At 43.9% G+C, this 57,671-nt stretch carries 58 protein-coding genes (2 of these 58 running past the window's edge); 21 read left to right on the top strand and 37 right to left on the bottom strand.

Annotated elements, in window-relative coordinates; genetic code table 11:
- Positions 1-146: the final stretch of an asparaginase gene (gene ansA, locus E0Z06_RS07895; RefSeq protein ID WP_132583496.1), read on the top strand. Its footprint begins 871 nt before the window's first position; the window shows 146 of its 1,017 coding nt (coding positions 872-1,017); the start codon falls outside the window, past its left edge; the stop codon is at positions 144-146.
- Between the two features lie 32 nt (positions 147-178).
- On the opposite strand, the gene E0Z06_RS07900 is transcribed toward ansA, so the two are convergent.
- The 12 genes from E0Z06_RS07900 to E0Z06_RS07955 all read right to left on the bottom strand — a co-directional run bounded on the left by E0Z06_RS07900 (position 179) and on the right by E0Z06_RS07955 (position 14,625).
- Positions 179-2,890 carry a DUF349 domain-containing protein gene (locus tag E0Z06_RS07900; RefSeq protein ID WP_132583498.1) on the bottom strand — a complete coding sequence of 904 codons (2,712 nt, stop codon included), beginning with the start codon at positions 2,888-2,890 and terminating at the stop codon, positions 179-181.
- Positions 2,880-3,161 carry a DUF1315 family protein gene (locus E0Z06_RS07905; protein ID WP_132583500.1) on the bottom strand — a complete coding sequence of 94 codons (282 nt, stop codon included), beginning with the start codon at positions 3,159-3,161 and terminating at the stop codon, positions 2,880-2,882. Before E0Z06_RS07905 ends, E0Z06_RS07900 begins: the two co-directional genes overlap by 11 nt.
- 2 nt (positions 3,162-3,163) lie before the next feature.
- Positions 3,164-3,490 carry a zinc ribbon domain-containing protein gene (locus E0Z06_RS07910; RefSeq protein WP_132583502.1) on the bottom strand — a complete coding sequence of 109 codons (327 nt, stop codon included), beginning with the start codon at positions 3,488-3,490 and terminating at the stop codon, positions 3,164-3,166.
- Positions 3,491-3,518: 28 nt separating this feature from the next.
- Complete coding sequence (gene pbp4b / locus E0Z06_RS07915; RefSeq protein ID WP_243695473.1) at positions 3,519-5,132, bottom strand: penicillin binding protein PBP4B; 1,614 nt, start codon at positions 5,130-5,132, stop codon at positions 3,519-3,521.
- A gap of 67 nt (positions 5,133-5,199) precedes the next feature.
- Entirely contained in the window at positions 5,200-6,327 is a 1,128-nt protein-coding gene (locus E0Z06_RS07920; RefSeq protein WP_132583504.1) for a M14-type cytosolic carboxypeptidase, read from the bottom strand.
- Between the two features lie 153 nt (positions 6,328-6,480).
- Entirely contained in the window at positions 6,481-7,932 is a 1,452-nt protein-coding gene (locus E0Z06_RS07925; protein WP_132586747.1) for a glyceraldehyde-3-phosphate dehydrogenase, read from the bottom strand.
- Between the two features lie 125 nt (positions 7,933-8,057).
- A complete protein-coding gene (gene msrB, locus E0Z06_RS07930) occupies positions 8,058-8,444 on the bottom strand; it encodes a peptide-methionine (R)-S-oxide reductase MsrB (RefSeq protein WP_132583506.1) in 387 nt (128 codons plus the stop codon).
- Positions 8,445-8,458: 14 nt separating this feature from the next.
- On the bottom strand, positions 8,459-8,974 hold the full coding sequence (locus tag E0Z06_RS07935; protein ID WP_132583508.1) for a hypothetical protein: 516 nt from the start codon (positions 8,972-8,974) through the stop codon (positions 8,459-8,461).
- Between the two features lie 134 nt (positions 8,975-9,108).
- Positions 9,109-10,572 (bottom strand): catalase, encoded by a 1,464-nt coding sequence (locus E0Z06_RS07940; RefSeq protein ID WP_132583510.1) that lies wholly within the window; start codon positions 10,570-10,572, stop codon positions 9,109-9,111.
- 226 nt (positions 10,573-10,798) lie between these two features.
- Positions 10,799-11,989: a formate-dependent phosphoribosylglycinamide formyltransferase gene (gene purT / locus E0Z06_RS07945; protein WP_207903045.1), complete on the bottom strand. Its 1,191-nt coding sequence runs from the start codon at positions 11,987-11,989 to the stop codon at positions 10,799-10,801.
- Positions 11,986-13,515, bottom strand: a complete 1,530-nt coding sequence (gene gndA / locus E0Z06_RS07950; protein ID WP_132583511.1) for an NADP-dependent phosphogluconate dehydrogenase — start codon at positions 13,513-13,515, stop codon at positions 11,986-11,988. The genes purT and gndA overlap by 4 nt, the downstream gene beginning before the upstream one ends.
- A 111-nt stretch (positions 13,516-13,626) precedes the next feature.
- Positions 13,627-14,625 (bottom strand): 4-alpha-glucanotransferase, encoded by a 999-nt coding sequence (locus tag E0Z06_RS07955; protein ID WP_132583513.1) that lies wholly within the window; start codon positions 14,623-14,625, stop codon positions 13,627-13,629.
- Positions 14,626-14,821: 196 nt separating this feature from the next.
- Between E0Z06_RS07955 and gap the strand changes: the two genes are divergently transcribed.
- Complete coding sequence (gene gap, locus E0Z06_RS07960; RefSeq protein ID WP_132583515.1) at positions 14,822-15,832, top strand: type I glyceraldehyde-3-phosphate dehydrogenase; 1,011 nt, start codon at positions 14,822-14,824, stop codon at positions 15,830-15,832.
- A 19-nt stretch (positions 15,833-15,851) separates the two neighbouring features.
- Complete coding sequence (locus tag E0Z06_RS07965) at positions 15,852-16,736, top strand: D-hexose-6-phosphate mutarotase (RefSeq protein ID WP_132583517.1); 885 nt, start codon at positions 15,852-15,854, stop codon at positions 16,734-16,736.
- 3 nt (positions 16,737-16,739) lie between these two features.
- On the opposite strand, the gene E0Z06_RS07970 is transcribed toward E0Z06_RS07965, so the two are convergent.
- Entirely contained in the window at positions 16,740-17,126 is a 387-nt protein-coding gene (locus tag E0Z06_RS07970) for a hypothetical protein (RefSeq protein WP_132583519.1), read from the bottom strand.
- Positions 17,127-17,404: 278 nt separating this feature from the next.
- Here E0Z06_RS07970 and ccoN point away from each other — a divergent pair, with 278 nt between their 5' ends.
- The 11 genes from ccoN (at position 17,405) to ttcA (ending at position 27,199) form a co-directional block, all read left to right on the top strand.
- Positions 17,405-18,832, top strand: coding sequence for a cytochrome-c oxidase, cbb3-type subunit I (gene ccoN, locus E0Z06_RS07975; protein ID WP_132583521.1), 1,428 nt, complete (start codon positions 17,405-17,407; stop codon positions 18,830-18,832).
- 10 nt (positions 18,833-18,842) lie between these two features.
- Complete coding sequence (gene ccoO, locus E0Z06_RS07980) at positions 18,843-19,454, top strand: cytochrome-c oxidase, cbb3-type subunit II (RefSeq protein WP_132583523.1); 612 nt, start codon at positions 18,843-18,845, stop codon at positions 19,452-19,454.
- A gap of 5 nt (positions 19,455-19,459) precedes the next feature.
- Positions 19,460-19,639, top strand: coding sequence for a cbb3-type cytochrome c oxidase subunit 3 (locus E0Z06_RS07985; RefSeq protein WP_132583525.1), 180 nt, complete (start codon positions 19,460-19,462; stop codon positions 19,637-19,639).
- Positions 19,632-20,612 (top strand): cytochrome-c oxidase, cbb3-type subunit III, encoded by a 981-nt coding sequence (gene ccoP, locus E0Z06_RS07990; RefSeq protein WP_132583527.1) that lies wholly within the window; start codon positions 19,632-19,634, stop codon positions 20,610-20,612. Before E0Z06_RS07985 ends, ccoP begins: the two co-directional genes overlap by 8 nt.
- A 68-nt stretch (positions 20,613-20,680) precedes the next feature.
- Positions 20,681-21,166 (top strand): FixH family protein, encoded by a 486-nt coding sequence (locus E0Z06_RS07995; protein ID WP_132583529.1) that lies wholly within the window; start codon positions 20,681-20,683, stop codon positions 21,164-21,166.
- Between the two features lie 13 nt (positions 21,167-21,179).
- Entirely contained in the window at positions 21,180-23,561 is a 2,382-nt protein-coding gene (locus E0Z06_RS08000) for a heavy metal translocating P-type ATPase (RefSeq protein WP_132583531.1), read from the top strand.
- On the top strand, positions 23,558-23,737 hold the full coding sequence (gene ccoS, locus E0Z06_RS08005) for a cbb3-type cytochrome oxidase assembly protein CcoS (RefSeq protein WP_132583533.1): 180 nt from the start codon (positions 23,558-23,560) through the stop codon (positions 23,735-23,737). The genes E0Z06_RS08000 and ccoS overlap by 4 nt, the downstream gene beginning before the upstream one ends.
- On the top strand, positions 23,734-24,408 hold the full coding sequence (locus E0Z06_RS08010; protein ID WP_132583535.1) for a sulfite exporter TauE/SafE family protein: 675 nt from the start codon (positions 23,734-23,736) through the stop codon (positions 24,406-24,408). The genes ccoS and E0Z06_RS08010 overlap by 4 nt, the downstream gene beginning before the upstream one ends.
- Positions 24,409-24,435: 27 nt before the next feature.
- The gene (fnr, locus tag E0Z06_RS08015) at positions 24,436-25,164 is read left to right on the top strand and encodes a fumarate/nitrate reduction transcriptional regulator Fnr (protein WP_279432800.1); all 729 of its coding nucleotides are present in this window, start codon (positions 24,436-24,438) and stop codon (positions 25,162-25,164) included.
- A gap of 98 nt (positions 25,165-25,262) precedes the next feature.
- Positions 25,263-26,195, top strand: coding sequence for a universal stress protein UspE (uspE, locus tag E0Z06_RS08020; protein WP_132583539.1), 933 nt, complete (start codon positions 25,263-25,265; stop codon positions 26,193-26,195).
- An 80-nt stretch (positions 26,196-26,275) separates the two neighbouring features.
- Positions 26,276-27,199 carry a tRNA 2-thiocytidine(32) synthetase TtcA gene (gene ttcA, locus E0Z06_RS08025; RefSeq protein ID WP_132583541.1) on the top strand — a complete coding sequence of 308 codons (924 nt, stop codon included), beginning with the start codon at positions 26,276-26,278 and terminating at the stop codon, positions 27,197-27,199.
- Between the two features lie 24 nt (positions 27,200-27,223).
- On the opposite strand, the gene E0Z06_RS08030 is transcribed toward ttcA, so the two are convergent.
- Both E0Z06_RS08030 and E0Z06_RS08035 read right to left on the bottom strand, forming a co-directional pair.
- Positions 27,224-27,874, bottom strand: a complete 651-nt coding sequence (locus tag E0Z06_RS08030; protein ID WP_132583543.1) for a DUF2987 domain-containing protein — start codon at positions 27,872-27,874, stop codon at positions 27,224-27,226.
- Between the two features lies 1 nt (position 27,875).
- On the bottom strand, positions 27,876-28,739 hold the full coding sequence (locus E0Z06_RS08035) for a glucosaminidase domain-containing protein (RefSeq protein ID WP_132583545.1): 864 nt from the start codon (positions 28,737-28,739) through the stop codon (positions 27,876-27,878).
- 243 nt (positions 28,740-28,982) lie between these two features.
- On the opposite strand from E0Z06_RS08035, the gene E0Z06_RS08040 reads away from it, so the two are divergent.
- Positions 28,983-30,380, top strand: a complete 1,398-nt coding sequence (locus tag E0Z06_RS08040) for an alanine/glycine:cation symporter family protein (RefSeq protein WP_132583547.1) — start codon at positions 28,983-28,985, stop codon at positions 30,378-30,380.
- Here the strand turns inward: E0Z06_RS08040 and E0Z06_RS08045 are convergent.
- On the bottom strand, positions 30,377-30,694 hold the full coding sequence (locus E0Z06_RS08045; protein ID WP_132583549.1) for a YebG family protein: 318 nt from the start codon (positions 30,692-30,694) through the stop codon (positions 30,377-30,379). The two genes, E0Z06_RS08040 and E0Z06_RS08045, sit on opposite strands and share 4 nt — an antisense overlap.
- 201 nt (positions 30,695-30,895) lie before the next feature.
- Here E0Z06_RS08045 and E0Z06_RS08050 point away from each other — a divergent pair, with 201 nt between their 5' ends.
- The 4 genes from E0Z06_RS08050 (at position 30,896) to E0Z06_RS08065 (ending at position 35,252) form a co-directional block, all read left to right on the top strand.
- Entirely contained in the window at positions 30,896-32,182 is a 1,287-nt protein-coding gene (locus tag E0Z06_RS08050) for an anti-phage deoxyguanosine triphosphatase (protein ID WP_132583551.1), read from the top strand.
- Between the two features lie 36 nt (positions 32,183-32,218).
- Positions 32,219-32,611: an MAPEG family protein gene (locus E0Z06_RS08055; RefSeq protein WP_132583553.1), complete on the top strand. Its 393-nt coding sequence runs from the start codon at positions 32,219-32,221 to the stop codon at positions 32,609-32,611.
- Positions 32,612-32,712: 101 nt separating this feature from the next.
- Positions 32,713-34,383: a gamma-glutamyltransferase gene (ggt, locus tag E0Z06_RS08060; protein WP_132583555.1), complete on the top strand. Its 1,671-nt coding sequence runs from the start codon at positions 32,713-32,715 to the stop codon at positions 34,381-34,383.
- Between the two features lie 74 nt (positions 34,384-34,457).
- Positions 34,458-35,252: an amino acid ABC transporter gene (locus E0Z06_RS08065; RefSeq protein ID WP_132583557.1), complete on the top strand. Its 795-nt coding sequence runs from the start codon at positions 34,458-34,460 to the stop codon at positions 35,250-35,252.
- A gap of 61 nt (positions 35,253-35,313) precedes the next feature.
- Here E0Z06_RS08065 and prpF read toward each other — a convergent pair whose 3' ends face one another.
- The 19 genes from prpF to yceD all read right to left on the bottom strand — a co-directional run bounded on the left by prpF (position 35,314) and on the right by yceD (position 53,736).
- On the bottom strand, positions 35,314-36,501 hold the full coding sequence (gene prpF / locus E0Z06_RS08070) for a 2-methylaconitate cis-trans isomerase PrpF (protein WP_132583559.1): 1,188 nt from the start codon (positions 36,499-36,501) through the stop codon (positions 35,314-35,316).
- A gap of 387 nt (positions 36,502-36,888) precedes the next feature.
- Positions 36,889-39,477: a Fe/S-dependent 2-methylisocitrate dehydratase AcnD gene (gene acnD / locus E0Z06_RS08075; protein WP_132583561.1), complete on the bottom strand. Its 2,589-nt coding sequence runs from the start codon at positions 39,475-39,477 to the stop codon at positions 36,889-36,891.
- Between the two features lie 296 nt (positions 39,478-39,773).
- Positions 39,774-40,901 carry a 2-methylcitrate synthase gene (prpC, locus tag E0Z06_RS08080; protein ID WP_132583563.1) on the bottom strand — a complete coding sequence of 376 codons (1,128 nt, stop codon included), beginning with the start codon at positions 40,899-40,901 and terminating at the stop codon, positions 39,774-39,776.
- 28 nt (positions 40,902-40,929) lie between these two features.
- Complete coding sequence (gene prpB, locus E0Z06_RS08085; protein ID WP_132583565.1) at positions 40,930-41,814, bottom strand: methylisocitrate lyase; 885 nt, start codon at positions 41,812-41,814, stop codon at positions 40,930-40,932.
- A 1-nt stretch (position 41,815) separates the two neighbouring features.
- Positions 41,816-42,499, bottom strand: coding sequence for a GntR family transcriptional regulator (locus tag E0Z06_RS08090; protein ID WP_132583567.1), 684 nt, complete (start codon positions 42,497-42,499; stop codon positions 41,816-41,818).
- Positions 42,500-43,024: 525 nt separating this feature from the next.
- Positions 43,025-43,807 (bottom strand): TatD family hydrolase, encoded by a 783-nt coding sequence (locus E0Z06_RS08095; protein ID WP_132583569.1) that lies wholly within the window; start codon positions 43,805-43,807, stop codon positions 43,025-43,027.
- 15 nt (positions 43,808-43,822) lie between these two features.
- Positions 43,823-44,149 (bottom strand): PilZ domain-containing protein, encoded by a 327-nt coding sequence (locus tag E0Z06_RS08100; protein ID WP_132583571.1) that lies wholly within the window; start codon positions 44,147-44,149, stop codon positions 43,823-43,825.
- A gap of 11 nt (positions 44,150-44,160) precedes the next feature.
- Positions 44,161-45,054: a DNA polymerase III subunit delta' gene (gene holB, locus E0Z06_RS08105; protein ID WP_132583573.1), complete on the bottom strand. Its 894-nt coding sequence runs from the start codon at positions 45,052-45,054 to the stop codon at positions 44,161-44,163.
- 3 nt (positions 45,055-45,057) lie between these two features.
- Positions 45,058-45,684, bottom strand: a complete 627-nt coding sequence (gene tmk, locus E0Z06_RS08110; RefSeq protein WP_132583575.1) for a dTMP kinase — start codon at positions 45,682-45,684, stop codon at positions 45,058-45,060.
- The gene (gene mltG / locus E0Z06_RS08115; RefSeq protein ID WP_132583577.1) at positions 45,681-46,691 is read right to left on the bottom strand and encodes an endolytic transglycosylase MltG; all 1,011 of its coding nucleotides are present in this window, start codon (positions 46,689-46,691) and stop codon (positions 45,681-45,683) included. Before mltG ends, tmk begins: the two co-directional genes overlap by 4 nt.
- 35 nt (positions 46,692-46,726) lie before the next feature.
- Positions 46,727-47,500, bottom strand: a complete 774-nt coding sequence (pabC, locus tag E0Z06_RS08120) for an aminodeoxychorismate lyase (RefSeq protein WP_132583579.1) — start codon at positions 47,498-47,500, stop codon at positions 46,727-46,729.
- Positions 47,501-47,597: 97 nt separating this feature from the next.
- Positions 47,598-48,836 (bottom strand): beta-ketoacyl-ACP synthase II, encoded by a 1,239-nt coding sequence (fabF, locus tag E0Z06_RS08125; protein WP_132583581.1) that lies wholly within the window; start codon positions 48,834-48,836, stop codon positions 47,598-47,600.
- Between the two features lie 76 nt (positions 48,837-48,912).
- Positions 48,913-49,149, bottom strand: coding sequence for an acyl carrier protein (gene acpP, locus E0Z06_RS08130; protein ID WP_132583583.1), 237 nt, complete (start codon positions 49,147-49,149; stop codon positions 48,913-48,915).
- A gap of 137 nt (positions 49,150-49,286) precedes the next feature.
- Positions 49,287-50,033, bottom strand: a complete 747-nt coding sequence (gene fabG / locus E0Z06_RS08135) for a 3-oxoacyl-ACP reductase FabG (RefSeq protein ID WP_132583585.1) — start codon at positions 50,031-50,033, stop codon at positions 49,287-49,289.
- Positions 50,034-50,042: 9 nt separating this feature from the next.
- Positions 50,043-50,978, bottom strand: coding sequence for an ACP S-malonyltransferase (fabD, locus tag E0Z06_RS08140; RefSeq protein WP_132583587.1), 936 nt, complete (start codon positions 50,976-50,978; stop codon positions 50,043-50,045).
- Positions 50,979-51,014: 36 nt separating this feature from the next.
- A complete protein-coding gene (locus E0Z06_RS08145) occupies positions 51,015-51,974 on the bottom strand; it encodes a beta-ketoacyl-ACP synthase III (RefSeq protein ID WP_132583589.1) in 960 nt (319 codons plus the stop codon).
- A gap of 6 nt (positions 51,975-51,980) precedes the next feature.
- Positions 51,981-53,021 (bottom strand): phosphate acyltransferase PlsX, encoded by a 1,041-nt coding sequence (gene plsX, locus E0Z06_RS08150; protein ID WP_207903047.1) that lies wholly within the window; start codon positions 53,019-53,021, stop codon positions 51,981-51,983.
- A gap of 6 nt (positions 53,022-53,027) precedes the next feature.
- The gene (gene rpmF / locus E0Z06_RS08155; protein ID WP_008223049.1) at positions 53,028-53,192 is read right to left on the bottom strand and encodes a 50S ribosomal protein L32; all 165 of its coding nucleotides are present in this window, start codon (positions 53,190-53,192) and stop codon (positions 53,028-53,030) included.
- A 16-nt stretch (positions 53,193-53,208) separates the two neighbouring features.
- Positions 53,209-53,736, bottom strand: a complete 528-nt coding sequence (gene yceD, locus E0Z06_RS08160; protein ID WP_132583591.1) for a 23S rRNA accumulation protein YceD — start codon at positions 53,734-53,736, stop codon at positions 53,209-53,211.
- 130 nt (positions 53,737-53,866) lie between these two features.
- On the opposite strand from yceD, the gene E0Z06_RS08165 reads away from it, so the two are divergent.
- Positions 53,867-54,466, top strand: coding sequence for a Maf family protein (locus E0Z06_RS08165; protein ID WP_132583593.1), 600 nt, complete (start codon positions 53,867-53,869; stop codon positions 54,464-54,466).
- Here E0Z06_RS08165 and E0Z06_RS08170 read toward each other — a convergent pair.
- Together E0Z06_RS08170 and rluC are read right to left on the bottom strand one after the other, a co-directional pair.
- Positions 54,463-55,119: an HAD-IA family hydrolase gene (locus E0Z06_RS08170; protein WP_132583595.1), complete on the bottom strand. Its 657-nt coding sequence runs from the start codon at positions 55,117-55,119 to the stop codon at positions 54,463-54,465. The two genes, E0Z06_RS08165 and E0Z06_RS08170, sit on opposite strands and share 4 nt — an antisense overlap.
- A gap of 15 nt (positions 55,120-55,134) precedes the next feature.
- Complete coding sequence (gene rluC, locus E0Z06_RS08175; RefSeq protein ID WP_132583597.1) at positions 55,135-56,088, bottom strand: 23S rRNA pseudouridine(955/2504/2580) synthase RluC; 954 nt, start codon at positions 56,086-56,088, stop codon at positions 55,135-55,137.
- 502 nt (positions 56,089-56,590) lie between these two features.
- On the opposite strand from rluC, the gene rne reads away from it, so the two are divergent.
- Positions 56,591-57,671, top strand: the 5' end (the start) of a protein-coding gene (rne, locus tag E0Z06_RS08180; RefSeq protein ID WP_243695475.1) for a ribonuclease E. Its footprint extends 1,952 nt past the window's final position; the window shows 1,081 of its 3,033 coding nt (coding positions 1-1,081); it begins with the start codon at positions 56,591-56,593; the stop codon falls past the right edge of the window.

The raw sequence follows: 57,671 nt of genomic DNA on the forward strand, positions 1-57,671 counted from the left end.
AACAGTGTGGCGTAATTAGCGGATATGACATGACCTTAGAAGCCACGTTAACTAAGCTGCATTACTTACTGAGTAAACCTTTATCAGCTCACGAAATTCGTGAGCAAATGCAACAAGATTTACGTGGTGAGCTAACAGCAGGTTAAGTTGCTTAGGCTTAACCTGCTAAAAGCGTTATTTAAATAAATAACGCTTTTACTCTCGCTAACAGTGGTAACTCATGTTCTGCAACTGCACCAAACTGTAGCCAACGTTTTAACAGGCTATCTTTGTCTAATACGTTTCCCTGATTGTGCTTATCAGATAATAACAACAACTGTACCTGCTGCCGAGCGCCCTGCTCGTGCACTGGCGATGGTACATTGGCAATGATCTCTAACGCCAAGGTTAGCTGTTCGCGACTAAACTGTCGCTCTTGCTGCGTAGCAAAAACATCCCGGTACATAGCTGGTAATTGTTCACTGCTAACAGCCGGGTTAGTGAGCAATTCGAACATTTGGCTAAATTCACGTTGTCCTTGTTGCTGTTGCCATTGACGCTGCCGTTGTTTTAATATCTCTTGTAGCTGTTTTACTGCTTGCTGTGTCGCCGCTGATTGAGGTTGTAAAGCATCTAACTGCTGTTGCACAGCAGTAAAAGCTGAGGGCTCTTCAGCTTGCTCTAACATTGCTGTCAGCTGATTTAAACTCGCGGAAAACTGCTGCAACTCTGCCTGTTCGGCTACTTTTTTCAGCTCAACCTGCTCTGCTCTGGCGTTAAAGAAACCATCACATACCGCACGAAACTCAGTCCATAAGGCTTGATCTTGTTTGCGTGCAGCCTGGCCCAGTGTTTTCCACTGTTGTTGGCATTCCTTTAGTATTTTAGCGGTTAAATTTGCTTCTTCTAACGCTAATGCAGCACGCGCTTGGTCAATTAGCTGTTGTTTTGCTATTGCTACCTGCTGCTGTGTTGCATTTAGTTGCTCCCTTAGCGGGGTTAACGCAGCATTAAACGCGTCATTTAAACCAGAAAACTGCTGTTTGTCTACTGAGCCAGCTTGCTGCCAAGCCTGCTTCAACTGTTGTAGATGCCTATCTAGCGTTTTCGTATCATGTTGTTGTGTTTGTAAAGCAATGGCTTGCTGAATTAGCTGTTCCCGTTGTTTTACGTGCTCGGCACGCTGTGCATCTTGTGCAGCAAAATACACTCTACATGGCGAAAATGCGCGCTCGCACGCTTGATCAAATGCCGTATTTAACTGCTCTTCTTGCACTGGATCAGCTTTACCTAAACTGATCCACTGAGCGCGGGCAAGTTTTACCTCATCGGCGCGCTTACGAACGGCGCTATCGGCTATATCGATATCTAGCTGCTGTATTTGTTCCAGTAATTGCTGCTTACGCGGTGTAGCGATATATTCTTGCCAATCGGCAAGCTCGGCCATTTTATCGCGAGCAAACTCATAGTCTTTACTTAACTGCGCTTGCAATGCTGGTGTAAGTTGCTGGTAGTCTTCTTCAATACCTTTAAATAAGCCAAACAGTACTTTGTATTTGCCCGCATTATACAAGCGGCGATACTGTGCAAGCTTGCTACGACATTGCCGTTGGGTTTTGTCGCCTTCTGCATTAAATGCTTTGGCGGCAGTTTTCCATTGCTCAGTTAACTCTGTTTTGGCTTGCTGTAAACTCAGCGGCACAGCAATAATCATGGCTTTACTTAGCTGACGCCAATCATTTTTAAACTGTGCTACTTGTTCGGCACTTTGTTGAAACAGTGCTATATCATCAGGTACAGCAATTGCTGCCCAGTCAGCGACAATGCGCGTTAACTGAGCCAATTGCTCTGCCAGTAATGGCAGTTGTGCTAGTTGTTGTTGTAACTGGGCAGCACGTTTACCAAGGCTTAGTTTATCTGTAATGTCTGCGTTGGCCAGCTCGGTAGTAAACGCATGTAATTGTTGCTCTAATTGCTGCGCCGCGTTGATGTCGGTATTAAGTAAAGTTTGTTGCAGACGGTATTCTAGCGCCGATAATTGTTGTTGCATTGTTTGCTGAGCAACCAATTTCGCTTGAGTTTTTGCTTGTTCAACCTGAATTTGCTCCAATTCAGCTAATCGCGGCGTTAGCCATTGCTGAATTTGACCAACAATTTTGTCATACTTTTGCTGATATTCTGTTGCTTCATCGGCTAAACAGTCAAGCTCTGGGCTTAATTGCTGCCATTGTACGTCATAGTCGGCTAAATGTGCCGGAATATCAGCTAAACTAACGCGCTCTCGAGTAGCATTAAGTTTAGCTAAAAGTAAGGTTAATTGCTTGCGTAGCTGAATTGGCTTTTGTTTTTGCTCGCTAAGCATATGTAACTTTTGTTTTATATCGTGTTGTAATTCACCATCTAGCTGTTTTACTAGCTTTTCTAATAGTTTTTCATCGTTAATATTAGCTAATAATTCACGTTTTTGTGACAGCTGCAACACAGGATCTAGCAACGCTTTATGATTTAATTCGGTTTTATTTAAGCGTAATAGTAAATTAAACTTAATCTCGGCGTCAGTTTCCGTTTGGGCTAACTGTTCCAAAATACTGCCACGATTGCACTGAGCAATAAATTTCTGTTTTAGTTTAGCTTCTACTTTGTTTTGTAATAATTGTTCAATTAACGTCTGCTCTGCTAGCTGCTGCAAACGTTCAGAACTATCGTGTTTACTACTTTGCCACCATAACGAAAAATCGTTTAATTTAAGTAGCGCGGCTTTACGCACTGCTTCTGAACCATCATTAAAAGCCAATTCGTGCAAAATGCTTTTATGCTCTTGACTAATTGGGTTAAGCGTTTGAATTGCTTGTTGACGCACTAACGCATCAGCATGTTGCCACTTCGGCTTAAAAAAGCGTTTAAAGATCATCGTGCGAGAACCTTGCTATAGACTGCGGAGTATCGAATTGTTTTTTTAGTTCGGCCTTAGTTTTTTGTATCATTTGGCCATCAGCACCTATGGTAAATATTTCTTCCGATTTAAGCACATGAGCCTGATACGCCATCACTAATTGAAAGCTATGGTCGCGCTGATCTTCAGTTAGTGGGTTACCATCGGCCCAACGCCCTGTTGCAACCGCATCGGCTAACTTTTCATAGACCTCAGGCGTCATGGCCTGAACAAGAGCATTAAAATTCATAGTTACTTACGCTTTTTAATAAAAAATATACGGGCACGGCTAATCATATACCAACAAAAGCCAAGCCCAATTGCAGCACCAGCAATATATTGCTGCACACTACCCGCTTCAGGATCCCACCAGTACATTAAGCCAAAACCGGCTAAAAATAATAACAATGCAAGCATCGAGTGGTTGACTAAACTTTGAGCTTGATCAATCGCTTTGTCACGCGATAACGCAGCGCGCTTTTCTGGCGTTAAACTGGCTAGATCGCCATTACACTTAACACAGTTAGCACCTTTATCCGACGTTTTATGTCCACAATACGGGCAAGAGATAATAGCCATGGAACTCCAATTTTAATCAAATTATTGTTTAGTGCATCGCTTGGTATATTTTACTCATGATGCTGCCATACATACCAGTTTCAAACCTATCACCAGCAAAATAATAGCTGTTTTCACCCTCAGCTATTACAGCACTGTGTTTTTTGTTGGTTAATAACACCACAACCAGACCGTAATAGGGATCAATTAAAGTGGCAGTACCAGTCCAGCCAGTATGGCCAAATGCATATGCACTGGCGTAAGGGCCAAAATGCCAGTTTAAATCACCACCTACCGCAGTGCGCCAGCCCAAACCCATAGTATGATCAGACACTGACGGTCGCACAAATTGCTGCAGTATTGCTTGAGAAAATACCGGCGTTAAATTGTAACCACCATGCAGTGCTAACATTGCCAAACTCGCGGTTTCACGAGCAGTAGAAAACAAACCGGCATGCCCCGCTACGCCATCAAAAGCATAACGTGCTTTTTCATCGTGTACATTGCCGCGCACGATACCGCCTTTATCTGCAGGAAAACTAACTCTACCGCCGCGACTATTGCCATCAAGCTCGGTAGCAGCGATTTGCGTTATTGGCACACCTTTACGTAAAGGGTTGAACAGGGTGTTATTGAGGCCCATTGGTTGATACAAGCTGTGTTCTAGATAATCATCTTGCTGTTTGCCTGTTATGCGCTCAATAACTAAGCCAAGCAACATATAATCAATATCGCTATATATCGACTTAGTACCACGCTCTCGTTCAAACGGAACCTTACTGGCAATAAGCTGCATACTGCGTTCACGGTTTAAGGAATAAAACATTGCACCATGACGATTGTCAGGGCGATGAAAATGCACTTCAGGCGGATAACCGGCATTATGATAGAGTAAATCGCGAACCAAACGCTGCTCTCGGCCATCACCTTGGTATTCATTAATATAATGCTGGATTGGTAAATTAACATCCAACAAGCCCAATTGTACTAAATGCATAATGGCATAGTTGGTAGCGTACATTTTGGTATTAGAGGCTAAATCAAATAAGGTGTTGCTGTGCATAGGCTCAGGGTTAGCCAGTGGCGAGCCATCGCTATTATATCGATTAGCATAGCCATAAGCGGTCTCTTTTATTACCTTGCCATCTTTAACAATTAGCAGCACAGCCCCGGGGAAGCCTTGCGCGACTTCGCGATTAATTAGCGAATCTAGCTGGGCAAGCTCAGTTAATGAAAAACCGGCCTGCTCGGCTGAACCATCTTGTAACATGGGATAAGGTAAAACCACACGCACCGAAGCGCCAAGTGGTTGAATATCAACGAGTGCTAACTGATTCAGCCCGTTACGCGTTACACTACCAATGTCAAAAGCAAGCTGTTTACCCAAGCTAGCTGAAGGGGAAAGTGATAATACATGGCCATTAATATTCAAGCTAACACTCTGTGCCGTGCCTAAATCTAACAATAATTGGCCCTGACCTTTATAAGCCCAAAAGCTAGCGTGGTTATTTACTAACGCACGTTTACTGCTAGTTTCTGGCCAATTTACATCTAGCTGCCCCACCTTGCTCACCATACTAAGCGCCGCTTGTTGCTGCTCAGTTTGTTGACTAACAGGTAATGGCGATACGGCTAACCAGTGTTGTAATGAAACACAACCCACTAAAAGCTGCAGCGCTATTAATAGGACTGTAGCTTTTAGGCTGGTGCATAATGACACGGTATAAAACTTAACGTAGCTGATCGACTACGGCCAAGGTGGCAGTAAGTATGTCTTGCCCAAGTTTCATTGAGCGAATATCTGACCAGCCATAGGCGTCGTCAGGTAAGTTAGCATTGTCTTTAAACGGCATTTCAACAGTATAAGCTAAGCATTTAAACTGCTCGCCTACCCACGTTGTCGCCAAGGTCATATTAGCTTTACCTGGTTCATCTAACTCATAACCAAACTCTGTTTGAAACTCTGGTGTCACAGCCAATAATGCTTGCTTAAACTGGGTTTCTAACGCTTTAATCCGGTCATTGTATGATGGTACGCCTTCAGTGCCAGCTACAAAATTGTACGGCAGGTTTTCATCGCCGTGCATATCTAGAAACATATCAACGCCGATTTCGAGCATTTTTTGCCGTACTAGATAAACCTCAGGGCTTTTCTCCATGCTTGGTGTTAACCATTCACGGTTTAAATTCATCCCTGCGGCGTTGGTACGTAAATGTCCACGTACGGAACCATCTGGATTCATATTTGGCACAATGTAAAACACCGCTTTGTTTAATAAAGCCCTAGCTACGCCATCGTCTTCATCCAGCAGGCGCTCTAACAAGCCTTCAACTAGCCACTCGGCCATACTTTCGCCAGGGTGTTGACGCGCCGTGATCCAAATTTTCTTTTTGCCTTCTTCTGGCTCACCCACTACCAGCATGCTCATGTCACGACCATCTAGGGTTTCACCTAGTTCCACCAACTGACAGTTGTAATCTAACTGTGTTTGGTGCAGTAAATCCATGTGTCGCTCGTAGCTGTATGGCGCAAAATAAGCAAAATAAACCGATTCAGCTTCAGGAAAATGTTTAATCGTTAGCGTTGTACCATCGTACTCGGTTTCCACGCGAAACCAGCTTTGCCGATCATAAGACGCCACAGCTTGATAGTCTTTCCAGCCGTCAGGGTATGCTGAAGTACCAGCATTAGTAATTTTTAAGGTATGTAGTTCTGCGTGCTCAGTGCTTAAACGAAAATGAAACCACTGATAAAAGTCTGATTCGTTATCTTTACGGATAGCCAGCTGAATATTATCTGGAGAGTCAGCTTGTATTACTTCGATGTTGCCACTGTCAAAATTACTGGTGATTTTCATAATGTAAATCCAATGCCCTTAAAGGTAAAAAACACTAATACAGACCAATGTAACAACCTGCAACAAAGAAACTGTATTACGATGTATGAGATTCTAACAGGTTAAGACAAAAGAAAAAGCCGCATTAAAGCGGCTTTACAACAAAGTAGCGAATTAACGTGCTACTGGCAGGGTTGGATACTTAATACCCGCCATATCATTCATTACACGAATAACCTGAGTGCTATAACCAAACTCGTTGTCGTACCATACATAAAGTACGCAGCGATCGCCATCAACAATAGTTGCTTGCGAATCGACGACACCAGCATAGCGTGAACCGACCAAATCAGAGGATACGATTTCTGTTGAAGCGGTAAAATCGATTTGATCCTGTAATTCAGAAAACAGTGACGTACGCTGCAGAAAATCATTCATTTCATCGCGGTTGGTTTCACGGTTTAGGTTCAGTGACAAAATAGCCATAGATACATTCGGTGTAGGTACACGTATCGCGTTACCAGTTAATTTGCCTTTTAACTGCGGTAATGCTTTCGATACTGCGCTGGCAGCACCGGTTGAAGTAAGTACCATATTCAGTGGTGCAGCACGACCACGACGCTCCGCGCTGTGGAAGTTATCAATCAGGTTTTGATCGTTCGTATACGAGTGCACGGTTTCGACGTGACCATTACGAATACCGTATTCATCTTCCAACGCTTTTAATACTGGAGTAATCGCATTGGTTGTGCAGCTAGCGGCAGAAACAATTTTGTGCTCAGGTAAAATCATGTGTTGGTTTACGCCATACACGATATTTGGCACGTCACCTTTAGCGGGTGCGGTAAGCAATACTTTGGCTGCACCTTTGCTTTTAAAATGAATACTCAGTTCTTGATCGTCTTTCCAGATACCGGTGTTATCAACAATCAGCGCGTTGTTAATGCCGTACTGGGTATAATCTACTAATTCTGGTGAATTAGCATAGATAACTTTAATGAAAGTGCCGTTAGCTTTTATGCCTTGGTTTTCTTCATCAACGGTAATACTGCCGTTAAATGGGCCGTGAATTGAATCGCGGCGTAGCAAGCTAGCACGTTTTTCTAAATCACCTTTTTTACCGCCACGCACCACAATGGCACGTAACCGTAACTTTGTGCTTGGGCCGTTACGTTCTAACATTAAGCGCGCTAATAAACGGCCGATACGACCAAAACCGTACAACACAACGTCTACTGGTTTTACTTGATCTTCATGATCCAGAATGTCAGCCAGCTCATGCGCTAAGTAGCTGTCTAAGCTAACACCATTAGCGGCATTTTTATAAATATAAGCATAAGCAAGTTTGCCAATATCAACACGACCCGGCGCAAGCTTCATTTGACTGATGGCTTCTAATAGCGGGAAACTTTCGCGTAAGCGTAGTTTTTGCCCTTCAAAACGCTCAACACTTTTGTGCGCTTTAATAATATCTATGGTAGTGGCATTAACTAATGGGCGGCCATAAACCACCACTTCAATACCTTTATTACGATACAACCGTCCAATGATTGGTTGCATATTCTCGGCATATTCTTGGCGTTCCTGCCAGCTCTTCTGGTACTGTTCTTCGTGCGATAGGGTCATGTGTAGGCCTTTTACTTCAATAATATGAATTAATCGGTTTTGCCAAAGCACGGCTACGCCGCATAACGCTTTGCCGGCGCGTATTGTAATAGAAGTTGAAAGGTAACAACAACAGTTACAGCTTTTTATTTGTCTTTAGCGTTAAAACTAAGTGATACCGAGTTAACGCAATAGCGATCACCGGTTGGTGCAGGACCATCATTAAATACGTGACCAAGATGGGCGTCACAGTTCGCGCAGAGTATTTCGGTGCGGTTCATACCATGAGTGTTGTCTGGCTGATATTTTACCTTGTTAGCTATAGCTTGATAAAAGCTCGGCCAACCGCAGCCAGCATCAAATTTAGTACTCGAGTTAAATAATTCGTTGCCACAGCAAACACAGTGATAACTGCCTCGTTGTTCATTGTGCAACAAGCTGCCGCTAAATGGATGTTCAGTACCTTTTAATCGAGTTACGCGGTACTGCTCGTCCGTTAATCGGTTACGCCATTCATCTTCTGTAAGGTGCATATTAATGGTCTCGCTTATTCGGCAAATAATTTCGCTATTGTACGGTGATAATGCGTTGCTGGTTTAGCTTTGGGATGCTGCAAGGCATCAACTACTTGACGAAAGTGCGCATCAGTGTCGGCTAAAATAAAGCTATAACCGCCATTAGCACTAACAAAAATAGTCATACTTAACTGGGCTGCACCATTGTTGCTACGAATAAAGTTAAGGCTGTCGCGAACCGGATATTTATCAATGCTGTAATTAAAAAATTGTAGCGCAAATTCTATTTGCTGAAATGATGTTGGAAAGTCGGCTCTTGTCGCATAATAGCGACTAAACGCGCGCGAAATTTCTTCTTTGGGTGCAAAAGCAATAGCACTTGGTGTTGCTCGAGTAAATTGCAATTTGCAATGTCCTGGGGCTTTTTGCTCAATAATTTTCCAGCAAGGTTTATTTTGTTCGATAGAAAAATCGACGGCTGATTTAGCACTTAACGCACAGCTAAAAAAAATAGCGCCGATCAGGCATACTTGCCGCAGTACTGACATCACTCCTCCGTGACAACTTTATACAACATTTACAGCGTAAACACGCAGTCAGTATTTCTTTATAATATTAAATTGTGACAAATTCAATGTATTGTTTTTGCCCTTGACCAGAATACTGACCAAGGGCAAATGTATTATTTCTCTACATCGTTTAAGCTAATTCCCATCGCTTTTGCAATGCCGGCACCATATGCAGGATCAGCTTTTAAGCAATGGCGTATATGTCGATTTCTAACCATCTCATCAACATTAGTCAGCTCTGCTGCGGTATTATTAAACAGTATTTGTTGCTTCTCGGCAGACATAAGTCGAAATAAATTACCCGGCTGGGTAAAGTAATCTTCATCGTCATCGCGGTAGTTCCAGTTATAAGCGGCTCCTGATAACTCTAACGGCGGTTCTTTCGCTGCTGGGCACTCTTGCCACAAGCCTAAACTATTAGGTTCATAGGCCTTAGCGCTACCATAGTTACCATCAACCCGCATCGCACCATCACGATGAAAGCTAGACACTGGGCAACGTGGTTGATTCACCGGAATATGGCTATGGTTAACCCCTAACCGATAGCGCTGTGTATCACCATAAGAAAATAAACGCCCTTGCAGCATTTTATCTGGCGAGAAGCCGATGCCAGGTACAATACTCGCAGGATTAAATGCCGCTTGCTCGACTTCAGCAAAATAGTTTTCTGGATTTCTATTTAATTCAAAGGTACCAACATCAATTAATGGATAATCAGCGTGTGGCCATACCTTAGATAAATCAAACGGATGGAAACGATACGTCGCGGCATCTTTCTCCGGCATAATTTGTACTTTAAAGTCCCAACGAGGGAAATCACCGCGTTCAATCGCCTCGTATAAATCACGTTGGTGGCTTTCACGGTCTTTACCGATAATTGCCTCTGCTTCGGCGTTACTTAAGTTTTCAATGCCTTGCTGGCATTTAAAGTGAAATTTAACCCAAAATCGTTCGTTAGCCGCATTAATAAAGCTGAAAGTATGGCTGCCAAAACCATGCATATGGCGGTAGCTACGCGGAATGCCTCGGTCACTCATTACTACGGTAATTTGGTGTAGAGCTTCGGGTAACAGGGTCCAAAAATCCCAGTTACTTTGTGCGCTACGCAAGTTAGTGCGCGGATCGCGCTTTACCGCGTGATTAAGATCCGGGAATTTTAGTGGATCACGCATAAAGAAAACTGGCGTGTTATTACCCACCATGTCCCAGTTGCCCTCTTCAGTATAAAACTTAAGAGCAAAACCGCGAATGTCGCGCTCAGCATCAGCCGCACCGCGTTCACCGGCTACGGTAGAGAAACGTGCAAACATTTCCGTTTTTTTACCAATTTCAGCAAACAACTTAGCTTTAGTATACTTGGTAATGTCGTGGGTAACGGTAAAAGTACCATAAGCTCCAGAGCCTTTAGCGTGCATACGACGCTCTGGAATAACTTCACGGTCAAAGTGGGCGAGTTTTTCTAAAAACCAAAAATCTTGCATTAATAAAGGCCCACGTGGCCCTGCCGTCATCGAGTTTTGGTTATCAGCCACAGGACAGCCATTGGTCGTGGTTAATTTTTTTGTTTTATCACTCATATTATTGTCCCTGTTAAATAGTATCTGCTCATTTAAATATCTGCATGTGAATAATTATAGTAGTTAAGATAAAGCTAAAGTGTGTTTAGCCCAAACTAGCAGTTTAATCATAACTTAGCAAAGTACATTTTCACGCCAGACTGGTTTATAAAAGACAAAAGAGTACAACAGCCGTTGCAGTGATTAACAGCTGTGGTACTAACGATGCGTATAAAGGTTAGATGAACTAGTTGAGTGTTACGCTTAACTTGCTTATTACCTGTAGCGCTTTAGCCGTGGCGGCTTCAGTGCTGTCGCTTAGCGCTAGTGCAACGCCCATTCGGCGTTCACCCTGCACTTCTGGTTTAGCAAAAATACGCAGTTCAGTATCGGGTTCAGCTAAGGCAGCTGCTAAACCATAGTATTGAATATTTTCACTATGGCCAGGTACCAGTAACACAGCCGATGCGGCTGGGCCAAAATGTTTTATTTGCGGAATAGGCAAACCTAAAATTGCCCGAGCATGCAGCGCAAATTCGCTAAGCTGCTGTGATATTAAGGTAACCATGCCAGTATCATGTGGCCGTGGTGATACCTCAGAAAAATACACCTGGTCGCCTTTAATAAATAGCTCTACGCCAAATACGCCATACCCTCCTAATGCCTCAACTACGGCTTTAGCGCAGGCTTTGGCGGCATCTAACGCTGCGATACTCATCGCTTGCGGCTGCCAGCTTTCACGATAATCACCGTGTTCTTGGCGATGACCAATCGGCTGACAATATTGAATCCCGGACACCGAATTTACCGTTAACAAGGTAATTTCGTAATCAAAGTCGATAAAACCTTCAACAATGACTCGACCTTTACCAGCGCGACCACCGTCTTGTGCATATAGCCAAGCGGCATCTATGTCGGCGTCAGTGCGCAGTAAACTTTGACCTTTGCCACTTGATGACATAATAGGTTTAACTAAACAGGGGTAACCTATTGCCTGTATTGCCGCAACAAAACTGTTTTTATCATTAGCAAATTGGTACGGAGACGTAGCCAAACCTAACTCTTGTGCAGCTAAGTGGCGAATACCCTCTCGATTCATGGTTAAATTTACCGCTTTAGCACTGGGCACCACATTAAAACCGCAATCTTCAAGCTCAATCAGTACCGAGGTCGCTATAGCTTCCAGCTCCGGTACGATTAACGCTGGCTTTTCCGTAATTACCAACTGGCGTAGCGCGGCATTATCTAGCATCGACATAACCACCGCTTTATCGGCTACTTGCATAGCCGGCGCATTGGGATAACGGTCTACCGCGACAACTTCGCAGCCATAACGTTTTAATTCAATACAGAGCTCTTTGCCTAGCTCGCCAGCACCAAGTAATAATACTTTGGTGCTGCTAGCCGTACCGGGTGTACCTATATACTTAAACATCATTTTATTTTCACCATTGGTCGCTGTGGGTGGCTCCACTCAACGTGGTACATCTTACCTTTGCTTTTATCCGTACGTTCAAAAGTGTGGGCACCAAAGTAATCGCGCTGCCCTTGCAATAAATTAGCGGGTAGCACAGCTGTGCGGTAAGAATCGTAATAACTTAGCGCTGAACTCAGCGCCGCTACCGGGATACCAGCTAAGGTGGCATTAGCCACGGCTTTACGCCAATTTTGCTGATAAATAGAAATTTGTTTGGCAAAAAATGGATCAAGCAATAGGTTTTCTAGCTCATCATTGCGCTCATAGGCTTGGGCTATTGATTGCAAAAACACCGCACGAATAATACAACCCGCCCGCCATATTTTAGCAATTTCAGCAAAGTTAAGCTGCCAGCCATGTTCATCGGCAGCCGTTTTCATCAAGTGAAAACCTTGCGCATAAACACAAATTTTGGCGCAATATAACGCATCATGTAACGCATCAATAATATCTTGTTTTTGCTCGGCGCATATCGGGTTTTGTGCTGGGCCTGCTAACACCGTAGCGGCTTTTATGCGCTCATGTTTAAGCGCAGACAACGAACGCGCATACACGGCTTCGGCAATAGTTGGCGATGGGCTACCAAGCTGTAAACTGCTCACCGCGGTCCATAAACCTGTGCCTTTTTGCCCGGCCTTATCCATTATTACATCAACCAGCGGCAGGCCGGTTTCAGAATCTTTAGTGGCTAGCACATCGGCACTAATGCCAATTAAATAACTGTGCAGCTTGCCTTCGTTCCACTGTTTAAATACCTCAGCAATATCTGCAGCTGGCATAGCTAACACATCACGCATGATCTGGTACGCTTCACAAATAAGCTGCATGTCAGCGTATTCAATGCCGTTATGTACCATTTTCACATAATGACCAGAGCCGCTTGGGCCAATATAGGTAGCGCAAGGTTCGCCTTCAGTTACCGGGTTGCCTGGCTCAAAGCGCTCAAGCGGTTTACCACTAACCGGGTCTACTTTAGCAGCAATGGCTTGCCATAGCGGTTTAATCCGGGTCCAAGCATAAGGGTCGCCACTTGGCATTAACGATGGGCCAAACCGCGCGCCAACCTCACCGCCAGAAACAGCAGTAGAAAAGAAAATAAATTTACCTTCATAGTTCTTCTCGCGAGCGACAGTGTCGGTCCATAAGCTGTTGCCCGTATCAACAATAATGTCATCAGCATGAATGCCAGCATCAATAAGCTTTAAACAAACATCGTCTACGGCTTTGCCTGCAGGTACCGATAACACGATAAGATGAGGTGCAGACAACCGTGACAGTAATTCAGTGTAGGAACGACAGGCAACAACGCGTGCGGCTTTATCGCCTCGCTCTACTTTATCTTGCGCCAATACCGCATCCAGCTTCTGATGGTCTAAATCAAATGCGGCCACGCGATAACCATTATCAGCCAAATTTAGAATAAGGTTTTTACCCATTACCCCGGCGCCAACAAAACCGATGTCACAAAGTGCGGTGGTGTCTGTCATCTGACATTCCTATATTATTTTTCATTTTGCCAGTTAAAGCCCAGACTAACATATGGCATATAAACGGTGCGCATTATACTGAAAAGATGGAAGCAAGCCTACAGCTGCTTTTTATACCACTGCAACGCCGTATGCCTGCAATATGTCTAGCATCCCCTCTGGTGCGTCATCGGGTTTATTACAGGTTATGAGCACTTTATTACGCTGACTTTCTAACGCTAAGACACCAAGTAAATCCATAAACGGATAATAGACGTACGCTCCAGCACCAACGGTTTGTTCTGTTTTCGGCAACCACCAGAGCCTTAGTAGTGCCATAATATTTTCGATATGTAGCACATTAGTACCGTGCATATTGGTTCGCAGTAAATCGATAAATGGCTGATAAGCTTGCCGATACAGCTGATATGGATAGATTGGCGCTATATTCAGGTTTATACCGTTAGGCTCTGTTAGGCTAGGCGGGCTACCAACACTAGCCTCTGCGCAATATAATTCGGTGCTAGCTGATATTTCGTTTAATGCGACATCCATACCTAATGCAGAACCCGCAGGCAAGCCATATAGCTGCAAAACAGTGCGTTCGGGGCGCTGCGCTTTAATAGCATCGGGTTGATAGCAAACTCCAGAGCTAATAATTAAACTTTGTATTGCGACACCATCTACGACTTGTAATTGATGATAGCCAACCGGCAGTTGCAATGGCAGTGCATGCTGGTACTGGTGATACTCGTCTTCATCTAATACCACCATTTGAGTTAGCTCTCCATCAACGGGGGTTAGGCTAAACGAATGTGTTTGGCCATCTTCACGGGTTAACAATAAGGCTAACGGCTCATTTGCCTGCGCTAACGCAACCTTGATTAATAGCTGATGCGGTTCGTCACTTTGCTGTACTGATACCGCTTGCAATGGCCGCAACCAAAAATCAAGCTGGCGCATTAATAATTGCAGCTGGGCGCTTTCTTCGTCTTCGGTATCAAAACCATGGGCTTTAAGCAGTGCTAATTGCTGTATATCGCTAATCGCAGTGTGCTTACCCCTAGCGTCAGTATATTCTGTTTCAATACTGCAAAATGCAGTTAACTCAGCTATTAAGCTGGCATCCATGGTAAATCCTTACTTGCATCAATTAGTTTGTGCACATTTTAGGTGTCAAAACGGTCAATGTCATTGCTCATTTTCGTTATTAAGTTACATTAATCGCAGTTTATTACGTTTTTAGCTTGAAAAAACCAGCATTAGGTGTAGTTTAATTACACAAAGCAATTTAAAGGTTTTTAATTTTTATTTATTGGGGGGTAACATGACTATTCGTGTGGCAATTAATGGTTTTGGCCGTGTTGGCCGTAACGTACTACGCGCATTGTACGAAAGTAATAAACATTACGACATTAAGATCGTGGCTATTAACGATTTGGGTGATGCCGCCATCAACGCGCATTTATTAAAATATGACACCACCCACGGAATTTTTACTGCGAATGTTGAGCACAGCGAGACGGCTATTTATGTTAACCAAGACGAGATTATTACGCTTAGTGAGCGCAGCCCAGAAAAGCTACCATGGAAACAACTAAATATTGATGTTGTACTTGAGTGTACCGGCCTATTTACACACCGCAAAACGGCAAGTGCACATATAGACGCAGGAGCAAAAAAGGTAATTATTTCCGCGCCGGGTAAAGAAGTTGATGCCACAATTGTTTATGGCGTGAATCACCATATTTTAACCCCGAATATGAATATTATTTCAAATGCCTCTTGCACTACCAACTGTTTAGCTCCTATTGCAAAATCGCTTAACGATGCTTTAGGTATTGAGTCGGGCTTAATGACCACTATCCATGCCTACACCAATGATCAACGTTTAACCGATGTTTACCATACTGATGTTCGCCGTGCTCGCGCTGCTGCGATGTCGATGATCCCAACAAAAACCGGTGCGGCAGCAGCAGTAGGTTTAGTGGTGCCAGAATTGGCGGGTAAATTTGATGGCTTAGCCGTACGCGTACCAACACTAAACGTCTCATTGGTCGATTTAACCTTTATTGCTAAGCGTGATACGACGGTTACAGAAGTAAACGATATCATTCGTAAAGCCTGTGCTTCTGGACCCATGTCGGAAGTATTGGCGGTAAATGATTTACCGTTGGTTTCGATAGATTTTAACCATAACCCTAAGTCTTCAATTTTTGATGCCAGCGAAACGCGGGTAAATGGGCGTTTGATTAAAGTTATGAGCTGGTACGATAACGAATGGGGCTTTAGTAACCGTATGTTAGACAATACGGTAGAGTTAATGAAACACGTATAATAGGCTTCGTAGCTAAATAATGATAAATCATGACAATATTGACCTAACTGCAGCAGTAACAGAGCAAACCGGCTTCGCGCATCTTGACGATTTACCTTGTGTTAAGTTGCAGTTTGGTCAAGCAACGGCAGTTATTGCTTTATACGGTGCACAAGTATTGTCGTATCAACCGCGCAACAACCAGGAAATACTCTGGTTGTCGCCGCTGGCAACCTGGCATAACCAAACGCCAATCCGCGGCGGCGTACCAATCTGCTGGCCTTGGTTTGGCGCTATAGCACCGCAGTTAAATCCTGAGCAGTTGGCATTACCTAATCATGGCTTGGTTAGAACGCAGTTATGGCAGCTCAAAAGTAAACACTGCAGTGCTGAGGGCGTAAGCGTAACCTTAGAAACCACTATTGCCTATCAACCTTGGTTTAGTAAAACGCCCAATACTGCGACAAAAATAACGCTGCAACTGCAGCTAACCTTAGCGCAACAGCTACAAATAAACCTGCGCTGTAATGACGCAATTGTGCAGCAAGCCGCTTTACATAGTTACTTTAAAGTAGACGATATAAGCCAAACACAGGTACAACCATTACCGTTAACTTATATTGACACTACTTGTGCACAAGTGGTGACAAGTAAAGCGAATACCGCGACGTTCTGCACTGAAGTTGATCGAATATATCAACACAGCGAGCCTATGTTAAAAATACAAAACAGTAACCTTAGCGTTGGTATTGAACAAATTGGACATGACGCTACCGTAATATGGAACCCTTGGCGCGAAAGAAGCGCTAAAATGACCGATCTAACCGAGCAAAGCTATAAAGAGTTTATTTGTGTAGAAACGGCGAAATTGGCGTTAGATACTGCTGCGCCGCTAAACTTGACGCAACACATAACCTTATTATAGCCCTTACCAACTAGATGTAAGCTGTTGTTTTATTTTGAGTTTTTCACCACCCTCAAACAGCACGTCTAACTCTAATTGCCATAACATGTTTGGATCGCTACAAGCACCTAACAAAAATTCGCTCTGCCAAACCTCTTGTTGTTGGCTAAATTTAAGCGGAATTTTACCCATATACATTGAGATACCAGTGATCTCGCCACTGACACTCACCACATTTTTAGCATTAAGGTGCAACTGTAATGGCGTTTCTACTGGTGCATTGCCCGGTGTTAACTGTAGAGCTAATTCAGGATCAGAATAAAGCAAATACGAAGAATCATCGGTAATATCAACAGGCTGGCAACTAACAATTGCGAATAACCATAAAAAGAAAATAAAACGTTGCAGCATAAACCACCACTAAGCCTGAGTGTAATGCCGTATTGTACGCGGTTTTACGAAAAAGCTTCAAACATCGACTACACTTGTTCACTTATTAACCAGCAACTTTATCCTAAATCATAAAACACGCTGTTTCACCTATCTTTTTAGGGGCAAAACCCTTAGTATAAAGGGCCACTTTGGCGAGTAACACACGGCAAGTACTGCGTATGTTATTTGTCTAGAACAAGAATGGCTGCACCAGCAGCCGATATCAGTAACCAGCACAAACTGCAGCGGAACTCAACATGAGCCATACCACATCATTAAATGTTGACTACAACTATAGCATTGTCCGCCTATTTACCTTAACTACCGTATTTTGGGGAATAATAGGTATGACGGTGGGCGTGTTAATTGCGGCACAGTTATATTGGCCAGCATTAAACTTCGACACTCCTTGGTTAACCTATAGTCGTTTACGTCCTTTACATACCAGCGCGGTTATTTTCGCCTTTGGTACAAGCGCCCTCTTTGCTACTAGCTACTACGTAGTACAACGTACCAGCCAGGTTCGTCTATTTGCAGAAAAGCTAGCGCTCTTTACTTTTTGGGGCTGGCAAGCGGTAATTGTTTCGGCAGTTATTACCTTACCTATGGGGTTAACCAGCACCAAAGAATACGCCGAATTAGAATGGCCGATTGATATTTTAATCCTTCTGGTTTGGGTATCTTATGCCATTGTATTCTTTGGTACTTTAGCTAAACGTAAAGTGAGCCACATTTATGTCGCCAACTGGTTCTTCGGCGGGTTTATTTTAACTGTTGCGGCATTACACGTTGTTAACAGTATGGCAATTCCGATCAGTGCATTTAAATCCTATTCTATCTACGCTGGCGCGGTTGATGCCATGATCCAGTGGTGGTACGGCCATAATGCGGTAGGTTTCCTGTTAACTGCAGGTTTCTTGGGTATGATGTACTATTTCGTTCCTAAACAGGCAGGTCGTCCGGTTTACTCTTACCGCTTATCGATTGTGCACTTTTGGGCATTAATCGCGTTATATATTTGGGCTGGCCCGCACCATTTACACTACACTGCCCTACCTGACTGGACTCAGTCATTAGGTATGGTGATGTCGGTTGTACTCTTTGTACCAAGCTGGGGCGGTATGATTAACGGTATTATGACCTTGTCTGGTGCTTGGCATAAGCTGAAAACTGACCCTATTTTACGCTTCTTAATTGTGTCGTTGTCTTTCTACGGTATGTCTACCTTTGAAGGCCCTATGATGGCAATTAAATCAGTAAACGCATTATCTCACTATACAGACTGGACTGTTGGCCACGTACACTCGGGGGCCTTAGGTTGGGTTGCAATGATCTCTATCGGTGCAATTTATCACCTTATTCCTGTGCTATATAAACAAGGTCGCATGTACAGTATTTCACTGATTAACACTCACTTCTGGTTACACACTATTGGTGTGGTGCTGTATATAGTAGCAATGTGGATTTCAGGTATTACTCAAGGCATGATGTGGCGCGCAGTTAACACTGACGGTACGTTAACGTACAGCTTTGTACAGAGCTTAGAAGCATCTAAACCATTCTATCTGATGCGTTTTATTGGTGGCGTCTTTGTTGTAGTAGGTATGTTATTAATGGCATACAACGTATATAAAACCGTACGTGCTAAAGATGAATCGTTACAACCTGTACCTGTAGCAGCGTAAGAGGAAAATCATGTCGAACAAGAATCATCATGAAAAAATTGAACGAAGTGTTGGCCTGTTAGCTATTTTAACTGTCGTTGCCATTAGCTTCGGTACACTTGTATTGATTACGCCGCTATTCTTTATGGATGAAATGACCCAACCTGTTGATGGTATGACACCTTATACCGCATTAGAGTTGGAAGGTCGTGATATCTACATTCGTGAAGGTTGCGTTGGTTGTCACACTCAAATGATACGTCCATTTCGCGCAGAAGTTGAACGTTATGGCCATTATTCTGTTGCGGGCGAAAGCGTTTGGGATCACCCTCACCTGTGGGGCTCTAAACGCACAGGCCCCGACTTAGCGCGCGTTGGCGCACGCTACAGTGACGATTGGCACCATGCTCATTTAATGGATCCACGTTCAGTTGTACCGCAATCGAATATGCCAGCATTTCCGTGGTTGGAAGAGAATCGTTTAGACGGCAAACTGACTGCACGGAAAATGGAAGTAATGCGGATGTTTGATATTCCCTACACTGATGAAGATATAGCTACAGCGTCTGAGTCGGTTAAGGGTAAAACAGAAATGCAGGCCCTGATTGCGTATTTGCAGTCGCTTGGCACACACTTGAAGTAATACTCATGGAATACACAACGTTACACAGTATTTTTACCGTGATTTTGTTTGTCGGCTTTATCGCCTTTGTTATTTGGGCATACAGCAAAAAACGTAAAACTGATTTTGATCAGGCGGCAAACCTAGTGTTTGAAGACGAACAAAAAGCACAACAAAAAACCAAACAGGAGTCAGATCATGAGTAACTTTTGGAGTGCTTGGATCATTGTGTTTACCCTTCCGGTGCTAATCGGTTGCGCGTTATTATTGAAATGGAACCTTAGCAACCACATTGGTGTAGCTGAAGATGAAACTACCGGACATGAAGCTGACGGTATTTCAGAGATCAACAACCCGCTGCCACGTTGGTGGACTTATATGTTCATTTTAACCTTGGTCTGGTCAGTGTTTTATTTAGCTGCATACCCAGGGTTAGGCCAATGGAAAGGTTTGTTTGGCTGGACTAGTTCTAACCAAGGCATTAAATCGTTAGAAGAGTCTCGTTTAGCTGTAGAGCAAAACCGTGCCGCAGGCAAGATGGTTGAACTTGACCGCGAAATGGCTCACGCCGATGAAGTATACGGCCCCGTTTTTCAGCAATTTGCTAAACGTGACGTATTAGATTTAGCCTATGACGATGAAGCAATTAAAATTGGTCAGCGTTTATTTTTGCAAAACTGCGCACTGTGCCATGGTTCAGACGCTCGTGGTCAGCAAGGTTTTCCTAACCTAACTGATAACGATTGGTTATATGGCGGCACTGCAGACAAAATTAAAGAAACGCTACTATATGGTCGTAAAGCAGCGATGCCAGCGTGGATTGATGCACTTGGCGAGCAAGGCGTTAAAGAAATGACGGCTTATGTACTTAGCTTATCAGGTCGTGTGGTAAATGATCGCGAAGCCGACGCAGGTAAAGCCAAGTTTGCAATGTGTGCGGCTTGTCATGGTGCTGATGGTAAAGGCAGTTTAGCGCATAATTTACCCTTTGGTGCGCCTAACCTGACTGATAACATTTGGTTATATGGTGGCTCAGCTAAAGCTGTTGAAGAAATCTTAACCAAAGGCCGTAACGGTGAGATGCCTGCGTTCCAAAAAACGTTAGGTGAAGACAAGGTTCACATTTTAACTGCCTACGTCTACCGCTTAGCGCATCCAGATAAAGCGACTAGTCAATAGTCTGCAATTGCTTTGTATAATAATAGGCCCCATTTTGGGGCTTATTTCTATGTACTTTTGAGGTTACCATGCAGCAAGATACTAAACCCTGGTATAAACAATTATGGCCGTGGTTACTCATTGCCATACCGGTTATTACTGCAATAAAAGCCGTACATACTGTTATAATTATGCAAAGGAGTTCGCCTGATCTTGTTGTTGACGATTACTACAAACAAGGTAAAGCCATTAATATGCAACTGGCTAAATATCGTGAAGCAGAATTGCGTAATTTACAGGCATCAATATTAATTGCTGGTAATAAAGCCATTATCCACTTTGCCAAAAACAGTGTGTTAGAAGGTGAAGTACATCTTGATTTTTACCACCCTACTATTGCCGCTTCAGACTTTGCATTAAACGCCCAGCGCAGTGGTGAACAGCTTTATATTGCCGAGCTTCCTCTAACGCCTGAGGGCAAGTGGCAGCTGGTGGTGTCGGATGCATCTAATGAATGGAAATTACGTGCGGTACTAGCACTACCGGCGACAACTGAAACTAAACTTGGTTATTGAGCAGGATTGCTAAGTGAGTACAAAGCGCTGTTTTCACTGTAATGAACCCGTACCCGCTGGTTTTAATTTCGGTTGCCAGTTTGATGGCGAAGCACGCTCTTTTTGCTGTGCCGGCTGTCTTGCCGTTGCTGATACCATCATAAAAAGCGATTTAGCCGATTATTATCGTTTTAGAACAGAACCTGCCAGCAAAGCCAACGCAGTACCAACTGAGCTAGCTGCAGCCTTAACCGAATTTGATACGCCAGATATACTCGCTGATATTAGTATCCAGCAAGGCGAATTAACCGAAATTGAGCTATCGATCAGCGGTATTAGTTGTGCGGCTTGTGCTTGGTTAATTGAAAAACAACTACGCCAACTGCCTGCAGTACACCAAGTTAATGTAAATTCGGCTACCCAACGCTGTCATCTTATTTGGCATGCAACACAAGCTCCCCTTAGTCAGGTGCTTAATACCTTAGCTAAAATTGGTTATCAGGCTAGCCCGTTTATTGCCGACCATGAAGAACAAATATTTAAATCTGAGCTACACCAGTTTTTAAAGCGCTTAGCGGTGTCTGGCATTATGACCATGCAAGTAATGATGCTGGCGGTTGCCCTGTACTTTGGTGACTATACCGGCATTGAAATATCACACCAAGGTTACCTGCGTTGGATCAGTTTAGTACTAACATTACCGGTCGTGTTATATGCTGCAATACCCTTTGTAAAAAGCGCTTGGCGTGGCATTAAAGCAAAACAACTGAATATGGATGTGCCAGTAAGCTTAGCTATTTACTATACGTTTTTTGCCTCGGCTTATGCCACTGCATTTAGTACCGGCGAAGTGTATTTTGAGTCGGTGTGTATGTTTACGTTTTTGCTGCAGCTAGGCAAGTTTTTTGAATACCGGGCCCGTGCTCGCGCGCGCGACGCCACCAGTAACCTATTAAAAATCATGCCGGTTGCGGCTACGCTACTGCATAATGAGCAGCAGCAAACTGTATCTGCCAAACGGTTAACTATTGGCGATATAATATTAATTAAACCAGGCGAAACCATCGCTGCTGATGGCGATATTATTATTGGTAGCAGTTCAGCTGACGAGTCGATGTTAACCGGTGAATATGCCGCCATCGCTAAAAATGTTGGCGATAAAGTTCTAGCTGGAAGTACCAATCATGATGGGTTATTACAGGTGAAAGTAACTCAGCCATTGTTATCGTCGCATTTAGGTCAAATTATCGCGTTACAGCAACGCACCTTAAGCCAAAAGCCCGCCATACTACAAAAAACTGATCGTTTGGCGCGGTATTTTGTTGAGCGTTTATTACTTATTGCTGTAGCAACATTTTTATTGTGGTATTTCTGGTTAGATGCTGACCGCGCCTTTTGGATCACCTTATCGGTATTAGTCGCTACCTGCCCTTGCGCACTTAGTTTGGCTGCGCCAACAGCTGTGACTTGCGCACTGGCTAGCTTAAACCGACGCGGTGTATTAATTAAAAACTCCATGGTATTAGATGTCTTACCCGAGCTAACTCATATTGTGTTTGATAAAACCGGTACCCTAACCGAAGGCCGTTTTTCTATCGCCAAAGTAACCATACTCGATGAGCGTTTTACTGTTAGTGGCGCGCTTAATTTAATTGCTAACCTAGAATGCTATTCAGAGCACCCTATTGCGCGAGCTTTTACCTCACACTTAACGCAGCAGCTAACGTTGCAGCAGGTAGATATTCAAGTGGGTGGTGGTATTTCAGCGCATTATCAAGATAAAGTGCTCAAAGTTGGCAGTGCCGTTTTTTGCAAGGTAAATAGCCCAGAACCGGCCATGGTGTACGTTAGCTACGACAATACCTGTATTGCCGCAATTAATTTACACGATGCCCTTCGCCCAGAAGTACCACAGCTAATAAGCATGCTACGCCAACAAGGCTATCAACTGGTTATGCTTACCGGTGATAGCTCAATGCAAGCCGAAGCGCTACAGCAACAATTGCAGTTCGATCTAATGAAAAAAGGCTGTACGCCAGCACAAAAGGTCGCAGAAATTGAGCGGTTAGTACAAGCTGGTCATAAAGTATTAATGCTAGGCGATGGTATTAACGATAACCCTGCATTTCATGCTGCACACGTGTCCGTTACGCTAGAGACCGGCAGCGATTTATCAAAAAACCAAGCCGATGTGGTATTGTTACAACCTAGCATTGGCTTGCTAAACGATTTAATGCAAGCTAGCACCCAAGCACAGCGGGTTATAAAACAAAATTTATATTGGGCCGCCGGTTATAATCTACTAATTATTCCACTAGCGGTGGCGGGTTATGTTTCACCTTATATTGCGGTGTTGGGTATGTCTTTTAGCTCGTTATTAGTGGTATCAAATTCATTAAGGCTGCTGAAAAAATGAGTGTTATATACGTTTTAATTCCGATTGCTATCTTGTTTGTCATTATTGGCCTAATTGTATTTTTCTGGGCAGTGCGCAGCCGACAGTTTGAAGACCTTGATAAAGAAGGCTTTAGTATCTTGTTTGATGACAACAAGCCGAAAAGTGCTGATAAACCAACAAAACCTGAACAATGATCCCCGATCTATTAGCCGCATTACTTATTGGTTTAATTGGCAGTAGCCATTGTTTGGTTATGTGTGGTGGCATTGCCGCCGCATTACAGTTGTCTATGCCCAAACAACGTAATGGCTACAATTGGCAACTACCTCTGTTACTTAGCCTAGGTCGCCTAACTACTTATAGCCTATTTGGCGCCGCTGTCGGTTACTTTGGCGCTAGCGCCATGCAATTAGCAGGCACGTCGTTATTATGGCTGCGTTTGCTGGCGGGTATTTTATTGTTAATGATGGCGTTATACATTAGCCGTCTATGGTTTGGTCTTATTCACTTAGAAAAACTAGGCCAAAAACTATGGCGACATGTGCAGCCGATAGCAAAAAAACTACTACCTCTTAATTCACGCCGTAAGGCCTATGCTTATGGTTTATGTTGGGGGGCATTACCTTGCGGTTTGGTATATAGCACCTTAGGCTGGAGCTTAGCCAGTGGTAGTTTATTGCAAGGTGCCGCAATTATGTTTAGCTTTGGTGTAGGTACGTTGCCTGCAATTTTACTTACGGGTAGTGCCGCAGGGTTACTTATCAAACTTAAAAATACCCTAATGCTACGCTATATTACCGCGGCAATGTTAGCTATTTACGCTAGTTATACAATTTGGCTTGCTATCCGGCGTTTGGTTTTTTAACCTAGCCAATGTATTGATTATAGAAAAGTGAAGGACGCCGTTATGCAACGCTCAGCAATAAACTGTCAGGACTGTGGTTTCAGTCAGCTCTGTTTACCGTTCTCACTAAATAATACAGAATTAAACCAATTGGACGATATTATTCAACGTAAAAAGCCGTTTCACAAAGCAGATATGCTATTTGAAGCTGGCCAAAATCAACGCTGTTTATATGCTATTCGTACCGGTTCGTTTAAAACCTTTACCCTAACCGAGCAAGGCGAGCAGCAAATTACCGGTTTTCACTTGCCTGGTGATATCGTTGGTTTTGATGGCTTAAGCAAACAGCATCACCCTAGCTATGCCGAAGCGCTTGAAACGGCGATGGTATGTGAAATACCGCTGCCGAATTTAGAAACCTTACTGGATCAATTACCCCGTTTGCGTCAACAAATGATGCGTTTGATGAGCGAAGATATTCAAGCTGATCAACAAATGATGCTGTTGCTAAACCGTAAAACTGCCGAACAAAAATTAGCTACATTTTTATCTCAACTGGCACAGCGCTTCGCTAGTCGGGGCTTTTCTGGTAGTGAATTTCGTTTAACTATGACCCGCAGCGACATTGGTAACTACTTAGGTTTAACCGTAGAAACCATTAGCCGTTTACTCAGCAAGCTAGATAAAGAGCAATTAATACTCGTTAATGGCAAACTCATTACCATCCTAGATCAGCCACGTTTATCTAAACTAGGTGCGCTTACAGCTCAGTGCTAGATTTTATGCGTAATTATTTGCGCCAACGCAACTAAGTTTTCCTCCAGCCAGGTTATTTTAGCTACACTTAATACAAGCTAAGCTAAGTGGAGCACGTCATGTCAATCTACAATAATATATTAGTTGTATTAGACCCTAGCGTTGAAACGCAAAAGGCCCTTAACCGTGCCATTGAACTCGTTAGATTACAAGGTGGTAAGCTAACCGCATTTTTAGCGGTTTACGACTTTTCGTATGAAATGACCACCATGCTATCCGGCGATGAACGCGAGACAATGCGCCAAGCGGTAATTAAGGACCGAGAACTATGGGCGGGTAAATATATGATCGCGCCGCATAATATCGGTATCGATATTGAGATTAAAGTGGTGTGGCATAACCGGCCCTTTGAAGCAATAGTACTTGCGGTACTCGAAGATAACTACGATTTGGTGATTAAAGGTACTCATGATCATGATGTACTAAAATCAATGATTTTCACCCCTACTGATTGGCATATTTTACGTAAATGCCCTTGCCCAGTTTTAATGGTAAAAGACAATGAATGGCGACAAGGTGGAAATATTATTGCTGCAGTAAATGCGGGCAGTGAAAAAGAGCACCATTTATCACTTAACCAACGCGTTATAAGCAGAGCTTTGCAAATGGCCACACTGCTTCAGGCAGAAACTCATTTAGTTAATGCTTACCCTGGCACACCAATAAATATCGCAATTGAAATACCTGAATTTAATATTCAAGAATATAACAGCACCATGAAGCACCATCATTTAGACGCTGTTGCCGCTTTAGCAAAGCAGTTCGATATCGACGCTAAGCACTGGCATGTAAGCGAAGGTATTCCAGAAGATGTGTTACCAAAACTGGCGAAAAAGCTCAATGCGACGATGATGATCATCGGCACTATTGGCCGTACCGGATTGTCGGCTGCTATCATAGGTAACACTGCTGAGCATGTTATTGACCGCCTAGACTGCGACGTACTAGCAGTAAAACCCGCTAATTTTGTCTGCCCATTGCACAAAGACTAACATTTAACACGACACAGCTTTGGTATTGGCGCACGCTTCGTTATAATGTGCGCCATTTTCATTAGTGGTAATTTTGTTTTATGACTCACGCAGCGCAAGCCAAAGCACAATATAATTTAAATAAACTCCATAAACGCCTGCGCCGTGGCGTCGGACAAGCTATAGCCGACTTTAATATGATTGAAGAAGGCGACAAAATTATGGTGTGCTTATCTGGCGGCAAAGACTCTTATACCCTATTGGACATTTTGCTGAATTTACAACAATCTGCGCCTATTAACTTTAAAATTATTGCGGTAAATTTAGATCAGAAACAACCCGGCTTTCCAGCCGAAGTACTGCCAAACTATCTAACCGGCATTGGTGTCGATTTTCAGATAGTCAATGAAGACACCTACTCTATTGTTAAAGATAAAATTCCTGAAGGCAAAACCACTTGCTCACTTTGCTCTAGGCTGCGTCGTGGTATTTTATATCGTACGGCTAAAGAACTGGGCGCGACTAAAATTGCATTAGGTCATCATCGTGATGACATGTTAGAAACGCTGTTTTTAAATATGTTTTATGGTGGGAAATTAAAATCTATGCCGCCAAAGCTAGTTAGCGATAACGGTGAGCATATTGTGATCAGGCCTTTAGCTTACTGTCGCGAAAAAGATATCGAAAAGTACTCACAAGCCCGCAGCTTTCCAATTATTCCGTGTAATCTATGTGGTTCACAAGATGGATTACAGCGTCAAGTGGTAAAGGAAATGCTGCAAGATTGGGATCGTCGTTTTCCTGGTCGTATTGAAACCATGTTTCAGGCCATGCAAAATATCGTGCCATCCCACATGATTGACAAAAACTTGTTTAACTTCGCCGCGCTAAGTAAAGACACCGAACTAAATGAGCGAGATACCGCCTTTGATAGAGAGGGTATCCCTGCTATACCTGTGGGCTTAATCGTAGATGACGAGCAAGCTGAATCCAATCATAATGTGCAAATTATTGCTTTAAACTAAGTAACATCGCAGTGTTAGTAAAACTTATTTAACACTGCTGCCAATTAACGGTAATATATATTGTGGCCGCTGATTAAACTGCCAGTTGGTTGCTGCCGGTAACAATGGCGTTGTTAAACGAATATAGCAACGTCTTGCATCGCAGCGAGTAACATCAGCTGCCGTTATAGGCATCTGCGGCGTAGTGGTATCCTCAGCGAACTCAACAATCACACCTTCAACAGCAGGCAACCAACGTTTACTGAACCCGGCCATATCATCAAGTAGCAGTGTAAATTGGCGTTGATAATGCTGCACAGTAGCAAGCTCTAAACTGGTATTTAAACGCATCCGCGAACGCAACTTAAATTGTATCTGACACGGCTCGGCGTTATCGGCCTGTAATACCGTAAGTATCGCGTTACTATCTTTTAAGGCTTCATCATAAGGTAGGCTAATTTCACCATTACCTGCAATATCTAGCGCAATATCGTGTCTGTCACTGACTAATTTTAAACTATAAAACCGACAAGGTTGCCCGCTACGTTCACCAATTAGGGCAAAGGCTAAAGTAATATCGCTGTATTCAGGTTGTTGTAGCTTTTTCATCCGTGCGTAAAAGCCGTTATAGTTCATCATTAAATCGGCAGAAACCGGTGTGGCTAAAAGTAGTAACAAAGACAGTAGAAAACGCATTTTATTCTTCCAATAATTTACGGTTAACGCGGATCATGCCACTAATTTCAGCTATATATTCCTCGCCACGTTCAGAGTACGAACCTAAACCTGCGGCCAAGGTTTCACCGCGCACGGGCTTATTTTCTGCTCTTAAACTTGCTCTAATGCTACGTAAGTGTTCGTAGGTATGGAATGTATTTAAATTATAGAAATACCCCTTAATGCTCGCAGCAGGACTATTAAAACTTGCTACCTCATGATATTGGCCTTCTACTCGTTCTTGCGGTACTAATCCACACCCTATACGAAAACACCACTGACCAAAAAAGTTATATCCTTCAAGCGCAAACCGACTTGTCCCCCACGCCGATTCATTAGCAGCTTGCATTAATACTAGTGAATCAGGAATAACATCAACCCGCAACAATAGCTCGGTTAATGTTGTCTCATCAATTTCATCGACGTCTAAACGAAACTCATCACACAAACTGTATAGAAATGCATACTCCTCCAGCGTAACACGTAACCGTTTTTGTCGCTTTTGCTGAATTTCTAACAATTGTCGACGTAGCTCGCGTAGACGAGCATTTTCGCGCTTAACGTAAGGTCGCAAATAATTAAAAAAGTTACGTTTTTTTTCTGTTACATTTTTAATTTGATTAAAATCTGGCAAGCTAACAAATGTAGGTAGCGGCTGAGTATAAGCTAAACGTTGCAGCACCTTTTTCTGATCTGCTTGGTTTAGTGCCGTTATGCGGCTAGGCTTTTGCCACTCTTCTAGTGAGTCGAGCTGCCTTATCGGTTCTAACTCAGCAAAGGGACTTAATACAGCAACAATGACAGCCAGCCAAAATATAACAGCACTGATTTTTCCTAATACCATTGTTCACCTGTTGTTTGTGTATCATTACTAAACAATGCTTATAACCAGTTTATAGCAATAAAAAACAGTCATTTTACCTGTATCAGCGTCGTTATACGACCAATAAATACGATACCTTGCTCTACTCCCACTCGTTAGCTATAGACAAGTAATAGTTAAGTAACAGATAAGGCCTTGTTTCTACGTGAATAACACAGTAGTCTTGCCTATCGCATTAGCCATCCATACTTCTTAATAACATTTATGAATAACGACTTTTCGTTCCAGCATGCATTTGAAACCCTAACATCGCATCTTTCTGCTGTAGTGTTTTATGCCTTTAACATTAATGATGTCAGTATTCCTTTAGTGCTAATTTGGTTAATTAGTGGAGCGTTAATTTTCACACTTTATCTGGGCTTTATTAACGTGCGTGGTTTTGGCCATGCTATTAGTTTGCTAAAAAACAATAAAAGTACTGGTGTTAAGGGTGAGATCACACCATTTCAAGCATTAAGTACGGCGCTATCTGGAACTGTTGGTACAGGAAATATTGCCGGTGTTGCCATAGCAATAGGCTTAGGCGGGCCAGGTGCAACATTTTGGATGATTGTGGCTGGCGTGCTGGGTATGTCTACTAAGTTTGTTGAATGCACACTTGCAGTAAAATATCGACAAATTAACCCAGATGGCAGTGTTTCTGGCGGCCCAATGTACTATATAAAAGCCGCTCTAGATAAATTTAACTTACCGCTATTGGGTAGCATTTTAGCAGTAGCATTCTCGGTATTTGTTATCTTTGGCTCTGCAGGTTTCGTTCACGTTAACCAAGGCTTTGTACAAGTAAAAACCGTAACTGGTTTTGATAATGCCTGGTTGTTTGGTGTTATCTACGCCCTATTAGTAGCCGCAGTTATTATTGGTGGTTTAAAAAGCATTGCCAAGGTTACCAGTAAGCTAGTGCCGTTAATGTGCGCAATCTACTTGCTCTCATCACTTATTGTGATATTTACTCATGCCAGCGCTATTCCGTCAGCTTTTGAGTTAATAATAAAAAGTGCTTTTACGCCTGAAGCCGGTTACGGCGGATTTATTGGTGTATTAATACAAGGTTTTCGCCGCGCCGCGTATTCTAACGAAGCCGGCATTGGCTCATCGCCCATCGCCCATGCTGCTGCGCAAGTAAAAGAACCCGTTAGCCAAGGCTTTATTGGTTTGTTAGAACCCTTTATTGATACTGTTGTTATTTGCACCATCACTGCTCTGGTGATTATTCTAACTGGCGCTTATCAAACACCTGGTCTTGACGGTGTGCAAATGACGTCAGGAGCTTTCGCTTCTGTATTTAGCTGGTTTCCATGGGTGTTAATGATTGCATTGCTACTATTTGGTTTTTCAACCGTTATTAGCTGGTCATATTATGGTCTAACTGGTTGGCGCTACCTAGTTGGCCACAACGAGCGCCTTACGCAGCTATATAAAGTGTTTTTTTGTATTATTGTCTCTATGGGTGCAGTGCCAAATGTTATGGCCGTGTTCGACTTTATTGATTCAATGATTTTCTTAATGGCTATGCCAAATATTCTGGCACTCTATTTATTACTGCCAGAAGTTAAAACCGATTTAAACGCTTACTGGAAAAATAAACAACAGGCCCGTTAAGCGGCCTGCTCTACTGACGATACTTTAGCCTTAGCCGGCTGTTCATCTGGCTTTGCGGGCGGCGTTTTTTCAGCTTTAACCGGCGGCTTTTTTGCCCCTAACGCAACTAATAGCTCGTCTTTTTGCTGTGCCATATACAGTGCCAACGCTTCTACAACTTGCTCATCCGTAATTAATGCGCTGCCGGTTAAAAACTGGCTAAGCTCATCTGCAGTATCGAGCATTTTGTCATAGGCATCTGCTTCTGCTTTGGATGTGAAAGTCATCTTTTCCGCTCCATTACGTTCGACTACATACTTAATAATTACAGCCATAATATTCCCCTTAATTAATGCACTGTTATTTTATACAGTATATTTTGCAGGTTGTCGATAGCGCTTAAATTAAAAACAACAAATAGTGCAGCCGTACCGCTACTCGTAGTTTAAACTCAATTAACGTAGTATAAGTAAGTGAAAAACATTTAATTCGCATAAGAGTAAATGTATTTATCAGCCTGAATTATAAGGAACACTATGTCATTTTCACAATGGTCAGAGCGCCGCTCAGGTATCAGTAATTCCAGGCCTGGTGATCAACGCTCACCATGGCAACGTGATCGCGCTCGTATTTTACATTCAGCCGCTTTTCGACGCTTACAAGCAAAAACCCAAATTCTTGGTATTGGCCAAAACGACTTTTATCGCACCCGCCTAACCCATTCATTAGAAGCAGCACAAATAGGTACCGCTTTAGTAAGCCAGTTACAAACTAAAGTAAGCATTGCCGAGCAATACTTTTTGCCTGATGCCAGCCTTATGGAAGCCTTATGTTTAGCGCACGATATTGGCCACCCACCTTTTGGTCATGGTGGTGAAACGGCGCTTAATTATAAGATGCTGCACGCCGGCGGGTTTGAAGGTAACGGCCAAACGTTGCGTATTGTTGCCAAGTTAGAGCCCTACACCGAACATCATGGAATGGACTTAACCCGTCGTACTTTATTGGGCTTGTTGAAATACCCTGTATTACAACCTAAGTTAAGCCATGACCTGATAGCGCCGATAAACCCTCTTAATTTAACACCTTGGAAACCGGCTAAAGCCATTTTTGCTGCAGATAGCGACATTTTAGACTGGGTTTTAGCGCCATTGAGTAAATCAGATCGTGCGCTATTTCAAAGCTGTGAAAGTTTAACGCAATCGCCTTACATTAAATCTTGCTATAAATCGCTTGATGCCTCAATTATGGAATTAGCCGACGATATTGCTTATGGTGTGCACGACTTAGAAGATGCGATTGTCTTGGGCAATATTAGCCAAAGCCAATGGCAGCAACACACCGAGTCAGAATGGGCGGCACTGCCGGCTAATTTACAACAATTAATGCAAAGCATTAGTGCCAACTTGTTTAGTGACCAACATCATTTACGTAAAGATGCAATCGGCTCGCTAGTAAACCTACTTATTAGCTCCGTAGCACTTACTGAAGCTTTACCCCAAGCCGAACAAGTACTGATCCGGTATAACGCTAGCTTAGACGTCGCTCCGCAGGCCATTTTGCAATGTTTAAAACGGGTGGTTTATCGTTGCGTAATATCAAAGCCGGAGATCCAACAATCACGTTTTCGCAGCCAAAATATGTTGATGGCATTATTTGATGCCTTTGTTTCAGATCCATCCCGGTTGCTACCAGCAAACACACAACAGCGATGGCTGCAGGCTGATGAGCAATTAAAAACCCGCGTGATCTGTGACTATATTTCTGGCATGACTGACGGTTACGCCGAACATATGTATCACCAGCTTTATGCTAGTGTTTAACGAACCTAATTTTAGCTTAGCAGCAACGGAGCAACGATGATTACAACCTTATTATTAACCCTATTTATTGCCATGTTACTGCCCTATCTGGCAAAGGCTCCCTTAGCGGCAGCGATGAAAAAATCTGGTGGGTATGATAACCATAACCCGCGTGCACAGCAGGCGGCATTGCAGGGCTTTGGCCAGCGCGCAAATGCCGCGCACTACAATAGTTTTGAAGCCTTGCTAATTTATGCATGTGCTGTATTTACCGCTGTCGGTTTAAATGCCGTAGATAGCATCACCGTGATATTAGCCTGGTTATTTATAGCTAGCCGCATCGCTTATTTATTGTGTTACTGGTTAGATCTAGCCACGATACGCTCACTCGTTTGGGCTATTGGCATGCTGGCAACACTGAGTATCGCCGGCCGAGCATTGCTGGGCTAGGTGTAAGATCGTTATGAAACCACTATGTAGCATTTCAGTTTTTTCTTGCTATTAAAGCCGGCCATTTTTACAGTAACCCTCGCAATGCACAGGAGCACGCAATGATCTGCCGCACACTAATAATTTTATGCCTGATATTTAGCAGTTTTTATAGCCTTGCTGAGCCGAATAAAACTCAGCTCGCTGGTGCGGTAGCGTCGCCGGATCAATACGGCGCTATCGTTGCAGAAAATATCCTGCGTAGCGGTGGTAATGCTATTGATGCGGCCGTAGCCACCGCCTTTACCTTAGCCGTTACCTACCCTGAGGCGGGCAACATTGGTGGCGGTGGCTTTATGACCATTTGGTTTGAAGGCAAACCTTATTACCTAGATTATCGTGAAACTGCGCCTGCCGCGGCGCATCGCGATATGTACTTAGATAAAGATAAACAAGTGATTGATGATTTAAGTTTAATCGGAGCTAAAGCTAGCGGCGTACCCGGCACTGTTATGGGGTTGTGGCAAGCACACCAGCGCTTTGGCTGCCTACCTTGGGCCGAGGTAGTAAAACCGGCAATTCAGTATGCACAAGCTGGTTTTACCGTTGCAGAAAATCAATATCAATACCGCGCTGATGTATTAGAGCAATTTGCCGGTAAAACCAACTTTGCCGACTATTTTAGCAAAATGCGCGCTAATGAAAACTTTGTGCAAACCGAGTTAGCTGCCACGCTAAGCCGAATTGCCAAACATGGGCCCAGCGATTTTTATCAAGGCGAAACTGCAAAGCTATTGGTCGCACAAGTTCAGCGTAATAATGGCCTAATTACTATGCAAGACCTAGCGGCATATAAAGCAGTGTGGCGTGAACCAGTAGTAACTGCTTGGCACGATTTTCAGTTGGTTACACCAGCTCCGCCAAGCTCTGGTGGCATTGCACTTAGCCAGTTACTTGGCTTAAAGCAGCGTCGCGATGCTGATTTTAAAGACGTGCCGCTTAATAGCACCCAGTATGTACATTTAATTGCTGAAATTGAAAAACGCGTGTTTGCTGACCGTGCCGATTACTTAGGCGACCCTGACTTTACCACCGTGCCACAAAACCAATTACTTGATGCGGCATACTTAGACAAACGCGCCAGCGAAATTAATAGTAAAGCGATATCAGTAACTGCTGATGTAAAGCCCGGGCTTGAAGGCTACCATACCACGCATTTTTCGATCTTAGATAAACACGGTAACGCGGTATCTAACACTTATACTCTTAACCTTGATTTTGGTAGTGGCGTAGTAGTCACCGGTGCCGGCTTTTTACTGAATAATGAAATGGACGATTTCTCAGCTAAAGCCGGTGTGCCAAATGCCTTTGGTGTGGTGGGCAGCAGCGCTAATGCTATAGAGCCAGGTAAACGCATGTTGTCGTCAATGGCACCGAGCTTATTAGTTAAAGATAATAAAGTGGAATTGGTAATAGGCACCCCGGGCGGCTCTACTATTTTCACTTCTATTTTTCAGGTTATAAATAACGTGTATGATTATAAAATGTCATTAACCGATGCCGTTGCCGCACCGCGGTTTCATCACCAGTTATTGCCTAAAGATCAAATAACCATGGAGCCTTACGCGCAGTTAACAACTGAAGTGCAACAAGCACTAACAGCAAAAGGCTATAACATTAAAACCCAAAGCTGGAACCTTGGCGATATTCAGGCAATAAAAATAACTGAGGGTAAAGTTGAAGCTGCCGCAGATCCACGCTCGCGTGGCGTAGCAAAAGTGTTTAGCTATTAATTAGTATAATAATGCGTTACCGGAGTAGTACATTAGTTATGCCCGACGTTCACAACACATATATAGGCCGTTACTTGCCAATACTATTAACTGTATTGGCAGTATTAACTCCGGCTGCCTACGCTAAAACACCAAAGCCAGTAGCTGCCATCTCTAGCAGTGATGCGACACTAACCTTTTGCTATGAAGACAAACAACTATTGCCTTATTACGCAGGCAATAGTAGCAATGTCCCTGAATTGCCGGGCGCATCTATAGAGCATCTGCGCGCGGCTGCAACGGCTACAGGCGTTAATTTGCAATTAGTCCGTTTACCCTGGTTACGCTGTTTGCAAGGGTTAGAAGATAACAGCATAGATGCGTTAATTGCGTCTGTTGAAACAGAGCGCCTGCATTATACGGTGTACCCTAAACTAGCTAACGGTGAACCGGATACCAATAAAGCATTTAACCAGTTGGGTTTGTGTTTAGCGCATCGCTTTGACAACCCAATAGAAAACAAGATAAACAATGAAACCGAGCACATTACTGTTGCCAGAGCATTAGGCTATCGAGCTATTAGCATGCCTAACAACGCCTCATTAATTGGCGTGCATTCTGTACAAAAGGCGTTAGATTTAGTGGTGTCTGGGCGAGTGGATGCAACAACGGTGTTGTGCCAACTTAATGGTATAAATGCCAAAGAGCGCTACCTTAATTTATTACCTGTGCAGCTAATGTATCCGCCGATACACCAAAGTTTTGGCTATTTAATGTTGAGTAACAGTTTTTATCAACGTTATCCGCAGCTATCAGAACAGCTGTGGAATGCCCTTCCTAAAACTTTAGATAAAGCACGCTATTTAGAATACTTAAACGTTACAGAGTAATATTACCGAAGCTGATAATAAATAAAGGTGCAATAGCACCTTTGTTATTCAGGGAATTAGATCAAAAACAATCGCCTGGCACGCGTACCCAACCTTCCATTAATACTCTGGCGCTGCGGCTCATAATAGCTTTAGTAACCGCCCAGTTACCATCAATCAACTTAGCTTCTGCACCAACCCGTAAGGTGCCCGATGGGTGGCCAAACCGCACCGCTTGGCGTTCAATGCCGCCAGCCGCCAAATTAACTAAAGTACCCGGAATAGCCGCTGCAGTACCTATAGCAACTGCAGCCGTGCCCATCATGGCATGATGCAGTTTGCCCATAGATAAGGCGCGCACTAGTAAGTCGATGTCGGCTATGTCTACTGTTTTACCACTAGACGATACATAGTCTTTTGCTGGTGCAACAAAGGCCACTTTAGGCGTATGCTGGCGAGCTGCTGCTTCAGAAATATCACTAATTAAGCCCATTTTTACTGCGCCGTAAGCACGAATAGTTTCAAACATAGCTAAGGCTTTAGCATCGCCGTTAATGGCATCTTGTAATTCTGTGCCGGTATAACCAATAGCGTCGGCATTAATAAAAATAGTCGGAATACCGGCATTGATTAACGTCGCTTTAAAGGTGCCTATACCTGGTACCTCTAAATCATCAACTAGGTTACCGGTAGGAAACATGGCACCACCGCCCTCACCTTCATCGGCTGCAGGATCGAGAAACTCAATTTGTACTTCAGCTGCAGCAAAAGTAACGCCGTCTAACTCAAAGTCACCCGTTTCTTGTACTTCACCATTAGTAATAGGCACATGGGCAATAATGGTTTTTTTTATGTTGGCCTGCCAAATACGCACGGTACATAAGCCATTGTTTGGAATGCGTTCAGCCGCAACTAAGCCGTTACTTATCGCGAAAGAGCCAACCGCAGCGGTTAAATTACCGCAGTTACCGCTCCAATCAATAAAGGCTTTATCAATTGCTACTTGGCCAAACAGATAATCTACATCGTGTTCAGCTTGGCTGCTTTTACTTAAAATAACGGTTTTACTGGTACTAGATGTAGCGCCACCCATGCCGTCTGTGTGCTTACCGTATGGGTCTGGGCTGCCAATAACGCGCAGTAATAAATTATCTCGTGCTGCACCAGCGTGTTGCGCTGTGGCCGGTAAGTCATCTAATTTAAAAAATACACCTTTACTGGTGCCGCCGCGCATATAGGTGGCAGGAATTTTAATTTGCGGAACACTCATAACTATTAGTCTCGGTTATCGTTTATATTTTATTTATCTTTACAGGTGGTTTGAGGCAGAGGTTCGAGCCGATGTCCTATTTAGCTCGTCGCAGCAACTCGCTCACGCTAGCGCGTTCACTCAAACACTCTGCGCCGACAAAACAGGACATCGGCTCTACTTTGCACATCGCTGATGCATATAGCTTTGGTTGGAACCTCTGAAATGTTGTCACAGAGTGTCTGAGTCCTGCCGTAGGCATGGACGAGTTGCTGTGACAAGCAGTTCAGAGCGTTGCAACCAAAGCCTAAATCTAAGCCTTAAGCCTTAAGCCAAAACCTAAATGTAAGCCTTAAACCAAAGCCAAAACTTAAACTTAAGCCTGAATCAACAATAAAACCGACTCACTTAAACCGCACCCTGTAAAAAGTCCTGCGCAAAACGCTGTAACACACCACCAGCTTCGTAAATTGACACCTCTTCTGCGGTGTCTAAACGGCAGGTTACTGGCACCTTTAGTGTTTCGCCATTAGTACGATGAATAACCAAGGTAACCGTTGAACGTGGTGTGCAATCGCCTATTACGTCATAGGTTTCAGTACCGTCTAACTGCAGCGTAGTGCGTGTGGTACCTGGTGCAAACTCTAACGGCAACACTCCCATACCAATTAAGTTAGTACGATGAATACGCTCAAAACCTTCTGCCGCAATAGCTTCTACACCGGCTAAACGTACGCCTTTAGCAGCCCAGTCACGCGATGAACCTTGGCCATAATCGGCACCTGCAACAATGATTAACGGCTGTTTGCGCTGCATATAGGTTTCAATGGCTTCCCACATGCGGGTAACCTTACCCTCGGGTTCAATACGCGCTAATGAACCTTGCTTAACTTTGCCATCTACTACGGCCATTTCGTTAATTAGTTTAGGGTTGGCAAAGGTAGCGCGCTGTGCGGTTAGGTGATCACCGCGGTGCGTGGCATAAGAGTTAAAATCTTCTTCTGGCAGCCCCATTTTATGCAAGTATTCACCCGCCGCACTGTCTAGCATTATCGCGTTTGATGGCGACAAGTGGTCGGTGGTAATGTTGTCACCCAATACAGCAAGCGGACGCATACCTGTTAACGTGCGCTCACCTGCTAACGCGCCTTCCCAATAAGGTGGGCGACGAATATAAGTGCTTTGTGGCCGCCAGTCATACAGTGGGCTAATTTGCTCACCGTAATCTACCGCTAAGTCAAACATTGGCTCGTACACTTTACGGAACTGCTCGGGTTTAACACTGGCTTTTACTACCGCATCAATTTCAGCATCGGTTGGCCAAATATCTTTTAAGGTAATAGCGCTACCATCTGGGTTAAAGCCTAAGGCATCTTTTTCAATATCAAAGCGAATAGTACCGGCAATAGCATACGCCACTACCAGTGCTGGTGAGGCTAAAAACGCTTGCTTAGCATACGGGTGAATACGACCATCGAAGTTGCGGTTACCCGACAATACGGCAGTTGCATACAAGTCACGTTCAACCACTTCTTGTTGAATAATAGGGTCTAACGCACCGCTCATACCGTTACAAGTGGTACAAGCAAAACCAACAATACCAAAGCCTAACTGTTCTAGCTCAGTTAATAACTTAGCGTCGTTTAAATACAGCTCTACGGTTTTAGAGCCCGGCGCTAACGAGCTTTTCACCCAACTTTTACGGGTTAAACCTTTCGCATTGGCGTTACGCGCTAACAAGCCGGCAGCAATAACGTTACGCGGGTTACTGGTATTAGTGCAGCTAGTAATAGCGGCAATAATAACGGCACCATCGGGCATTTTGCCGTCTTCAATTATATACTTACCGGCAATACCTTTAGCGGTTAAATCGCTAGTTGCTAAACGCGCATGCGGGTTAGACGGGCCTGCCATAGTGCGGCCAACGCTTGATAAATCAAACTTAAGTACTCGCTCGTACTCTGCTGTTTTTAGGCTTTCTGCCCACAGGCCTGCCACTTTAGCGTAGGTTTCTACTAGCTTAACTTGCTCAGCGTCGCGGCCAGTTAAGGTTAAATAATCCAGCGTTTGCTGGTCAATGGCAAACATAGCTGCAGTTGCACCATATTCTGGTGTCATATTGGAGATAGTTGCTCTGTCACCTAAACTTAGGCTATCTGCGCCTGCACCATAAAACTCTAAGTAACTTGATACCACTTTTTGCTGGCGTAAGAATTCAGTTAGCGCAAGCACTATGTCGGTGGCCATAATGCCTTCTTGTGCTTTACCGGTAAGCTCAACACCAATAATATCGGGCAGGCGCATCCAGCTGGCGCGGCCTAGCATAACGCTTTCTGCTTCTAGGCCACCCACACCAATGGCAATAACACCTAACGCATCAACATGCGGCGTATGGCTGTCGGTACCTACTAAAGTATCTGGAAACGCCACGCCGTTAAGCGAATGAATTACCGGTGACATACGCTCTAAGTTAATTTGATGCATAATGCCGTTACCTGGCGGGATAACTTCAACGTTTTTAAAGGCTTTTTTAGTCCAGTTAATAAAGTGGAAACGGTCGTCGTTACGGCGGTCTTCTATCGCACGATTTTTCTCAAACGCGTCGGCTTCAAAGCCGGCATGCTCTACTGCTAACGAGTGGTCAACAATTAGCTGCGTTGGTACTACTGGGTTTACTTTTGACGGATCACCGCCCTTTTCAGCAATGGCATCGCGCAGGCCTGCTAAGTCAACTAATGCGGTTTGGCCTAAAATATCATGACACACTACACGGGCTGGAAACCAAGGAAAATCGAGATCGCGCTTGCGGTAAATTAACTGTTTTAGTGCATCAGTTAACATAGCAGGATCACAGCGGCGCACTAAGTTTTCGGCATGCACACGTGAGGTATAAGGTAATTTGGCGTAGGCGCCCGGTTCAATGGCGTCAACCGCGGCTTGGGTATCAAAATAATCTAATTTAGTGCCCGGTAAGGGTTTACGGTACTGGCTGTTCATAATGGTTACCTGTGTATGAGTAATTCTCACGTTAAGCGTTACGCTCAAATCGGTTTGACCACACCAACACGCCGTAAACCCATCCCTGGGGGCTCCTTTTCGCCCGTCCAGGGCTACAAGGGTTGGCTTAGTTCAAACCGATTTGGCTTTATCTCGTTAAGCTATTCGTTTAACAGTGAAGTTGCCCCCGTTTAGCACAGCCACAGAGTGTCTGAGTCCTGCCGAAGGCATAAGGACGAGTTGCTGTGGCGAGCATAAATGGGTGCAACTAAATACCACGCTAAATAAGGCACAACTTAACGCTGGGCAATCGGCTTAACACTACGTGGTTCAACACCAACATAGTCAGCACTTGGCCGTATAATACGGTTGTCAGCGCGTTGCTCCATTACGTGTGCTGCCCAACCCGTTAAACGACTACAAACAAAAATTGGTGTAAACAACTTAGTAGGAATACCCATGTAGTTATAAGCCGATGCGTGGAAGAAGTCGGCATTACAGAACAGTTTTTTCTCACGCCACATTACCGCTTCACAGCGCACTGATACGTCATATAACAGTGTATCGCCATTGGCTTGGGCCAGCTTTTCTGACCACTGCTTAATTACCGCGTTACGTGGGTCTGACTCTGAATACACCGCATGGCCAAAGCCCATGATTTTTTCTTTACGCTCAAGCATACCTAACAGCTTTTGCTCGGCATCATCAGCGCTGGTCATTTTCTCAATCAGTTCCATCGCCGCTTCGTTAGCGCCACCATGTAATGGGCCACGTAGCGAACCAATAGCACCGGTAATGCACGAGTGCATATCACTTAGAGTTGAAGCACAAACGCGCGCGGTAAAGGTTGAGGCATTAAACTCATGCTCAGCATATAAAATAAGTGAGGCTTGCATGACTTCGGTGTGCAGCGCCTGTGGCTTTTCACCATGTAATGTCCATAAAAACTGTTCTGCAATAGACTCTGCCGCCGTTTCAACGTCAATACGTTTGCCGTGGTGGCTAAAGTTATACCAGTAGTTTACTAAACCTGGAAAAATAGCTAATAAGCGATCACTAGCATCTTGCTGCTGCGCAAAACTCTGTTCAGTTTCTAAATTACCTAACATAGAACAACCGGTGCGCATAACGTCCATTGGGTGCGCTGAAGCCGGAATACGCTCTAATACGTCTTTTAAAGCTTGAGGTAAGCTACGCAAACTTTTTAACTTGGCTTTATAGGCCGCTAATTCTGCGATGTTTGGCAGCTCGCCTTTTAACACTAAGTGCGCAACTTCTTCAAACTCACAGTGCGCCGCTAAATCTTTAACATCATAACCACGATAGGTTAAACCTGAACCGGTTTTACCAACAGTTGAAAGTGCTGTTTTACCTGCAACCTGACCACGCAAACCTGCGCCGGTTAACTGTTTTGCATTTGCCATTATCTTGTCCTTATTATCTTTAGAATGCTTATTTAGTTTTGCTGCTAAACAGCTGATCCAGCTTTTCTTCAAAACTGTGATAATTTAAAAAGTCATACAGTTCAGTCCGTGTTTGCATATTGTCAATCACGGCTTTTTGATCGCCATTGGCTAAAATAGATTGATACACATTAAGCGCCGCTTTATTCATTGCTCTAAACGCACTTAATGGGTACAACACCATCGCCACACCCACGCTACCTAATTCGGCCTTATTAAACAGTGGTGTTTGGCCAAACTCAGTAATGTTTGCCAATACCGGCACCTTTAATGCTTTGGTAAAGGCTTGATATTGCTCTAGCGTATGCACAGCTTCAGCAAATATTGCATCAGCACCGGCAGCTTCACAGGCTAAAGCGCGCTCTATTGCTGCATCAACGCCTTGTTGTGCTAACGCATCGGTACGCGCCATAATAAAAAAGCTTTCGTCGGTACGCGCATCAACACTGGCTTTTACCCGATCAACCATCTCGTCTAACGACACAATTTCTTTATTTGGCCGGTGACCACAGCGCTTTTGCGCTACCTGATCTTCAATATGAAATCCTGCCGCTCCGGCACGTGTCATTTCTTTTACCGTACGAGCAATATTAAATGCTCCACCCCAACCAGTATCAGCATCTACCAATAACGGCACGCTAGTGGCGGCGGTAATACGACGAATATCTTCACAAACATCATTTAACGATGTCATACCTAAATCAGGCAAACCAAAAGAGGCATTCGCCACACCAGCACCCGACAGATAAAGTGCCTGATGGCCAGTACGCTCGGCCATCATAGCGGTGTACGCGTTAATTGTGCCAACAATTTGCAGCGGTGTATTCGCCTTAATAGCCGCGCGAAATTTTTGGCCGGCAGTAAGTGTGCTCATGTTAAGTCCTCATTTGTTCTAGTTGTTTTTCAATATTTAACCGCGACGCTGCTATATGGCGGCGCATTAATAATTCGGCAAGTTCACCATCACGGTTAGCAATGGCATTAAGAATAGCTTTATGTTCATCAAAAGCCCGTGATACCCGAGGCCCATTCATACCTAGCTGCACGCGATACATACGCACTAAATAATACAGCTCATCACACAGGATATTAATAAGGTAGTCATTTTTGCTGCCCAAGATAATGCGGTAATGAAAATCCAGATCGCCCGCTTCTTGATAATAGCTTTCGCCTTCGCGCACACGCTGCGTACTTAAGTGCTGATCGAGTAATTGGCGCAATTCGGCTATTTCGCTATCAGCCATGTGCTCTGCGGCCAAACGGCACGCCATACCCTCAAGGGTTTCGCGTAACTGATATAATGATAGCAAACCTTTTGTCGACAATTTGACTACGCGAGCGCCGGCATTAGGAATACGCTCAATAAGATGGCAGCGCTCTAAGCGCGCTAAAGCCTCACGCAGTGGCGCACGGCTAAGATCAAAACGTTTTGCCAGCTCCGGCTCACTAATTTTGCTACCCGCAGCGATTTCACCTTCAACAATTGCGCGCTGCACTTCTAGCAACACGCGATCAGCGGCAGTAATAGGAGAACGTAATGAAGGATGCGGTACCGTCATAAATTGTCGACACAAAATAAAGATGCGATAGTTTTAAAGGCTTTTAACTGCTTAGTCAAGTAAACCAAGGTATATATTGTCGACAATCAACGGAAAAATGTGAATCCAGCTTTACAAAAAATATGAGCTGGTATTGGCTGTCTTTACAATTGAATTTATAAAACCAGATTTAATTTAGAATAAATAAGCATTAAAAATAGTGAAGCAATACATTTAACGAATAAAAGACGCAACAAATGTTAGCGCACTAAAGTCGGGACAACTCAATAATACAGCAGGTTTCACGTAACAAGCTGGGGATAAGTTGAGGATAAGCTGGGTGCAAATTTAAAAAAACGTATCAGTTCAATGGTATCTAAGTATCACCGTTAGTAAGCAATTTTTTTTTGCTTTACTAGACTGGATCTTACCTTGAAAACATTTGTAGTAGTAACGATAGCGCACGGCTCATTCCCTATGAGCCATTCCCCTAGGCCCGGAACAATGCAAATTAGTTCCGGGCTACTTTTATCTAGGCCTATAACGTTAGGCTACTCGTTTTACTAAGTTAAATAACGTATAAAAATTATCCGTCGTGGCTTTTGCTAGGCTGTCTAGACTTACGCCTTTAACCTCAGCAACAGCCTTTGCTACTGCGCTAACATAAGCCGGTTGGTTAGTTTTACCACGAAACGGCACTGGCGTTAGATAAGGTGCATCTGTTTCTATTAGCAGACGATCAAGCGGTAAACGTTTAACTACATCGCGCAGCTCGGTGGCATTACGAAACGTCATAATGCCTGAAATTGAAATATAAAAACCCAGATCAAGTGCAGCTTTAGCCATATCCCAGTTTTCAGTAAAACAGTGTAAAACACCACTGGCTTTATCCGCATTATGGCTACGCATTAATGCCAAGGTATCGGCTCTAGCATCGCGGGTATGAATAATTAACGGCTTAGCGAGCTGATTAGCTACGTCAATATGGCTAACGAAAGCAGCCTGTTGGCTAAGTTTAGACTCTGGTGAGTAAAAATAATCTAGCCCTGTTTCACCCACAGCAACCACAGTATCTCGCTGACACTGCTGTAACAACTGTTCTGGGTCTACCTTGTCATGCTGGTGCAACGGGTGCTCGCCACAAGATATAGACACATTAGTAAATGGAGCAACGCTTTGGGCCATTTGCTCAAATTCGGATAAGCTTACGCACACACATAACATGTGCTGAATTTGTTCAGCCTTTGCATTATCGACAACTTGCTCAAGGGTTAACCCTAGTTTATCAAGCTCTAGCCGATCAAGATGGCAATGTGAATCTACAAACAAAATAATACTCTCAGCTTAAATAGTGTGGGTCGGATCAGCCGAATTTAGCATTCCGCCAAGTAGCTTCTCTATCTGCGCACCTAATTGCGACTTATCATCAATAAAGCTAACGCCGATACCTGCAGGGTTAGAGCTTTGCGAACCATGTGGCGTGATCCAAGCTACTTTACCCGATACGGCAATCGGCTCTAATGAATCAGGTAAGGTAACGCTCAACGCCAGCGACTGGCCCATTTTATATTGTCTTGGCGTACGAACAAACAAACCGCCTGTTTTTAAAAATGGCATATAGCTGCGGTATAAATCTTTTAAATCATTGAAGCCTATTGTTAGCTCTTCCATAAATACTCCACTTAACCTTGCAGTCGTTTTAACTCAATTAAAAACGCACTTAAAGCAAGCTGCTTATTCTGCCCTAAAATTTGTATTTCGTCACGACACCAGCGGCTATACAACTGATGTATTGCTAGAACACGTTGCGGATTATGGCCAATTAAACTAGGCAATAATTGTTGGCGAAGTAGCCAACCGATAATCTGGCTTAATCCGCTAATTGCCTCTAGCTGTTTTACGCAATCGGCTAATACTATTTGCTGGCTAAAAAACTTCGTCAAACTATTAATAGTCACGTGTAACTGATCCGCTTCACCAGACTCTAATAAACTTAAGGCTTTTAGCGGCCCACCTGCAGCGTAAGCTAATAAGAAATCAGGCACCGCGCGATTACTATGTTGCGCTAACCAGCGCTGAATATCGTCGCCATACTGTGCAGCTATTACCCATTGTTGGCAGCGGCTAAGCAAGGTTGCCGGCAAGGTGCTACCACTGGTGCTAAACAACAGTAAAAAACTATTTTGCGGTGGCTCTTCTAAGGTTTTTAGTAACGCGTTAGCGGCAGCTTCGGTTAACTTGCTAGCGTCAGCTAATAATACTACCTTATTTTGCTGCTGCTGCGCCCTACCTTGCATAAACTGACTAAGCTGACGCACCGCATCAACACCTATGCTTGTGCCAGAGCTGTCGACAATAAGTAAGTCAGAATGGTTGCCCGCTTCACGTAATAAACAACTTTTGCATATACCACAAGGCTTGGTTTGGGCAGTACAAAGTAAAGATGCCGCCAGCCAGTTGGCTAATAGGTGTTTACCGATACCTTCTGGACCAGTAAGTAAAATGCCATGCGCTAACTGATTAGTGTTTAGTAGCTGACTAAATTGTTGCTGATAAGATACTAACCAAGGTGGCATAAATTAACCCACTGCCGGAGTAAGTGCTTTAGCAATACTTTGCTGTACTTGCTCTATCGTTTGGTTAGCATCAATGATGGCAATATTGGGCTCCGTATGGGCAATGTGTAAGTATTTTTCGCGGATGCGTTGAAAAAATGCCAGTTGCTCTAATTCAATACGATCCAGTTCACCGCGCACCCGAGCGCGCTCTAAACCAATTGCAGGATCAATATCTAAATACAAGGTTAAATCAGGCGTTAAATCTCCCAGCACAGCTTGACGCAGTTGATTAATAAACGGCTCGTCAAGTTGCCGACCACCACCTTGATATGCACGAGACGACAGATCGTGTCGGTCAGCTAATACCCATTTACCTTGTGCAAGTGCAGGATTAATCACATTTAGCAGTAATTGCATGCGCGCGGCATACATTAGTAATAGCTCGGTTTGGGGGGCAATAATTTCTGTCGTTTGTACTTGTTTAATTAAGTTACGTAAACTTTCAGCTAACGGCGTACCGCCGGGCTCACGGGTGCAAACAACGTCATGCCCTAATTGCTGCAAATACTGTTTAACATAGGCGATAGCCGTACTCTTTCCTGCGCCTTCAAGGCCTTCAACAACAATAAACTTGCCTTTATGGCTCATAATTTTGCTCCCAAAATATATTTTTTTACTGCACGATTATGCTGCTCTAATGTGGAAGAAAACTGATGAGTACCATCGCCTTTACTGACAAAATAAAACAACTCTGTTTCCGCGGGCTTTGCTACCGCTTGTAACGATGCACGACCAACCAAACTTATCGGTCCTGGCGGTAAACCATGGTGACGATAGGTATTATACGGGTGTGGGTTGCTTAAATCGGCTCGAGTAATATTACCGTTAAAATTATCTAAACCGTAAATTACTGTAGGATCCGTTTGCAAACGCATATTTTTGCGTAACCGATTTATAAAAACCGATGCTACTAAGGTTTTTTCTGGCGGATAGCTACTTTCCTTCTCAATAATAGAGGCCAGTATTAATAGCTGATATCGGTTTTGTAGCGGCAAGTTATCTTGGCGCTGCTGCCATGCCTGTTCTAGCTCTATTAGTAAGGCGCGCTGTGCACGCATAACCAACGCACTTACTTTGCTATTAGCCGTGTAGTAATACGTATCAGGGTAAAGCAGTGCTTCACTATTGACCGGCTTTTCACCCCACTCGGCTGGCCATTGCAATAGCTGTAATACCTCGGCCGCGGAACGTATATCTTGCTGTAAATAAGGGGCTCGTTGTATTCGCTCTAAGCTTTGTTGCAAGGTTTCGCCATCAATTAGCGTTAACGAAAACTGCGCTTCTTTACCACTACGAAATAAAGCTAGTACCTGTAATAAGGTATGCTGATTATCAAGACGAAACACGCCCTGCTGCACCGCAGCCTCTGCTGGGTGTAGTTTAAGATATAACTTTAATGACAAACATTCTGCTGTACTTAGCAGCTGTTGTTGCTGCCAACGCTGACATAACTGCGCGGCAGAACTGCCTGAGGGCACAGTATAAATACGCTCAGGCAAAGCAAGGCTGATCTGCTGCACATAGCGCACTACAGCGTAATAGCCCGCTGCGCATAGCAGTAGAAATAGAATAATAATTTTCAGCGACTTTAGCATATTACCTGCGGTTTTAATGTCTAGGGTTTAAATGGCTACGCGTTCAATTTCTGTTGTAATTGCTGCACTGGCAATAGTGTCAGTTCTTGATTATTAATACTTTTAACCGGAACTATACCCATAAGTGCATTGCAGATAAACATTGCCTCTACGTTTGCTAGTTCATTTAGCCGCCAGCTAACTTCGGCTATATCTAACAGCTGTTTACGGTGTTGCTGCATAATATGCTGGCGCATTACGCCGTTAACACCGGCTCGTGTCAGTTCAGGTGTATACCAGTTACCCGAGCGATAGAAAAATACATTTGCGGCGGTAGCTTCGGTAATAAAACCTTGCTGATCTAGTACTAAAAGATCATCAGCGTCCGTTTGGGCTAACTCTTGCTTTAATAATACTTGCTCTAAACGATTATTATGTTTTAAACCCGCCAGCAATGGCTGAATACCAAGTTGTAACCTCGCGGTGCTTAACTGCACACCCAGCCGCTGTGCCATAGTATAATCAGGCATAGCACTGCTGCTAATATAAATACGTGGTTGGCTTACGTCTTGGCAAGCATAACCTCGCCCGCCTTCGCCACGCGAAATCAATATTTTTATAACCTGTTGCGTTAAGGTCACTGCAGCTTCAGCTTGGCGTTGCAATGCAAACCAGTCAATATCGCCAAAACCTAATGTGGTCGCACCTAGTTGCAAACGTTGCAGATGTAACGGCCATAATTGAATTTTACCACCACGCACTTGCATAGTAGTAAAAAGGCCATCACCGTAATTAAAGCTGCGATCTTGAGTATGTATAGCCGCTTGCACACCTGTTACCAGATAAGTAGAAACAGCCGCAGTATGCCTTAAAATGCAGATAAAACAAAGGCCGCACTAGGCAGCCTTTGTTAATCAATACAGCAGATTATACGCGCTTGAACAAGATAGAACCGTTAGTACCACCAAAGCCAAATGAATTACACAATGCATAATCCATCGTAACTTGACGTGATTCAAGAGGCACATAATCCAAATCACAACCGACATCGGGGTTGTCCAGATTAATGGTTGGCGTAACCACTTTATCTTGTAACGACAATACGGTAATGATGGATTCAACCGAACCCGCCGCACCCAGTAAATGACCAATCATTGATTTAGACGAACTGACCATCACTTTATCAATGTTGTTGGCAAATACCGATTTAATCGCCATCGTTTCAGCAATATCACCCGCCGGAGTAGAAGTACCATGAGCATTAATATAAGCAACTTGCTCAGGGTTAATTTGCGCATCGTTTAATGCATTACGCATAGCAGCGGCTGCACCAGCACCGTTTTCTGGTGGCGATGTCATATGGTAAGCGTCGCCACTCATACCAAAACCAACTAGCTCGGCATAAATTTTAGCGCCACGTGCTTTAGCGTGCTCGTATTCTTCAACTACCATTACACCCGCGCCGTCGCCTAGCACAAAACCATCTCGGTCTTTATCCCACGGCCGACTCGCTTGCTGTGGTGAATCGTTACGTGTCGACAGCGCCCGCGCTGCACCAAAACCACCCATGCCTAAAGGCGTAGAGGCTTTTTCAGCACCACCGGCAATCATAACGTCGGCATCGCCGTAGCTAATCATACGTGCAGCATGGCCAATATTATGCACACCTGTAGTACAGGCGGTTACAATACTGATATTAGGGCCTTGCAAACCCAACATTATTGATAACTGACCAGCAATCATATTGATAATGGTTGATGGCACAAAAAACGGTGATAACCGCTTCGGGCCACTTGCCATTAATTTAGTGTGGTTTTCTTCAATTAAGCCTAAACCACCAATACCAGAGCCTATAGCAGCACCAATACGTGGCGCATTTTGCTCAGTTATTTCAATGCCCGAGTCACGAAATGCCTGAATACCAGCAGCGACACCATACTGAATAAAGAGATCCATTTTTTTCGCGTCTTTTGTCGAAAAATACGGCTCCACATCAAAATTTCTTACCAAACCAGCAAACTTGGTAGTATAGGCACTAGTATCGAAATGATCGATCAGCGATATACCACTTTTACCCTGCTGTAAGCCTTTCCAGCTTGAGGCGACATCATTACCCAGCGGCGTTAACATGCCTAAACCGGTAACTACCACACGACGTTTTGCCACAAAATCCTCCGCCATGGAAATTTTCTTTTATAAACAAAAACGGGTAGCCAGGCTACCCGTTCTGCAAGCTGTTCGCTTACTCTGCGTGTGCTTTGATATAATCAATAGCAGACTGAACAGTCGTAATTTTTTCAGCTTCTTCGTCAGGAATCTCAGTATCGAATTCTTCTTCAAGCGCCATTACTAATTCAACGGTATCTAATGAATCGGCACCTAAATCTTCAACGAATGACGCTTCGTGCTTCACTTCGTCTTCTTTAACACCCAGTTGTTCGATAATAATTTTCTTTACGCGTTCTTCGATGTTGCTCATCTTTTTTTCCTTTTTCTCATATAAATCGCAACAATTCGTGCAATTTTGTGTGGCGCTAGTTTATGCGTAAGTTTTATGGGTTGCAAGTAAACAAAACAGCATTTTTTGCTGGTCAAACCTGCTTATATTCCCAATACTTACACCATATACATCCCGCCGTTTACGTGAATCGTTTCACCAGTAATGTAAGCCGCCTGATTAGACGCTAAAAACGCAGCTGTTGCAGCAATTTCTTCTGGCTTACCTAATCGGTTTGCTGGTACTTGGCCAAAGATACTTTCTTTTTGTTCTTCAGACAGCTCTTTAGTCATGTCAGTATCAATAAAACCTGGAGCAATAGCATTTACGGTAATTCCGCGCGATGCAACTTCACGGGCTAATGATTTAGTAAAACCCAGCACCCCGGCTTTAGCTGCCGCATAATTGGTTTGGCCTGCGTTGCCCATAGAGCCCACTACCGAACCAATATTAATGATACGACCAAAACGTTTTTTCATCATGCTACGCATTACCGCTTTGCTTAAACGATAAACTGATGTCAAATTGGTTTGTATTATGTCAAACCATTCATCATCTTTCATGCGCATTAGTAAATTATCGCGCGTAATACCGGCATTATTAACTAAAATATCGATATCACCAAACTGGTTTTTTATTTGCTCTAAGCATTGTTCAATTGACGCTGTATCGCCAACGTTTAACACTAAGCCACAGCCTTTATCACCTAAATAACTACTAATAGCCGCCGCGCCTTTTTCTGAAGTTGCCGTACCAACGACTTGCGCTCCTAGCGCCGCTAACTGCTCGGCAATCGCGCGGCCTATACCACGGCTAGCGCCAGTGACCAGTGCTACCTTGCCTTCTAATGAAATAAAATTTGTCATTTTTAACCCTTATTCATTAGCTAACGCTGCTTGTAGTGCTGCGCTATCGCTAACCGAAGCTGTAATTAGTTCTTTATTGATACGTTTAATCAGACCACTTAATACCTTACCCGCACCTAATTCTATTACCTGTGTTACACCTTGTGCCGCTAACCATTCAATGGTTTCTGTCCAACGCACTGGGCTGTATAACTGGCGTACTAACGCATCTTTAACTGCGGCCGCATCGGTAGCGATGGCAACATCAACGTTATTAATCACAGGTATTGCCGCGTCGCTAAAATTAAGCGCAGCTAAATCAATGGCCAATTGCTCGGCAGCTGGGCGCATTAATGCGCAATGTGACGGCACACTTACCGGTAATGGCAGTGCACGTTTAGCGCCGGCCGCTTTACATAGTTCACCAGCGCGCTCAACAGCCGCTTTATTACCAGCAATCACCACTTGGCCTGGCGAATTAAAATTAACCGGCGATACTACTTCGCCTTGCGCCGCGTCAGCACAGGCTTTGGCAATAGCAGCATCGTCTAAACCAATAATAGCCGACATAGCCCCGACACCCGCAGGTACGGCTTGCTGCATGTAGTTACCGCGCTTTTCAACTAACTTAACCGCATCTGCCAGTGATAACACACCTGCACACACTAATGCTGAGTACTCTCCTAAAGAGTGACCCGCAAAGTATACTGGCGTGGTGCCATTTTGCTGCTGCCATAACCGCCACACTGCAACCGATGCAGTTAATAGCGCGGGTTGGGTGCGGTGCGTTTCGTTTAAATCAGCCTCAGGACCATTAGCAACTAGTGCCCATAAATCATAACCTAAGGCTGCAGATGCTTCAGTAAAGGTATGCTTTACTACATCATATTGCTGGTGTAAATCGGCCAACATACCTAAGCTTTGCGAACCTTGACCTGGAAAAACAATCGCCAATTTTGTTGTCATTTTAGATCCTGAAAATTGTATTGTTGGTATTGGCGTTTAATAACGCACTAACGCTGATGCCCATGCAAAACCACCACCGAAAGCTTCAAGTAGTAAGGTTTGTCCGCGTTTAATGCGACCATCACGAATGGCTTCATCTAATGCGGTAGGCACAGTAGCTGCCGAGGTATTGCCGTAACGGTCTAGGTTAATAACTACCTGATCCATCGACATATCCAGTTTACGCGCAACTGCAGCAATAATACGTAAGTTAGCCTGATGCGGTACTAACCAGTCAATTTCTGATTTTTGCATATTATTCGCCGCTAACGTTTGCTCAACAGCTTCAGAAAGTTTAGTTACGGCTACTTTAAATACGTCGTTACCTTTCATCGAACCCCAAGATTCATGTACCGATTGCTCGTTACCACGAATAGGATTATCAACGTACAGTAATTCAGAATACTTACCATCAGCGTGAATATGGGTAGATAAAATGCCAGGTTGCTCTGAGGCTTCAAGCAATACCGCACCAGCAGCATCGCCGAATAAAATAACCATGCTGCGATCTTCTGGCGAAATTAAACGCGACAAACAATCTGAACCAATAACTAAAATACGCTTGGCCATACCGGTTTTAATATACTGATCGGCAATACTTAAACCGTAACAAAAGCCGGCACAAGCCGCAGCAATATCAAAGGCGGGAATAGCAGGTATTTCTAGCTCACGTTGAATTTCACAGGCCGAGCTAGGTAATGCGCGCGAACCACTCGTGGTTGCACAAATAATCATATCGATGCTGTTTTTATCAATACCGGCTGCTTCAATGGCTTTTAGTGCAGCTTGCGCGCCCATAGTGGCAACGGTTTCGTTCTCACCAATAAGCCTGCGCTCTCTAATGCCGGTACGTTCGATAATCCATTCGTCGGTAGTTTCTACCATTGTTTCCAAATCCGCGTTACTGCGGATCTGTGACGGGAAGTAACTCCCGGTACCTATAATGCGTGAATACATGCGAACCTACGCTTTATCAATTAATACGTGTTCCAACCGGTCTTTAATTTTAGCAGGCACTTGACGTTCAACCTCACGTACCGCTTGCCGGATGGCACTTAGAAATGCATCTTTAGTCGCATTTCCATGACTTTTCACTACAATTCCGCGCAATCCTATCAGACTTGCCCCGTTATAGTGGTCGGGGTTCACCCCCTGATAAAGGCTTTTTATAAAAGGTTTAATCATCCAGCCGAATAATTGCGCAGTTACACGATCTTTGATACTGGTTTCAAAGCGGCGTAAAATGAGTTTGGCAACACCTTCACAGGTTTTAAGCGCGACATTACCAACAAAGCCATCACAAACCACTACATCAGCTTTACCACTGAAAATATCATTACCTTCAATGTAACCAATGTAATTAATGTCGTTGCATTCAGATAACAGCATAGATGCGCGTTTAATCTGATCTGAACCTTTAATTTCTTCTTCGCCCATATTCAGTAACGCCACCTTGGGTTTACTGATCCCAATAACCTCTTCTGCCATTACTGCACCCATTACCGCGAACTGAAATAAGGTGTCAGCGTCAGAGTTTACTGTAGCGCCTAAATCGAGCATATAAACGGGTGTGCTGTCTAATGATGGCAAGGTACTGATAAGCGCAGGGCGGTCAATACCATTAAGCATTTTCAGTACATAATGTGCCATCGCAATCAGTGCGCCGGTATTGCCGGCACTAACACAGGCTTGTACCTCACCCTTTTCGACCAAATCTAGTGCAACCCGCATCGACGAGTTACGCTTAGAGCGCAGGGCAACAGCTGGCTTATCAGCCATGGTTACAACTTGGGTACTAGGATGCAAAGTAAGTTGTGGATGCGGAAATACACCGTGCAATTTTAATTGCTCGGTCAAAATAGCTTCATCGCCACACAAGATAAGGTGTAACTCAGGAAATTCACATACCGCAGCGAGTGCCGCAGGAATAGTAGTATGGGGGCCGTGATCGCCCCCCATCATGTCTAGTGCAAGTGTCAGCTTAGTGGGCTGCACTGAGTGCATCCAAACTTACTTAACTTTACGGCCTTTGTAGTAACCATCGGCAGTAATGTGGTGACGACGATGCGTTTCACCAGTAGTAGAATCAACTGACAGCGTTGGGCCAGTTAATGCATCGTGTGAACGACGCATGTCGCGGCGGGCACGTGATTTTTTGTTTTGCTGAACAGCCATGGTATATCTCCTAAACTCACTTTTTCTTTAATTCTGCCAGTATAGCAAAAGGATTGGGTTTTTCTGGTTCGGGACCAATATCACCAAAACTCATCAATGCCGCACTAACGGCGCAAACCGCTTCGTCATGCATCGGAAATAATGGTAATGCCAAAATCAGCTCATCTTCCACTAACTGCCGTAAATTTATTTCGCCGTGTTCATCTTTATCGATCACGTCGTAACGCTCAGGAATTAATTCCAAAGCTGCGTTATCTCCCGCTTTTACAGGAGTGTATGCAAAATTGCAGTCCAGCGACATGTTAATGGCTTCGCCACAACGTTCGCAGGTTACACTGACTTCGCAAGCGGCGCTACCCTGTATTACGGTTAGGCCTTGCTGATCAGTACTGCATTCTATTCGAACCGCCACATCGCCCTGCGGGTTAAGCAGGCTTTCAGTTAATCGGGTTAAATCTACTAATGGCGTATTGCCTTCATAGTCAGAGCGTTTTTGCGCTGCTTTAACCGGATCTATAGTAATGGGCATTTTTACTTTTTGCATAAGGCGCGCATCATATAGAACCGCCCCGTTGCTGTCAAAGGGAACTGACAGATTTTTATCGTTTTTATCGCGCATTTTTTCCATTCTGTTTATAGTACCGCATATTCTGAATATAAAGGCTGTTTCCTCAATGCCACAGCGCACTATCCCAAGCTTATACTTAGCATCTACCTCGGTGTATCGTCAGCAGCTATTAGCCAAATTAACACCGCGCTTTACCATGATAAAACCAGAGGTTGATGAAACACCTTTACCTAACGAAACAGCAACTGAACTTGTTAGCCGATTAGCTATCGCTAAGGCGCAAGCCGTCGCCGGTAACTTAAGCGAGGGTTTGGTAATAGGTTCAGATCAGGTTGCGCTATTTAATAACCACATTATCGGAAAACCACACACCTCAGCCAACGCTTATCAGCAATTAAGCGACTTTAGTGGCCAAAGTGTCACATTTTTAACGGGGTTGGCGCTAGTTAATGCCCAAACCCGACATATCCAAGTTATTACCGACCCCTTCACGGTACATTTTCGTCAACTATCAGCAGCTGAAATAACCGCTTATATTGAAAAAGAACAACCGTTAGATTGTGCCGGTAGTTTTAAAAGTGAAGGCTTAGGTATTAGCTTATTTAGTAAGCTCAGCGGCGATGACCCCAATAGCCTTGTCGGTTTGCCGTTAATTCGCCTTAACCAACTGCTACTTAACGAAGGTGTAAACCTGCTATTAGGTTAAAGCACCTGCAACAGTTGTGGTATTGAATCAATAATGGCTTTAGGCGCAAATTGGCTTAATACCTCGCGATCATGCACGCCGTGCGTTACGCCAACGCGCGGCATATTTATCGCTTGTGCCATCTTCATATCGTGACTGGTATCGCCCACCATTACCGCATGCCCAGCCTTAACACCTAGTTGCTGCAAAATTTGCTGTAACATATCAGGGTGTGGTTTCGACTGTGCTTCATCGGCGCAGCGGCTGGTATCAAAGTATTGTTCTAGTCCAGTATCGGCAAACATACGGTTAAGGCCTTTACGCGCTTTACCGGTGGCAACGGCTAATAATACATTTTGTTCTTTTAGCTGTTTAAGCACCTGCTCAACACCAGCAAATAACGGTGTTGGTGTGGTATCGTGAGTAAGATACTGATCGCGATAATGATCAAACAGCTGTTGGCGTTGCTTGTCGCTAACACCTGGAAACAACACATCAAATGCTGGGTCTAGGCTTAAACCAATAATTTGCTTTACCGCAAACTCGCTAGGAACAATTAACTCGGTTTTCTCGGCCGCCGTGCGCATTGATGAGACAATGCGACCAACCGAGTCCATTACCGTGCCATCCCAATCAAATACCACCAGCGATACCTTATCCGTTACATTTTGCATTACACTCTCATTAAATTACTTTCTCGTTAATCTTGTCAGTGCTTGTTCTAAGCTAGGGTCCAAAGGTGCTTCTATCCGCATTGTTGTTTCGGTATTAGGGTGAATAAAGCTCAAACTTTTAGCATGTAAAAATAGCCGATTTAAGCCTATTTTCTGCATTTGTGCGGTAAAGGTGTTATCGCCGTATTTATCATCACAAGCTATTGGGTGGCCTTTACATGCCGTGTGCACACGAATTTGGTGCGTGCGGCCAGTTACCGGAAATGCCTCAACTAAGGTGCCTTCTTGATAGCGCTGCAAAATACGAAACCGAGTCTCTGACTCCTTTCCCTCAGCTTCATCAACTCGCACTACTCGCTCGCCAGATTGCAGGGTATTTTTCTTTAATCGCTCAGTAACCTTGCGTACGCGGTTGTCCCAATCGCCAGCAACTAAGGCCCAATATTTTTTTTCTACAGTTTTATTACGCAATTGTTCATGCAAATGCGTAAGTACTGAGCGCTTTTTGGCAATTAACAAGCAACCTGACGTATCGCGATCTAAGCGATGTACCAACTCTAAATGTTTTGCCAACGGCCTAAGCGCACGTAAGGCTTCTATTACACCAAATTGCAAACCGCTACCGCCATGCACTGCCATGCCTGATGGCTTATTCAGCACAATTAAATCGTTATCTTCAAATAAAATATGTTGCTCTAAATTTTTCACCATCGACAACTTTATCGATATCGGCTCACCCTCAGGTGCCACGGTTAATGGCGGAATACGTACCACATCATCTTGTTGTAATTTATACTCAGGTTTAATGCGTTTTTTGTTTACTCGCACCTCTCCTTTTCGCAAAACCCGATAAATAACACTTTTGGGCACGCCTTTGAGCCGTGCTAACAGAAAATTGTCTATACGCTGACCAATAAAATCAGGTTCTATTTCAACTATTTGCACAGGTAACTTGATTTCATCAGTCATGGGTTTCGAATACTCTGCTAATATAAGATTTCAGTTGCTATCGGCTGCTTATTAGTGGGATAATCCCGTTGCTAATTATGCCAAAACTGGCAATTAGGGCGCTCAAAGTAACGTAAGAGAATTTGTGCGGCAGCGCTTGGGGAAGTGATCATACCGAATTCGTGGTGAAAACCAACGTTTTTTATACCCCCAACGTAAACCAAACGCCATTTGCCTGAGATAATGTTGCGTAATCTATTATCAACAACGGCAAAACATGAATTCCGGTTAACCAGAGCAATAAAAGATATTGCTATAACGCAGCGCTGCAAAGCGGTGTGTTTCAGATTCAAAAACGAAAACAGCATACGCTGTGCAGAAGCTACATTTAGCTAGCATAGTGACAATTTGGTTTCTTCAGACATTCCAGTCGTGAGACTGCACCAATTAGTGTTTGATAACGTCTGAACACGCAGGTGCCCATTGGGCTGCGTTGTGGCTGCAAAAATGCGAGTCACTACACATGAAAAGAATGTTAATAAATGCAACGCAAGAAGAAGAAATTCGCGTTGCGCTGGTCGATGGCCAGAAGTTATATGATTTAGATATTGAAAGCCCAGGTCACGAACAAAAAAAAGCCAACATTTACAAAGGTAAAATTACCCGCGTTGAACCAAGCCTAGAAGCGGCGTTTGTTGATTATGGTTCAGACCGACATGGCTTTTTACCGCTAAAAGAAATCTCACGCGAATACTTCCCTTCTGGTTACAGCTTCGATGGTCGTCCAAACATCAAAGAAGTAGTAAAAGAAGGCCAAGAAGTTATTATTCAAATTGATAAAGAAGAGCGCGGCCAAAAAGGTGCAGCGTTAACTACCTTTATTAGTCTTGCCGGTTCCTATTTAGTTTTAATGCCTAACAACCCTCGTGCCGGTGGTATTTCACGCCGTATCGAAGGCGACGAACGCCAAGAGTTAAAAGACTCGTTAGGCCAATTAGAAATGCCCGATGGCATGGGTTTAATTGTTCGTACTGCAGGTGTTGGCAAGTCATACGAAGAACTAGACTACGACTTAAAAGCGTTATTAAAACATTGGTCAGCTATTACTGCTGAAGCCGAAAAACGCCCGTCACCGTTTTTAATTCACCAAGAAAGTAACGTAGTATTTCGCGCTATCCGCGATTACTTACGCCGCGATGTCGGTGAAATTCTTATCGATAACCCACGTATTTTTGAAGAAGCCAAAGTATATATTCAGCAATTTCGCCCAGACTTCGCGCATCGCGTTAAGTTATATCAGGGTGAAGTGCCACTATTTATGCATTTTCAAATTGAAACGCAAATTGAGTCGGCATTTCGTCGTGAAGTGCGCCTACCCTCTGGTGGCTCTATCGTTATCGACAGCACTGAGGCCTTAACCGCTATCGACATTAACTCGTCAAAAGCGACTAAAGGTGGCGACATTGAAGAAACGGCATTTAATACCAACCTAGAAGCGTCTGACGAAATTGCCCGCCAATTACGTTTACGTGACTTGGGTGGCTTAATCGTAATCGACTTTATTGATATGACGCCAGTACGGCATCAGCGTGAAGTAGAAAACC

Source organism: Rheinheimera sp. D18 (assembly GCF_004345025.1).
GTDB classification, from domain to species: Bacteria; Pseudomonadota; Gammaproteobacteria; order Enterobacterales; family Alteromonadaceae; genus Alishewanella; species Alishewanella metallidurans.

What these genes read in the sequence shown, in the direction of transcription:
- E0Z06_RS07900 (WP_132583498.1), bottom strand. Translation starts at nt 2,890, where the DNA reads ATGATCTTTAAACGCTTTTTTAAGCCGAAGTGGCAACATGCTGATGCG.
- E0Z06_RS07905 (WP_132583500.1), bottom strand. Translation starts at nt 3,161, where the DNA reads ATGAATTTTAATGCTCTTGTTCAGGCCATGACGCCTGAGGTCTATGAA.
- E0Z06_RS07910 (WP_132583502.1), bottom strand. Translation starts at nt 3,490, where the DNA reads ATGGCTATTATCTCTTGCCCGTATTGTGGACATAAAACGTCGGATAAA.
- E0Z06_RS07920 (WP_132583504.1), bottom strand. Translation starts at nt 6,327, where the DNA reads ATGAAAATCACCAGTAATTTTGACAGTGGCAACATCGAAGTAATACAA.
- E0Z06_RS07925 (WP_132586747.1), bottom strand. Translation starts at nt 7,932, where the DNA reads ATGACCCTATCGCACGAAGAACAGTACCAGAAGAGCTGGCAGGAACGC.
- msrB (WP_132583506.1), bottom strand. Translation starts at nt 8,444, where the DNA reads ATGCACCTTACAGAAGATGAATGGCGTAACCGATTAACGGACGAGCAG.
- E0Z06_RS07935 (WP_132583508.1), bottom strand. Translation starts at nt 8,974, where the DNA reads ATGTCAGTACTGCGGCAAGTATGCCTGATCGGCGCTATTTTTTTTAGC.
- E0Z06_RS07940 (WP_132583510.1), bottom strand. Translation starts at nt 10,572, where the DNA reads ATGAGTGATAAAACAAAAAAATTAACCACGACCAATGGCTGTCCTGTG.
- purT (WP_207903045.1), bottom strand. Translation starts at nt 11,989, where the DNA reads ATGATGTTTAAGTATATAGGTACACCCGGTACGGCTAGCAGCACCAAA.
- gndA (WP_132583511.1), bottom strand. Translation starts at nt 13,515, where the DNA reads ATGACAGACACCACCGCACTTTGTGACATCGGTTTTGTTGGCGCCGGG.
- E0Z06_RS07955 (WP_132583513.1), bottom strand. Translation starts at nt 14,625, where the DNA reads ATGGATGCCAGCTTAATAGCTGAGTTAACTGCATTTTGCAGTATTGAA.
- gap (WP_132583515.1), top strand. Translation starts at nt 14,822, where the DNA reads ATGACTATTCGTGTGGCAATTAATGGTTTTGGCCGTGTTGGCCGTAAC.
- E0Z06_RS07965 (WP_132583517.1), top strand. Translation starts at nt 15,852, where the DNA reads ATGATAAATCATGACAATATTGACCTAACTGCAGCAGTAACAGAGCAA.
- E0Z06_RS07970 (WP_132583519.1), bottom strand. Translation starts at nt 17,126, where the DNA reads ATGCTGCAACGTTTTATTTTCTTTTTATGGTTATTCGCAATTGTTAGT.
- ccoN (WP_132583521.1), top strand. Translation starts at nt 17,405, where the DNA reads ATGAGCCATACCACATCATTAAATGTTGACTACAACTATAGCATTGTC.
- ccoO (WP_132583523.1), top strand. Translation starts at nt 18,843, where the DNA reads ATGTCGAACAAGAATCATCATGAAAAAATTGAACGAAGTGTTGGCCTG.
- E0Z06_RS07985 (WP_132583525.1), top strand. Translation starts at nt 19,460, where the DNA reads ATGGAATACACAACGTTACACAGTATTTTTACCGTGATTTTGTTTGTC.
- ccoP (WP_132583527.1), top strand. Translation starts at nt 19,632, where the DNA reads ATGAGTAACTTTTGGAGTGCTTGGATCATTGTGTTTACCCTTCCGGTG.
- E0Z06_RS07995 (WP_132583529.1), top strand. Translation starts at nt 20,681, where the DNA reads ATGCAGCAAGATACTAAACCCTGGTATAAACAATTATGGCCGTGGTTA.
- ccoS (WP_132583533.1), top strand. Translation starts at nt 23,558, where the DNA reads ATGAGTGTTATATACGTTTTAATTCCGATTGCTATCTTGTTTGTCATT.
- E0Z06_RS08010 (WP_132583535.1), top strand. Translation starts at nt 23,734, where the DNA reads ATGATCCCCGATCTATTAGCCGCATTACTTATTGGTTTAATTGGCAGT.
- uspE (WP_132583539.1), top strand. Translation starts at nt 25,263, where the DNA reads ATGTCAATCTACAATAATATATTAGTTGTATTAGACCCTAGCGTTGAA.
- ttcA (WP_132583541.1), top strand. Translation starts at nt 26,276, where the DNA reads ATGACTCACGCAGCGCAAGCCAAAGCACAATATAATTTAAATAAACTC.
- E0Z06_RS08030 (WP_132583543.1), bottom strand. Translation starts at nt 27,874, where the DNA reads ATGCGTTTTCTACTGTCTTTGTTACTACTTTTAGCCACACCGGTTTCT.
- E0Z06_RS08035 (WP_132583545.1), bottom strand. Translation starts at nt 28,739, where the DNA reads ATGGTATTAGGAAAAATCAGTGCTGTTATATTTTGGCTGGCTGTCATT.
- E0Z06_RS08040 (WP_132583547.1), top strand. Translation starts at nt 28,983, where the DNA reads ATGAATAACGACTTTTCGTTCCAGCATGCATTTGAAACCCTAACATCG.
- E0Z06_RS08045 (WP_132583549.1), bottom strand. Translation starts at nt 30,694, where the DNA reads ATGGCTGTAATTATTAAGTATGTAGTCGAACGTAATGGAGCGGAAAAG.
- E0Z06_RS08050 (WP_132583551.1), top strand. Translation starts at nt 30,896, where the DNA reads ATGTCATTTTCACAATGGTCAGAGCGCCGCTCAGGTATCAGTAATTCC.
- E0Z06_RS08055 (WP_132583553.1), top strand. Translation starts at nt 32,219, where the DNA reads ATGATTACAACCTTATTATTAACCCTATTTATTGCCATGTTACTGCCC.
- ggt (WP_132583555.1), top strand. Translation starts at nt 32,713, where the DNA reads ATGATCTGCCGCACACTAATAATTTTATGCCTGATATTTAGCAGTTTT.
- prpF (WP_132583559.1), bottom strand. Translation starts at nt 36,501, where the DNA reads ATGAGTGTTCCGCAAATTAAAATTCCTGCCACCTATATGCGCGGCGGC.
- acnD (WP_132583561.1), bottom strand. Translation starts at nt 39,477, where the DNA reads ATGAACAGCCAGTACCGTAAACCCTTACCGGGCACTAAATTAGATTAT.
- prpC (WP_132583563.1), bottom strand. Translation starts at nt 40,901, where the DNA reads ATGGCAAATGCAAAACAGTTAACCGGCGCAGGTTTGCGTGGTCAGGTT.
- prpB (WP_132583565.1), bottom strand. Translation starts at nt 41,814, where the DNA reads ATGAGCACACTTACTGCCGGCCAAAAATTTCGCGCGGCTATTAAGGCG.
- E0Z06_RS08090 (WP_132583567.1), bottom strand. Translation starts at nt 42,499, where the DNA reads ATGACGGTACCGCATCCTTCATTACGTTCTCCTATTACTGCCGCTGAT.
- E0Z06_RS08100 (WP_132583571.1), bottom strand. Translation starts at nt 44,149, where the DNA reads ATGGAAGAGCTAACAATAGGCTTCAATGATTTAAAAGATTTATACCGC.
- holB (WP_132583573.1), bottom strand. Translation starts at nt 45,054, where the DNA reads ATGCCACCTTGGTTAGTATCTTATCAGCAACAATTTAGTCAGCTACTA.
- tmk (WP_132583575.1), bottom strand. Translation starts at nt 45,684, where the DNA reads ATGAGCCATAAAGGCAAGTTTATTGTTGTTGAAGGCCTTGAAGGCGCA.
- mltG (WP_132583577.1), bottom strand. Translation starts at nt 46,691, where the DNA reads ATGCTAAAGTCGCTGAAAATTATTATTCTATTTCTACTGCTATGCGCA.
- acpP (WP_132583583.1), bottom strand. Translation starts at nt 49,149, where the DNA reads ATGAGCAACATCGAAGAACGCGTAAAGAAAATTATTATCGAACAACTG.
- fabG (WP_132583585.1), bottom strand. Translation starts at nt 50,033, where the DNA reads ATGACAAATTTTATTTCATTAGAAGGCAAGGTAGCACTGGTCACTGGC.
- fabD (WP_132583587.1), bottom strand. Translation starts at nt 50,978, where the DNA reads ATGACAACAAAATTGGCGATTGTTTTTCCAGGTCAAGGTTCGCAAAGC.
- E0Z06_RS08145 (WP_132583589.1), bottom strand. Translation starts at nt 51,974, where the DNA reads ATGTATTCACGCATTATAGGTACCGGGAGTTACTTCCCGTCACAGATC.
- plsX (WP_207903047.1), bottom strand. Translation starts at nt 53,021, where the DNA reads ATGCACTCAGTGCAGCCCACTAAGCTGACACTTGCACTAGACATGATG.
- rpmF (WP_008223049.1), bottom strand. Translation starts at nt 53,192, where the DNA reads ATGGCTGTTCAGCAAAACAAAAAATCACGTGCCCGCCGCGACATGCGT.
- yceD (WP_132583591.1), bottom strand. Translation starts at nt 53,736, where the DNA reads ATGCAAAAAGTAAAAATGCCCATTACTATAGATCCGGTTAAAGCAGCG.
- E0Z06_RS08165 (WP_132583593.1), top strand. Translation starts at nt 53,867, where the DNA reads ATGCCACAGCGCACTATCCCAAGCTTATACTTAGCATCTACCTCGGTG.
- E0Z06_RS08170 (WP_132583595.1), bottom strand. Translation starts at nt 55,119, where the DNA reads ATGCAAAATGTAACGGATAAGGTATCGCTGGTGGTATTTGATTGGGAT.
- rluC (WP_132583597.1), bottom strand. Translation starts at nt 56,088, where the DNA reads ATGACTGATGAAATCAAGTTACCTGTGCAAATAGTTGAAATAGAACCT.